51 protein-coding genes, 1 tRNA gene, 1 other RNA gene and 1 pseudogene (1 of these 54 cut by a window edge) are annotated in these 57,316 nt (G+C 63.7%); 21 read left to right on the forward strand and 33 right to left on the reverse strand.

The annotated features are described in order from the left end of the window. Positions 1–96 precede the first annotated feature (96 nt). The 4 genes and pseudogenes from G455_RS0113250 to G455_RS26035 all read left to right on the forward strand — a co-directional run. Positions 97–615 (forward strand): hypothetical protein, encoded by a 519-nt coding sequence (locus tag G455_RS0113250; protein ID WP_028094149.1) that lies wholly within the window; start codon positions 97–99, stop codon positions 613–615. Between the two features lie 151 nt (positions 616–766). Further along, complete coding sequence (locus tag G455_RS0113255; RefSeq protein ID WP_028094150.1) at positions 767–3,481, forward strand: glycosyltransferase; 2,715 nt, start codon at positions 767–769, stop codon at positions 3,479–3,481. 232 nt (positions 3,482–3,713) lie between these two features. Continuing rightward, positions 3,714–4,991, forward strand: coding sequence for an ArgE/DapE family deacylase (locus tag G455_RS0113260; RefSeq protein WP_028094151.1), 1,278 nt, complete (start codon positions 3,714–3,716; stop codon positions 4,989–4,991). 532 nt (positions 4,992–5,523) lie between these two features. Then, positions 5,524–6,131, forward strand: a pseudogene (locus G455_RS26035) (integrase core domain-containing protein); the annotation flags it as partial. 333 nt (positions 6,132–6,464) lie between these two features. On the opposite strand, the gene G455_RS0113270 reads toward G455_RS26035, so the two are convergent. The 10 genes from G455_RS0113270 to acuI all read right to left on the reverse strand — a co-directional run bounded on the left by G455_RS0113270 (position 6,465) and on the right by acuI (position 18,321). Beyond that, positions 6,465–6,554 (reverse strand) — tRNA-Ser (locus G455_RS0113270). Between the two features lie 192 nt (positions 6,555–6,746). Further along, a complete protein-coding gene (locus tag G455_RS24080) occupies positions 6,747–9,335 on the reverse strand; it encodes a DUF3772 domain-containing protein (RefSeq protein WP_051312482.1) in 2,589 nt (862 codons plus the stop codon). Beyond that, the gene (locus G455_RS0113280) at positions 9,332–10,369 is read right to left on the reverse strand and encodes a cysteine synthase A (protein ID WP_028094152.1); all 1,038 of its coding nucleotides are present in this window, start codon (positions 10,367–10,369) and stop codon (positions 9,332–9,334) included. Before G455_RS0113280 ends, G455_RS24080 begins: the two co-directional genes overlap by 4 nt. A 194-nt stretch (positions 10,370–10,563) precedes the next feature. Continuing rightward, positions 10,564–11,670, reverse strand: a complete 1,107-nt coding sequence (locus G455_RS0113285; protein WP_028094153.1) for an NUDIX domain-containing protein — start codon at positions 11,668–11,670, stop codon at positions 10,564–10,566. A 26-nt stretch (positions 11,671–11,696) separates the two neighbouring features. Continuing rightward, a complete protein-coding gene (locus G455_RS0113290; RefSeq protein WP_028094154.1) occupies positions 11,697–12,137 on the reverse strand; it encodes a TrgA family protein in 441 nt (146 codons plus the stop codon). Positions 12,138–12,223: 86 nt separating this feature from the next. After that, on the reverse strand, positions 12,224–13,651 hold the full coding sequence (locus G455_RS0113295) for a cryptochrome/photolyase family protein (protein ID WP_028094155.1): 1,428 nt from the start codon (positions 13,649–13,651) through the stop codon (positions 12,224–12,226). Positions 13,652–13,691: 40 nt separating this feature from the next. Then, a complete protein-coding gene (locus tag G455_RS0113300) occupies positions 13,692–14,915 on the reverse strand; it encodes an aminotransferase class V-fold PLP-dependent enzyme (RefSeq protein WP_028094156.1) in 1,224 nt (407 codons plus the stop codon). Between the two features lie 116 nt (positions 14,916–15,031). Continuing rightward, positions 15,032–16,675: a BCCT family transporter gene (locus G455_RS0113305; protein ID WP_028094157.1), complete on the reverse strand. Its 1,644-nt coding sequence runs from the start codon at positions 16,673–16,675 to the stop codon at positions 15,032–15,034. A gap of 37 nt (positions 16,676–16,712) precedes the next feature. Next, a complete protein-coding gene (locus G455_RS0113310; RefSeq protein WP_322786466.1) occupies positions 16,713–17,111 on the reverse strand; it encodes a universal stress protein in 399 nt (132 codons plus the stop codon). A gap of 211 nt (positions 17,112–17,322) precedes the next feature. Next, positions 17,323–18,321, reverse strand: a complete 999-nt coding sequence (acuI, locus tag G455_RS0113320; protein WP_028094159.1) for an acryloyl-CoA reductase — start codon at positions 18,319–18,321, stop codon at positions 17,323–17,325. Between the two features lie 249 nt (positions 18,322–18,570). On the opposite strand from acuI, the gene G455_RS0113325 reads away from it, so the two are divergent. The 5 genes from G455_RS0113325 (at position 18,571) to G455_RS0113340 (ending at position 21,241) form a co-directional block, all read left to right on the forward strand. After that, entirely contained in the window at positions 18,571–19,305 is a 735-nt protein-coding gene (locus G455_RS0113325; protein WP_028094160.1) for a FadR/GntR family transcriptional regulator, read from the forward strand. 34 nt (positions 19,306–19,339) lie between these two features. After that, positions 19,340–19,570: a hypothetical protein gene (locus G455_RS0113330; protein WP_028094161.1), complete on the forward strand. Its 231-nt coding sequence runs from the start codon at positions 19,340–19,342 to the stop codon at positions 19,568–19,570. A gap of 109 nt (positions 19,571–19,679) precedes the next feature. Continuing rightward, positions 19,680–20,032: a transfer-messenger RNA gene (gene ssrA / locus G455_RS26040) on the forward strand. Positions 20,033–20,123: 91 nt separating this feature from the next. Next, on the forward strand, positions 20,124–20,555 hold the full coding sequence (locus G455_RS0113335; RefSeq protein WP_028094162.1) for an ester cyclase: 432 nt from the start codon (positions 20,124–20,126) through the stop codon (positions 20,553–20,555). A 200-nt stretch (positions 20,556–20,755) separates the two neighbouring features. Next, complete coding sequence (locus tag G455_RS0113340) at positions 20,756–21,241, forward strand: SspB family protein (RefSeq protein WP_028094163.1); 486 nt, start codon at positions 20,756–20,758, stop codon at positions 21,239–21,241. Between the two features lie 120 nt (positions 21,242–21,361). Here the strand turns inward: G455_RS0113340 and G455_RS0113345 are convergent, their stop codons facing one another. Then, a complete protein-coding gene (locus G455_RS0113345) occupies positions 21,362–21,928 on the reverse strand; it encodes a hypothetical protein (RefSeq protein ID WP_028094164.1) in 567 nt (188 codons plus the stop codon). A 286-nt stretch (positions 21,929–22,214) separates the two neighbouring features. Between G455_RS0113345 and fumC the strand changes: the two genes are divergently transcribed. Genes fumC through G455_RS0113365 form a run of 4 tightly spaced genes read left to right on the forward strand, consistent with a single transcriptional unit; the run spans position 22,215 to position 24,251 of the window. Next, on the forward strand, positions 22,215–23,609 hold the full coding sequence (fumC, locus tag G455_RS0113350; RefSeq protein ID WP_028094165.1) for a class II fumarate hydratase: 1,395 nt from the start codon (positions 22,215–22,217) through the stop codon (positions 23,607–23,609). Beyond that, the gene (locus G455_RS0113355; RefSeq protein WP_028094166.1) at positions 23,609–23,785 is read left to right on the forward strand and encodes a DUF4169 family protein; all 177 of its coding nucleotides are present in this window, start codon (positions 23,609–23,611) and stop codon (positions 23,783–23,785) included. Before fumC ends, G455_RS0113355 begins: the two co-directional genes overlap by 1 nt. Then, the gene (locus tag G455_RS0113360; RefSeq protein WP_028094167.1) at positions 23,782–23,997 is read left to right on the forward strand and encodes a ribbon-helix-helix domain-containing protein; all 216 of its coding nucleotides are present in this window, start codon (positions 23,782–23,784) and stop codon (positions 23,995–23,997) included. Before G455_RS0113355 ends, G455_RS0113360 begins: the two co-directional genes overlap by 4 nt. A gap of 23 nt (positions 23,998–24,020) precedes the next feature. Then, positions 24,021–24,251, forward strand: coding sequence for a hypothetical protein (locus G455_RS0113365; RefSeq protein WP_028094168.1), 231 nt, complete (start codon positions 24,021–24,023; stop codon positions 24,249–24,251). A 51-nt stretch (positions 24,252–24,302) separates the two neighbouring features. Here the strand turns inward: G455_RS0113365 and G455_RS0113370 are convergent, their stop codons facing one another. The 3 genes from G455_RS0113370 to G455_RS0113380 all read right to left on the reverse strand — a co-directional run bounded on the left by G455_RS0113370 (position 24,303) and on the right by G455_RS0113380 (position 27,729). Further along, positions 24,303–25,670: a cytochrome P450 gene (locus tag G455_RS0113370; RefSeq protein ID WP_028094169.1), complete on the reverse strand. Its 1,368-nt coding sequence runs from the start codon at positions 25,668–25,670 to the stop codon at positions 24,303–24,305. Beyond that, positions 25,667–26,905 (reverse strand): hypothetical protein, encoded by a 1,239-nt coding sequence (locus tag G455_RS0113375; RefSeq protein WP_051312484.1) that lies wholly within the window; start codon positions 26,903–26,905, stop codon positions 25,667–25,669. Before G455_RS0113375 ends, G455_RS0113370 begins: the two co-directional genes overlap by 4 nt. 71 nt (positions 26,906–26,976) lie before the next feature. Further along, positions 26,977–27,729 carry a cytochrome c biogenesis CcdA family protein gene (locus G455_RS0113380; protein ID WP_028094171.1) on the reverse strand — a complete coding sequence of 251 codons (753 nt, stop codon included), beginning with the start codon at positions 27,727–27,729 and terminating at the stop codon, positions 26,977–26,979. 140 nt (positions 27,730–27,869) lie between these two features. On the opposite strand from G455_RS0113380, the gene G455_RS0113385 reads away from it, so the two are divergent. Continuing rightward, positions 27,870–28,121, forward strand: coding sequence for a sulfurtransferase TusA family protein (locus G455_RS0113385; protein ID WP_028094172.1), 252 nt, complete (start codon positions 27,870–27,872; stop codon positions 28,119–28,121). Positions 28,122–28,296: 175 nt separating this feature from the next. Here G455_RS0113385 and G455_RS0113390 read toward each other — a convergent pair whose 3' ends face one another. The 6 genes from G455_RS0113390 to purC form a co-directional block, all read right to left on the reverse strand. Further along, the gene (locus tag G455_RS0113390) at positions 28,297–31,251 is read right to left on the reverse strand and encodes an Rne/Rng family ribonuclease (protein WP_028094173.1); all 2,955 of its coding nucleotides are present in this window, start codon (positions 31,249–31,251) and stop codon (positions 28,297–28,299) included. Between the two features lie 504 nt (positions 31,252–31,755). After that, positions 31,756–33,090 (reverse strand): sigma-54-dependent transcriptional regulator, encoded by a 1,335-nt coding sequence (locus G455_RS0113395; RefSeq protein WP_028094174.1) that lies wholly within the window; start codon positions 33,088–33,090, stop codon positions 31,756–31,758. 16 nt (positions 33,091–33,106) lie between these two features. After that, complete coding sequence (locus G455_RS0113400) at positions 33,107–34,870, reverse strand: sensor histidine kinase (protein WP_028094175.1); 1,764 nt, start codon at positions 34,868–34,870, stop codon at positions 33,107–33,109. Positions 34,871–34,906: 36 nt separating this feature from the next. Next, entirely contained in the window at positions 34,907–35,575 is a 669-nt protein-coding gene (purQ, locus tag G455_RS0113405) for a phosphoribosylformylglycinamidine synthase subunit PurQ (protein WP_028094176.1), read from the reverse strand. Between the two features lie 141 nt (positions 35,576–35,716). After that, positions 35,717–35,947 (reverse strand): phosphoribosylformylglycinamidine synthase subunit PurS, encoded by a 231-nt coding sequence (purS, locus tag G455_RS0113410; protein ID WP_028094177.1) that lies wholly within the window; start codon positions 35,945–35,947, stop codon positions 35,717–35,719. Positions 35,948–36,043: 96 nt separating this feature from the next. Continuing rightward, the gene (purC, locus tag G455_RS0113415; protein ID WP_028094178.1) at positions 36,044–36,799 is read right to left on the reverse strand and encodes a phosphoribosylaminoimidazolesuccinocarboxamide synthase; all 756 of its coding nucleotides are present in this window, start codon (positions 36,797–36,799) and stop codon (positions 36,044–36,046) included. Between the two features lie 156 nt (positions 36,800–36,955). Between purC and G455_RS0113420 the strand changes: the two genes are divergently transcribed. Both G455_RS0113420 and bmt read left to right on the forward strand, forming a co-directional pair. Further along, positions 36,956–37,276 carry a DUF1476 domain-containing protein gene (locus tag G455_RS0113420; protein WP_028094179.1) on the forward strand — a complete coding sequence of 107 codons (321 nt, stop codon included), beginning with the start codon at positions 36,956–36,958 and terminating at the stop codon, positions 37,274–37,276. A gap of 99 nt (positions 37,277–37,375) precedes the next feature. Continuing rightward, complete coding sequence (bmt, locus tag G455_RS0113425; protein WP_028094180.1) at positions 37,376–38,392, forward strand: betaine--homocysteine S-methyltransferase; 1,017 nt, start codon at positions 37,376–37,378, stop codon at positions 38,390–38,392. 39 nt (positions 38,393–38,431) lie between these two features. On the opposite strand, the gene G455_RS0113430 is transcribed toward bmt, so the two are convergent. The 11 genes from G455_RS0113430 to G455_RS0113480 all read right to left on the reverse strand — a co-directional run bounded on the left by G455_RS0113430 (position 38,432) and on the right by G455_RS0113480 (position 50,666). Further along, positions 38,432–39,133 carry a DUF4336 domain-containing protein gene (locus G455_RS0113430; RefSeq protein ID WP_028094181.1) on the reverse strand — a complete coding sequence of 234 codons (702 nt, stop codon included), beginning with the start codon at positions 39,131–39,133 and terminating at the stop codon, positions 38,432–38,434. Between the two features lie 11 nt (positions 39,134–39,144). Further along, a complete protein-coding gene (locus G455_RS0113435; RefSeq protein WP_028094182.1) occupies positions 39,145–39,918 on the reverse strand; it encodes an enoyl-CoA hydratase-related protein in 774 nt (257 codons plus the stop codon). A 72-nt stretch (positions 39,919–39,990) separates the two neighbouring features. Then, positions 39,991–40,470: a cytochrome c-type biogenesis protein gene (locus tag G455_RS0113440; RefSeq protein ID WP_028094183.1), complete on the reverse strand. Its 480-nt coding sequence runs from the start codon at positions 40,468–40,470 to the stop codon at positions 39,991–39,993. Further along, positions 40,467–42,434: a heme lyase CcmF/NrfE family subunit gene (locus G455_RS0113445; protein ID WP_028094184.1), complete on the reverse strand. Its 1,968-nt coding sequence runs from the start codon at positions 42,432–42,434 to the stop codon at positions 40,467–40,469. The genes G455_RS0113440 and G455_RS0113445 overlap by 4 nt, the downstream gene beginning before the upstream one ends. A gap of 81 nt (positions 42,435–42,515) precedes the next feature. Next, positions 42,516–43,088 (reverse strand): holin family protein, encoded by a 573-nt coding sequence (locus G455_RS0113450; RefSeq protein ID WP_028094185.1) that lies wholly within the window; start codon positions 43,086–43,088, stop codon positions 42,516–42,518. Positions 43,089–43,092: 4 nt separating this feature from the next. Beyond that, positions 43,093–43,704, reverse strand: a complete 612-nt coding sequence (locus G455_RS0113455) for a holin-associated N-acetylmuramidase (protein ID WP_028094186.1) — start codon at positions 43,702–43,704, stop codon at positions 43,093–43,095. Between the two features lie 210 nt (positions 43,705–43,914). After that, positions 43,915–44,361: a cytochrome c maturation protein CcmE gene (gene ccmE, locus G455_RS0113460; RefSeq protein WP_028094187.1), complete on the reverse strand. Its 447-nt coding sequence runs from the start codon at positions 44,359–44,361 to the stop codon at positions 43,915–43,917. Between the two features lie 24 nt (positions 44,362–44,385). Then, the gene (argC, locus tag G455_RS0113465) at positions 44,386–45,414 is read right to left on the reverse strand and encodes an N-acetyl-gamma-glutamyl-phosphate reductase (RefSeq protein ID WP_028094188.1); all 1,029 of its coding nucleotides are present in this window, start codon (positions 45,412–45,414) and stop codon (positions 44,386–44,388) included. A 56-nt stretch (positions 45,415–45,470) separates the two neighbouring features. Next, entirely contained in the window at positions 45,471–46,280 is an 810-nt protein-coding gene (locus G455_RS0113470) for a glutamate racemase (protein WP_028094189.1), read from the reverse strand. Positions 46,281–46,286: 6 nt separating this feature from the next. Beyond that, the gene (locus G455_RS0113475) at positions 46,287–47,165 is read right to left on the reverse strand and encodes a lysophospholipid acyltransferase family protein (RefSeq protein ID WP_028094190.1); all 879 of its coding nucleotides are present in this window, start codon (positions 47,163–47,165) and stop codon (positions 46,287–46,289) included. A gap of 78 nt (positions 47,166–47,243) precedes the next feature. Further along, entirely contained in the window at positions 47,244–50,666 is a 3,423-nt protein-coding gene (locus G455_RS0113480) for an indolepyruvate ferredoxin oxidoreductase family protein (RefSeq protein WP_028094191.1), read from the reverse strand. A gap of 159 nt (positions 50,667–50,825) precedes the next feature. Between G455_RS0113480 and G455_RS0113485 the strand changes: the two genes are divergently transcribed. The 4 genes from G455_RS0113485 (at position 50,826) to grxD (ending at position 54,930) form a co-directional block, all read left to right on the forward strand. After that, the gene (locus tag G455_RS0113485; RefSeq protein WP_028094192.1) at positions 50,826–51,731 is read left to right on the forward strand and encodes a LysR family transcriptional regulator; all 906 of its coding nucleotides are present in this window, start codon (positions 50,826–50,828) and stop codon (positions 51,729–51,731) included. Between the two features lie 278 nt (positions 51,732–52,009). Beyond that, positions 52,010–54,169, forward strand: a complete 2,160-nt coding sequence (purL, locus tag G455_RS0113490; RefSeq protein WP_028094193.1) for a phosphoribosylformylglycinamidine synthase subunit PurL — start codon at positions 52,010–52,012, stop codon at positions 54,167–54,169. Between the two features lie 97 nt (positions 54,170–54,266). Next, on the forward strand, positions 54,267–54,503 hold the full coding sequence (locus G455_RS0113495; protein WP_028094194.1) for a BolA/IbaG family iron-sulfur metabolism protein: 237 nt from the start codon (positions 54,267–54,269) through the stop codon (positions 54,501–54,503). Positions 54,504–54,567: 64 nt separating this feature from the next. After that, the gene (grxD, locus tag G455_RS0113500; RefSeq protein ID WP_028094195.1) at positions 54,568–54,930 is read left to right on the forward strand and encodes a Grx4 family monothiol glutaredoxin; all 363 of its coding nucleotides are present in this window, start codon (positions 54,568–54,570) and stop codon (positions 54,928–54,930) included. Positions 54,931–55,016: 86 nt separating this feature from the next. On the opposite strand, the gene G455_RS0113505 is transcribed toward grxD, so the two are convergent. Then, positions 55,017–55,415 (reverse strand): cell division protein ZapA, encoded by a 399-nt coding sequence (locus G455_RS0113505; protein WP_028094196.1) that lies wholly within the window; start codon positions 55,413–55,415, stop codon positions 55,017–55,019. Next, on the reverse strand, positions 55,415–56,251 hold the full coding sequence (locus tag G455_RS0113510; RefSeq protein ID WP_028094197.1) for a coiled-coil domain-containing protein: 837 nt from the start codon (positions 56,249–56,251) through the stop codon (positions 55,415–55,417). Before G455_RS0113510 ends, G455_RS0113505 begins: the two co-directional genes overlap by 1 nt. 261 nt (positions 56,252–56,512) lie before the next feature. On the opposite strand from G455_RS0113510, the gene tkt reads away from it, so the two are divergent. Then, positions 56,513–57,316, forward strand: the 5' portion of a protein-coding gene (gene tkt, locus G455_RS0113515) for a transketolase (RefSeq protein ID WP_028094198.1). 1,218 nt of this gene lie beyond the right edge of the window; the window shows 804 of its 2,022 coding nt (coding positions 1–804); the start codon lies at positions 56,513–56,515; its stop codon lies off the right edge, out of view.

The raw sequence follows: 57,316 nt of genomic DNA on the forward strand, positions 1-57,316 counted from the left end.
GATAGCGGGCGGCTGTGGGCTTGCTCATCCGAACCATCTAACGCCATGGATTCACGATGTGAATCCTTCCTAGCCAGAGTTCTGCAACAATGCCCAGTGGACCCGCCCGTCTACGGGCAGCACGACATCGTATTCGACCTTCCAGATGTAAGCGATATTTCCACCCAGCTTGCCCGATCCGGCCAGTATGATGATTTCACCTTCGACAAAACCGCTGCGCGGCCCTGGGGGCCCGGTGTACTCTATGAAATCGGGTTTTACATGGCCCATTACATGGGCTTCAAATCCATCGTGACCCTGGGCTGGGATGTCGGTGCCAAGAATACCTCGGTCATGCCGCATTTCTATGACCGGCCGGCGCCGCAGCGCACCCGGACCTTGGCCCAATCCCGGCGCATCCGCAATCTCAACGAACGCAGCCGTTTCCTGCACGATGGCGGCGTTCTTTACAACAAACCGCGGATTATCCCCGAGGAGGTCGAGATTTGCGCCGCCGCCAGCGGCGACTGGTACGACTGGCTGACCGCACAGGGGATCGACTTAAAGATCGTGTCCAAGGACGCCATGGTGGACGAACGCATTCCGCGCACACGGCTTGAAGAAGTGCTCGGATGATCCGGGTCGTTTTGCGCATCCGGGGAACTCCGGCGAGATGATCATCCTTCCGGCGCCAGCTCAGGCAGGCCCGGGACGATCGTTTGGGTATTGTGGCTGTGGTGTGTGCCCGTTTCCCCCGAAACTCCTGATTTCAAGAAGATAATATAACATGCTGAATGAGAAGACGTCCGAAGCGAGCTTGGAACGAGACCCGATCCTTCGGGTTTCCGCCGCCAACTACAACCCCGACACGCGGGAGCTTTTCGTCAGGGGCTGGCGCCTGCTGAAAGGGCGTGAAGGGCGGATCCTGATCCATAGCGCCTCGGGCCCCCTGCTGGGAGAGGCCAAGCAGGGCAAGACCCGCTCCGACGTTTACAAGGACTACCCCGAATATGGCGATCGCCGCGCCGGCTGGGAATGCCGTGTCTGGTTGCCCGAAGGCGAGTCCGTATCGCAGGTGCGTGTTGCGTTGATCGACGCGGACGACGATCGCGAACTGTTGAGCACCTCGATGAAGGTTTCGACCATGAAGCCGGCCAAGGACAGCGCGAAGAACAAGCGTTTCGCTCTGACCATGTGCAATTACGACACCGAAAGCCGCCTGCTCGAAATCGAGGGAGAGGCTTATCCGGAACTGCCGCTGCGCCGGCTTCTCGTACAGCTTGGCAACGGCCTGTCGGCGCCAGTGAATGAAATCTTCCTGCCCAGTCCCAATCAGGAACTGCGCACCGGCGGCGTCGTAAACCGCTTTGGCGGCTTCCGTTCCCAGACCCGTTTCGTGGGCCAGGGTGCCTTGTCGTCTGTCGCGGTGGTGGCCGAGCTGATTAATGGCGAACAGGTCGGCTGGTCAATCGCGCGCGATCAGATCCGATACGACCAGCCGAAGGCGCGGATCACCGGCATCAAGCTCGATTACCTGCGCGACAGACTGCGCTGCGAAGGCTGGTTCCGCAGTTACGAGACGGTGACCTCGATCTCGCTCAGTCTGGGCGGACAGGACTGCCACGGGATTCCGAAAATCGTCGAGGATCGCGAGCTGACCCAGAAGCTGGGGTTCCGGGGGCCGCAGGTTCAGCGTTTCGTCTATGACCTGCCGCTGTCCGAGGCGCTGAATGATCCAGAGGCACTGATTGCGGCGGATCTGAACGCGCAATTGTCACTGCAGCATCTCGGCAAGACGCTCGGCCAGTTCACCGCCGAGGCCTCGGCGATCCAGCAGATCACCGCCAAGGCGACGATGATCGTATTCGATCGCCGCAACTCGACCCTGATGGTCTGGGGCGAATGCGCCGCGGGCTGCCCGCCGAAAGCCGTAGAGCTGCAGATCGCCGGCCGCACCATCGGCAGCCCGCTGATCCCGGTGGTGCCGGATTTCGACCCGACCGCAGATATCACAAGCTGGTTCGTCGCAGGTGAGGTGAATTTCGACCTCGCGCCTAATCACAAGGTCGAGCTGCAGGTCACTAGCGGCAAGACCCAAAGCACCGAAATGTTGGCCGGGCTTCCCAAGCCGATCATCGTCAGCGCCAACAACCAGCTTCTGAGCCCGAGCGACGTCGAGGCGACGCAGCTGATCTACGACCATGACATCGCCGAGCGGCGATTGCCCGAACCTGTGGTCTGCTTCGCGCTGCAGGGGACGATTCTGAACAAGGGCGGCGGCACCACCCGGGTGCGGAACATGATGCAGGGGTTCAAGGCCGCCGGGTACAGCGTGGTGCTCTGTGATCGGACTGCACCCTGGGACTATCTCAAGGCGCTTGACGATTACAAGGATCTGCGCCGGTATTGTGACGCGCATCTGACGATCCCGCAGGCCTATAAACCCGGAGTGTTGCGCCTTGCGCTGAACGAGCTGAAAGAGGTCAAGAGCCCGACGGCCAGCACACGGCGCCTCACCTCTTACGTGGAACGGGCGCTCAAGAGCGGGCGGCTGATGAAGAAAGAGGGCGAGCCGTTCTATGATCGGGTCGATTCTCAGTTCAACTACGCCGTGGCGGCGGTGATGCATCACCTTGCGCCCGATGTCCTGATCTCGCAATTCGCCTGGAGTTGCGAGATGCACACCGCCTTGCCGGACGGGACCTATGGCATGATCGACACCCATGACATCCAGTCGGCACGCTACAAGGCCTTTTCGAAAGCGCTGGAACTTTATGGCCCGGCGGCGATCCCCAAGCTCGACAAATTCCGGGTCGGCCCGGATGCGGAGCGGACGATGCTGGGCATGGCCTCGGCCTGTATCGCGATCTCGCCAGATGAAAAGGCCGAACTGGACGAGATGATCGGAGCGCGCAACACCGTGCTCGCCATGCCCACGAGCCAGAGCATGGGGTTTGTCGGCTCCGCCCCGGAAAGCCAGTCGGTGCTGTTCGTCGGCAATGACTACGAGGCCAATAATTTCGGTATCGCATTCTTCCTGCAGGAGATCTGGCCGTCGATCCGGCAAGCGGTCGGGACCGCGCATCTGAATATCGTCGGCAGTTGCGGCGATGCGGTGGCGCAACATGCCGATGACCACGTCACGATCCACGGGGTGGTGGGCGACATCTTGCCGCTGTATCGCGATGCGGCAGTCATCATCAATCCGGTGCTGTTCGGGACCGGGATCGCGATGAAGATGACCGAAGCGCTGAGCAACGGCAAGGCGATCGTCGCCTCGACGGTGGGCGCGCGTGGTTTCGATCAGGCGGTAGAGGCCGGGGTGATCCTCAGGGAGGACGCACCGGAAGACTTCGCGCGGGCCGTGGCTGGATTGCTGAGCTCCCCTGAGGATCGCGCCGCGATGGAACGGGCCGCCTACGACTATGCCGGAACCTATCTGCGGCCCGACGTGCTCTATTCCAACCTCTTCAATTTCCTGGAATCAAAGCTGTTCTACTGACATCTCGCGGCAACCGGACCTTAGCGGTCCGGCGGCCCGCCCCTGTTCCCCGCGGGATTTGCCCAAATTCCGGTCCTTTCCCGCGCACCGAGGGCCGGAGCATGACATTTCCGTCAGGGGCCGTATCAAACCTGTTCCGAAGCTGGGCCGCCCGCCGCTAGGGTTCGGCGGACTGACCCGGCGTCTCGGAAGGAGGCTGCCGGGGCCTGAGGACCGGAAAGGAGAGGCGGCGGTGGAACAACAATTGCGCGACAAGATTTTGCAGGCGGTGGACGACGGGTTTGACGATCAGGTCGCCTATCTTCAGACGCTGGTGTCCTTTCAGTCGCAGCGCGGGGCGGAACGGCCGATTCAAGATTTCTTCTTTCGCGATCTGGCGGCGCGCGGCTTTGCCGTCGACCGGTTCGACATGGATGAAACGATGCTCATCGCCCATGAGGGCGGCGCGCCGTTCTCAGCCGAGCATTCTTCGGCGCCGATCGTGGTGGGCACGCTCTACCCGCGCAAAGAGACCGGCCATTCGCTGATCCTGCAGCATCATGTCGATGTGGTTCCCGTCGGGCCACGCGACATGTGGGAACACGATCCCTATGGTGGCGAAATCGTCGGGAGCCGGCTGTATGGCCGTGGCGCGGGGGATATGAAGGCGGGCGCCTCGGCCAATGTCTTCGCACTCGAAGCGCTCAGGCGCGCGGGTCTGCGACCGGCTGCCACGGTGCATCTGGAATCCGTGGTCGAAGAGGAATCCACCGGCAATGGCGCGCTGCAGGCCTTCCTCCAGGGCTATACCGCCGAGGCGGCGCTGGTGCCCGAGCCCGAGCAGGAAACACTGGTACGCGCTGCCTGCGGGGTGCTGTGGTTCGAGGTCGAGGTTCGGGGCATTCCGGTTCACGTCCATGAGATGGGGGAAGGCGCCAATGCCATTGACGCCGCCTATAGGGTCATCGGCACGCTGCGCGAGCTGGAAGCGAAATGGAACGCCGAAGCGCCGGAATACGAATATTTCAGCGGCAAGCAACTGCCGGCCAACCTGAATATCGGCAAGATCGCCGGCGGGGATTGGGGATCATCGGTCCCGGCCTGGTGCCGGTTTCAGGTGCGCGTGTCGATCCAGCCCGGACTTAAAGCCCAGGACAAGTTCCGCGAGATTGAGGAACATGTCGCCGCCTTCGCCCGCAGCGACCGCTTTCTGGCGCAGCATCCGCCCCGGCTGACACAGAACGGCTTCAACGCCGAAGGCTACGTCCTGGAGCCCCGCTCCGAAGCGGAAAAGGCCCTGGCTCAGGCCCATGAGGCCGCCTTCGGCACCCCACTGGAAACCCGGATCGCGCCGGCCTATCTGGATGCGCGGGTCTTTGCGCTCTACCATCAGATCCCGGTGCTCTGCTACGGGCCGAAAGGCTATGTCAGCCACGGTTTCGACGAATATGTCGATCTCGAGTCGTTGCGAACCACCACCAAGTCGATGGCTCTGTTCATTGCCGACTGGTGCGGGACCGAACCGCGCTGATCCCGAAACGCTCCGATCCGCCTACGTCGCGGGCCGGAGCATAGGCAACATCCGGTTTGCAGCCCTGCCCCTGGCACATTTGGCAAACACCCGTTTCATCGAACATGGCACCCTGCCCCGATCTGGCGGCACCAGGCACGCGTGGCCGATCGTCGTGCCCACCGCGGCCGGCCTTTGCCCCTCCTGAAGGGGGCACAACCTATTCATCCGTACAGTGTCACGCGTCGATCCGCCTTGGTAGCCCCCGTCCAGCAGAGGTGGTTCGGGAAATCTGAACGGCTGAGTAAGGTGGATTTCCCGCTCCTGATCCGGCAGCATTGCCGGGACGAAGGAGCGAAGATGACGAGACTGACCTGCCACGGGATTTCTCTTCTTCCTGCGATTTGAGACCGGCCCAACTTGAGAACGGACAAAGAGGCGAACGAGATTTTCGGACGGACAGGTCATCCATTGCCCGGCAGGCGCATTCGCAGAATGCTGCCCAGAGAGAGCATCCTGGCCGAGCACGAGGCATGGGGTGAAGCGCGAGGCGGTCGCGCATCTGAAGGCCCGGCGCAAGGCGGTCGGAACACGGGCCCCGATCTTGGTCGAGGCACGGCCCAATGCGCGCGCCCTCTCGTCGTTTGCTGTGCGAACAACTGCCGGTCGATGGGATCGCTGGATTTCGTCCATGACCAGTTCGCGGGCGGGCAGCGCTTCATTCGCCATTGGGCTCGAACCGATGGCGCCGCAATGGCTCATTGCTCAACGTGGTCGACGATATCACCCGGGAGTGCCTGGCGGCGATCCCGGACACCTCAATCTCGGGGCGCCCGTGTGGCGCGTGAACTGACGGCCCTGATCGAGCGCCGCGGCAAGCCGGGGATGATCGTCTCTGACAATGGCACCGAACGGACCGGTAATGCCATCCTAACCTTCGCTGCCGCACACCGGATCGAGTGGCACTACATCTCGCCATGAAAGCCGATGCAGAACGGTTTCATGGAGAGCTTCAACGGGCGGATGCGGGATGAACTTCTCAACAAGACGATGTTCCGCAACCTGGCCCACGCGCGGATCGTGATCGCCGCCTGGGCTGCCGACTACGATACCGAACGCCCGCACTCGGCCTTGGATTACCAGACCCCGACTGACTACGCGCGGCCCCCGACCACCGCAATCGCCCACTCGGCTGCGCGAAGTAAAGCCGCTCATGCCAGGCGATTGCACACCCGGCGCAAGTCAGCGCCGACGCCAACCAGGCTCCGGTCACGGCTGGAGAAAAGGCCCCTGGCAGGTCAACGCCGCTTGAGATGCCAAGTCTTTCCCCGCAACACTGGCCTCGACATGCCTCACCCCCACATGATGCCTCATGTAGCGCAAAAGTGATGCAAAATGTGGGGCAAAACAAGGCGTGAGGATGCAGCTAAAGGCTTCATTCACCGGCGATCTATTGTTTCAAAACAACAGAAAATGAAGTCGTTAAAAGGTATATGGCGGACAGTGAGGGATTCGAACCCTCGAGACGGTTTCCCGCCTACACACTTTCCAGGCGTGCGCCTTCGACCACTCGGCCAACTGTCCGTGTCGCGGCTATTTGCAGGATCGGCGCGGGCAATGCAAGGTGCAAAATCGCCTTTTTCGATCGTCCCGGCGCAAATTCATGCAGGAGATGCGCGACGCCCTTACCAACCACGCGCCAAGGCGCTGCCCCGCCGGCGCACCTGCAGATCAGCGCCACCAGAGACCCGCCCCAACCCGGCCCCGATGCCGGGCCTAGGGCTCCTCTCCCTCGCCTTCCGCTGTATCGGGACTATCGGGATCGACCGGTGCGGCGGATGCGACCGGGGTCGCTGGGCGGGCCGCTTCGACGGGACCGGCAGCGACCGGCGGCACTGGGCGCAGTGCTTCGGGGTTGCGCAGCCAGATGTCGCGCTGCGCGAAGGGGATCTCGATCCCTTCCTCGGCAAATCGCTTGGCAATCTCGTGATTCATGTCGGATTTCACCGACAGCACCCAGTTCACATCTCGCAGGATGGCGCGGATTTCGAAATCCAGCGAATCCGCGCCGAATCCCTGGAACACCACATTCGGCGCCGGATTGGCCAAGACCATCGGATGGCTGTCGGCAATATCGCGCAGGATGCCTTCGACCCGCCGGGTATCGGTGCCATAGGCCACCCCCACCGGCACAATCACCCGCCCAACGGTATTGCCGCGAGTGTAGTTGGTGACCATGCCACTGACCAGGTCGGCATTGGGCACGATCAGATCAGTACGGTCGAAGGTCTCGATCCGGGTCGAGCGCACCGAGATATCGCGAACATAGCCCATCTGGCCGTTGACCTCGATCCAATCGCCTTCGGAAATCGGCCTCTCGATCAGCAGGATGATGCCAGAGACGAAATTCGACACGATGTTCTGCAACCCGAAGCCGATGCCGACTGACAGCGCGCCAGCGACGATGGCAAGCGAACTCAGGTTGATCCCCGCCAGGGTGATCGCCAGCAGCGCCGATGCGATGATACCGATATAGCCAACGCCACTGACCACCGCATTCTGACCGCCCGCATCCAGCCGGGTGCGCGGCAGAAGGCTGCCCTTCAGGGCCCCCTGCAAGGCCCGGGTTGCCGCATAGCCGGCCCCGAAGATCACCGCGAAGGTCAGAAAATCGCTGGGCGAAATCGTGGTACCGCCAATGCTGAACCCTTGGAGAAACCGCGTCCACAGCTCGGTCAGATCGGTGGGGCGCGCGCCCCAGACCAGCGCCAGTACCGGCAGCGCCAGCAGCGCCAATGCAAAACCGGCGAGTGCGGGCACGATGGTTTCCTCGGCTGCGTCGCCCTTGCCGGACAGCCAGGCGTAGAGATTGCTGACAAAACGCTGCAGCACCATCACCACGCCGAACACCGCCAGCGTCATGATGGCCGGGAAGATGATCGCCTCAGCCATCGCCTGATATCCGATCGCCGCCATCAGCGGGGCCTCGATCGCGACAATCAGCGTCAGCGCCCGGATGGTCGATGCCATCCGCCGCAGCCCCGCCGGCATGATCTGGCCGTCCTGTTCGCGCAACAGGGTCAGCTTGCGCACCCGCAGCAGCAGCCAAGAGGCCACCAGAATGATCGGCAGCATCATCACGGCACGGGTGTTGACCGACACGTTCTGGACCGTCTCGATCTCGGACACCAGGCGATAGAGCACCAGCACCAGTGCCGCCAGCAGCATGGTGCGCCGCATCGCCGCCCGCACCGGTGCCGGCAGTGGAATGATCGCCTCTTTTTCGTTACGGGAATAAAGCTGTTCTCCCAGCCACATGAAGCCGAACAGCGTGATCCCCCAGACCGGCAGCAGGTTCAGCAACATGGTGCCGCGCAGCCCCACCACTTCAGAGGCATGCACTGCCCGGGTCAGCAGGAACAACCCGATCTGCGGCAGGGCGATGCGCCCCAGAGAAACCACGAAGCGGCCCACATGGGCACCGCGTCCGGCCAGTCGCCCCAGGGTTTCGCCCGCGCGTTCGGCCCAGGCGACGCCGCGGAACAGCAACAGCAGCCCCAGCCCGGTCAACGCCAGGATCAGCGGCAGGTTGCTGCGCAGCCGTTGCAGATCGCGCGCCGCGCGCCAGCTATTGGCGGTCTCGTTGCGCATGTCGCGCAGGAAACCGTTGAATTCGTCAAGCGCCGCGGTCCAGACCGACAGCGCCAGCGGTGGCTCCCCCCGGGCCAGCAGTTCAAGTTTCTGCCGGTCTCGGATGATCCGGTCGATTTCCGAGATCAGCCCGTCGGCGCGACTATAGGCCTCTTGCGCGACCAGCGCCGGCACCTTCAGCGTGGCAAGCTGTTCGTTCAGGCTCTTGCGCAGCGCCGCGATATCGGGGACTTCGCTTGTGCCCTCTTCCGGCGCCGGCCCCAGCGCATTCACCTGCGCCTGCAACGTCTCGATCCGGGCGGAATTCTTGTCCCGCTCAGACATGAAACTTTGCCGGTAAGATACGAGTTCGGCGCGAAGTTGCTCCAGCGCGGCATTCGAGGCGCGATTGGCGTCAATCGCCAGCTCGGCCCGGCGCGCGGTCGCCAGCCAGTCCTTGTAATAGGCGCTTTGCTGTTGCTCGCTTCTGTTCAGGGCGGCGGCATCGGTGGCCGCCTCCCTGGCCGCGCCGATAGCGGCCTCAGCCGCCGTGGTCGCCGGGACAGTGGGCGCCGAAACTGTCGCCGTACCTTCGGCGGACGGAACCGCCGGGGTCACGCCATCCTGAGCCTGCGCCGGCAGCCCCGTTATCAGACCCAGACCGACAAGACACAAAGCCGCCAGCGCAAGACGGCCTCGCCGGCCCGGGCGTTTGACACGCCCGGCCAGTGTCATGCTTCGTCGTCGAAAACGCCGGGAATACTGGCCGGCGCCGCGGTCATCCAATCCGCCACCGGCAGGCCTTTTTCCCTGAGGAAATCCGGGTTGTAGAGCTTGGACTGATAGCGCGTCCCATAATCGCAAAGCACGGTGACAATGGTCTTGCCCGGCCCCAGATCCCGCGCCAACCGTACCGCACCGGCCACGTTCACAGCCGAGGACCCCCCCAGTACGAGACCTTCCTCGCGCAGCAGATCGAAGACGTAGGGCAATGCCTCCTCATCGGGGAGCTGATAGGCGAAATCTGGGGTGAACCCCTCCAGGTTCTTGGTGATCCGGCCCTGCCCGATCCCTTCGGTGATCGAACTGCCTTCGGCCTTGAACTCTCCGGTGGTGTAATAGGAATATAGCGCAGCCCCCATCGGATCAGCCAGCGCAACCTTCACGCCCTTGGGTTGCAGCGCCTCGGCCACGCCGGCCAGCGTCCCGCCCGAGCCGACGGCGCAGACGAACCCGTCGACCTTGCCACCGGTCTGCTCCCAGATCTCCGGGCCGGTGGTTTCGGCATGGGCCAGCTTATTGGCGACATTGTCGAACTGATTGGCCCAGATGGCGCCATTCGGTTCGGTCTTGGCCAGCTCCTCGGCCAGACGCTGGGAATAACGGACATAGTTGTTGGGGTTCTTGTAGGGCGCCGCGGGCACCTGCACCAGCTCAGCCCCGGCCAGCCGCAGCATGTCCTTCTTTTCCTGGCTCTGCGTCTCGGGGATGACGATCACCGTCTTGAACCCCATCGAGGCACCGACCAGCGCCAGACCGATGCCCGTATTGCCCGCAGTGCCTTCGACAATGGTGCCGCCCGGTTTCAGTTCGCCCCGGGCGACGGCGTCGCGAATGATATAGAGCGCAGCGCGATCCTTGACCGACTGGCCAGGGTTCAGAAACTCCGCCTTGCCGAGGATTTCACAACCGGTCAGCTCGCTGACCTTCTTCAGCCGGATCAGAGGCGTATGTCCAATGGCCTCGGCCAGATCCTGTGCGACGTTCATCCTGTCCTCCATCGACGGCTTCTGACGCAGATGTAGCGCCGCCCCGCCGCAAGCTCAAGCACGGGAGCAAGCGCCCCGGAGAAATGCGAATGCCCGTTCCGGGCCCTGTACGGGCGATGGAATGCTGTTCCCTCCCACCGCACAGAGGCGAACGCCCGGTTTCCGCGACGATCCGGAACCGATCGAAAAGCCGGTCACGATTCCGCGCGCAGCCGGTCACGATGACGCGCCAACCAGTGCCCAGCCACCAAAAGCGGCATATCGCGATAAAGATGCCGGTCGATGCCTTCCATCAAATCGTCGAAGGAAATCACCGCGCTGCGGATGTCCTCGCCCTCGGAGGCCAGCCCGCCAACGCCGCCGGCGCCCCCCAGATCGGCCAGACCGACGAAGAGATGACAATATTCCATCGAGGACCCGGAACTGGAATAGGCCGCCCCGACCGTCTCCAGCCGCGACAGGATCACCCCCGCTTCTTCCTCCGCCTCGCGCAAGGCGGCCTGTTCCGGCGTCTCGCCCGGGTCGATCATGCCGGCGATGGGCTCCCACAACCAGGGCGCGGGATCACCGCCAAGATAAAGCGGCGCGCGAAACTGTTCGATCAGCAAAACGCTGTCACGCACCGGATCATAGGGCAGAATGACACTCGCCCGGCCCGTGGCCAGGCAAGAGCGGGCCATCGGCGCGCTCATGCTCCCATCATAGCGGCGGAATTGGAGAAGCGCCTCCTCCATCCCAAAATAGTCAGCATATGCAAAGCGATGCTCGATCATATTAACGTCTTGGGTGACGTCATGACCGGCCCTGTCGGGATGCGCGCTGATCGCCGTCCGCGCCGCCGCCCGCAACCGGATGCCGCGCAGCCGGCTGCGCAACCCTTCAGGCCCGAGCCGCCCGTACCAGCCCATCGCCTCGACCGCGACGCGGGTCATGAACGCCCCCCATTCGGCCTGCCACGCGTCGAACTCCAGCGCCGGGCCCGGTTCGGCCCCGGGGCCCGACAGAAAGACCTGAGCCTCGATCACGCCGCGCTCCGCCTCCACCTGCAGTTCTGCCAGATGCAGACCGAAAGCACCCTGGAAATAATCCAACCGCGCCAGTTCTTCCTCACTGACGCGCAGCAGTACGCCGGGCACGGCTTGGCCCTTGTCCGCGATCACCACCGGGGTGCTCAGGTCCGCGGTCCAATGCAGCGCGTGATCGGGCAGCTGTGCCGGCTGTCCCTCCGGAGCGACACGCCCCAGCAGGGTTTCCAGCAGCGGAGCATGCCGCAAGCAACCAGTCAGAAACAGGTCTGTCACGTTACAAATCCTTATATGTCAGTATATTATCGCCACATCTTGACAGCAAACCGGGTGATCAGGGCACCAAGAACGCCGCCCAGCAGCAGGGCCACGGGAATCTCCGGATTCAGGAGCACACGGGCGTAACCAATCATATTTTCAAGAAGTCCGCCGATGGCGTCCCCCAGCCCGTGATAGCGGCGATTCAGCGACAGGCGGAACATCTCATAGCCACCCTGCACGGCCAGCGCCCATACCGTCAGAACCACCGCGCTGGTGATGCCATTGTTCAGCGTGGCAATTGCCCCCGGACGGGCCAGCCGCCCCATCAGCATCCAGCCGACGGCCAGGCCCAGAGCGATGTTGACCTCAACGAACCAGCCGAAATCGGTGATCCCGGCCATCCGTGCCATCACCATCTGCGACACGCCCCAAGCGACCAGCGCCAGAGAGATCGCGGCAACAAGGCGGGCAGCAGTGGGCATCGGGCAAGCTCCGGACACTATGGCTGATCCGGTGGTAGCCCGTCGCGGCCCCGTCACGCAAGGGCCCATACCTGACCCGCAGCCGGTCAGCGCGCCGATCTGTGGCCCTCATAGGCAGCCAGTGCCATCTTGCGCCCCTCGGCCAGCCCCACCAGCGGCGCTGGATAGGGATCGCCCGGCGTCATCTGCCAGCTTTTCGGCATGGCGTCGAAATAGTCGAGCGCGCTTTGCGGTGGATTGCGCTGGCCCTCAGCGATCCAATTGCGGACATAATCGCCTTTCGGATCCCAGGTCTTTGCCTGGGTCTCCGGGTTGAAGATGCGAAAATAGGGTGCCGCATCGGGGCCGGAGCCAGCACACCATTGCCAGCCCATCGCGTTCGACGCCGGATCCCAATCGGTCAGGCAATCGGCGAACCAGTCCATGCCGATGCGCCAGTGGCTCAGCAGATGTTTGGTCAGGAAACTGGCCACGATCATCCGGGCCCGGTTGTGCATCCGCCCGGTCACATAAAGCTCTCGCATCGCCGCATCGACAAAGGGCACGCCGGTACGGCCCTGCGTCCAGGCGATCACCCGCGGGTCGTGCCGATCCTCGTTCCAGGGAAAGCCATCCCAATCCTGGCGCCAGTTTCGCGTCAGGATATGCGGGGTGTGGAACATCAGGTGATGGGCGAAGTCGCGCCAGGCCAGTTCCTTGAGAAAGGTCTCGGCCCCCGCCCCGGCCCCGCCTTGCCGCACGCGCTGCGCCGCGTGCCAGATCCGCCGTGGGGCGATTTCACCAAGCGTCAGCGCCTCCGACAGGCCAGAGGTTCCCGCCCGCGCCGGATAGTCGCGCGCGAGCTGATAATCGGCGACGGGCCCATCCAGAAAACTGTCGAGCCGCGCCAGCGCCGTCGCCTCTCCGACTTCGCAATACCGCTCCAGCACCGCCGCGCCCCGGCCCATCGCGGCGCCAAGCGCCCAATCATCCAGCCAGTCACTTGCCGGCCAACGGGCGGGCGCCGGGAGCCGGGTGGGCGCCGGGATCAACGGATCGACCGGACGGTCGCGCACGGATTTCCAATAGGGGGTGAACACCCGGTAAAAGCCGCCTGCGCCGGTCTCAATCGCCCAGGGCTCGAACAACACATGCCCGGGAAAGGATCGCGCTGAAATCCCCCGCGCCTTGAGCGCGGATTTGATCGCCTGATCGCGGGCACGGGCGGCAGGATCGTAAAGCCGGGTCCAATGAACCGCGCCGGCTCCGGTCTCGGCGATCAGACGATCCAGGACAGCGGCCGCATCCCCTCGCCTCAATATCAGTCTATTTCCCGTAATATCAATTGATTGAGAGAGATTTTTAATTGAATGCATTAACCGCCATTTCGCGGCGGCCCCCAGAGCTTCAGTCTCGGGATCGAGGATAAACACCGGGATCACCGGACCGCCCGCCGCGCAAGCGGCGCTCAGCGCCGGATGATCCGCCAGCCGCAGATCGCGCCGGAACCAGAGGATGATCGGCGTCTCGCTCATGTCGTCCTCTCCTCTCCGGTCCGCAAGCAGGACACCGCGATCACAGCACCTGATCGAGCACTTCGATCAACCGCTCGACCTCGGCCGCGCTGGTGTAATGGGTAAAGCTCAGCCGCAGGACACCCTGCTCCGGGTCGATGCCCTGCGCCGACAGAGCGCGCACGGCATAGAAATCTCCACCCCCCGCCATGATGCCGTGACGCGACAGTTCAGCCGCCACCGGCAAGGCCGGACGGTTCAGCGCCAACGCCACCGTCGGCGCCCGCCCCTCGGCCCGCGTCGGGCCCAGCAGCCGGACCGCGTTGCGATCCTTCACAGCATCGAGCAGCGGTTGCAGCAGCGCGGTCTCATGCGCATGGAACAGCCCATTGACGAAGGCCGCGCGCTCGGTCGCGCCCGAAGCCGGGCCGCCGTGGTGATCGCAGAGCAGATCGTAGTAATCCGCCATTCCGGCGCAGGCCGCCACCTGGGCGTGATCCGGCCCCGCCGGGGTGAACCGCTTGTACAGCGCGCCACCGTTGAAATAATGCCCCTGGTTCGGCAGCAGCTCCCCCAGAGGGCGGCGGATCACCATCACCCCCTGATGCGGCCCATAGGTCTTGTAGGCCGAGAACAGATAGATATCGGGGCCTAGACTACCGACATCGGGAAACCCATGCGGCGCGTAAGACACCCCGTCGACGCAGACGAAGGCGCCGGCGGCATGGGCCATGGCGGTGACCTCGACCACCGGGTTGATTTCCCCCACCACGTTCGAACAATGCGGGAAGCAGACAAGCCGGACATCCTCGTCCAGCAGCACCGCCAAATCCTGCGGGTCGAGATGGCCGGTCAGCGGATCAACCTGCCATTCGCGCACCTCGATGCCCTCTTCCGCCAGTCGCCGCCAGGGCCCCGAGTTCGCCTCGTGATCCTGATTGGTGACCACGATCGCCTCGCCGGGTTTCATCCACTGCCGGAAGGCCTGGGCCAGCACATAGGTATTCGCCGAGGTCGAGGGGCCGAAGGACAGCTCGTCCGTTTCCACCCCCAGGATCGCGGCCATGCGCGTGCGGGCCTCGTCCATCTCCTCACCGCCCAGGCGGCTGGCCTCATAGGGCGCATAGGGCTGCACCTTGCGCTGGGTGTAGAACCGCGTCAGCCGGTCGATCACCGGGCGACAGGTGTAAGAGCCGCCGGCGTTTTCGAAAAAGGCCTGGCCCCGAAGGCTGGGGTCGGAAAAGGCGGGAAACTGCCCCCGCACGAAGTCGATATCCAGCTCCATCTTCCTCTCTCACTCCCCGGACAAGTCGCAGGCACTGAAATGCAAAAGGCTCCGGGGTGCAAGCACTCCGGAGCCCTTTTCACCACCCCCGACCGGGAGGTCGAGGAGATCGCGGATCAGGACTGTTCGTCCCGCAGCCCGCGCCAGATCGCCCAGCACATGACCAGAAGCACCAGCGCGAAAGGCAGCCCCGTAGAGATCACCATCGACTGGAGGCTGGACAGCCCGCCCGCGGACAACAGCAGCACGATGGCCACCGCGCCTTCGAAAACGCACCAGAACACCCGCTGCGGCACCGGGGCATCGACCTTGCCGCCGGCGGTGATGGTGTCGATCACCAGCGACCCGGAATCCGACGAGGTGACGAAGAAGACGATCACCAGCACGATCCCGATCACCGAGGTGATGGCCGAGAACGGCAGCCCTTCGAGCATCGCGAACAGCGACAGTGGCGGATTGTAGCTGTCGATCACATTGGCCTTCACCGCCGATGTCGCCGGATCGCTGAGCACCTGGTCGATGGCGACGCCGCCGAAGACCGCCATCCACAGCACACAGACCAGGCTGGGAATGATCAGCACGCAGATGATGAATTCGCGCACCGTGCGGCCACGGCTGACCCGGGCGATGAACATGCCGACGAAGGGCGACCAGGAAATCCACCAGGCCCAGTAGAACGAGGTCCAGCCCTGCACGAAACCGGTATCCTCGCGCCCGAAGGGGTTCGACAGCGGCACGATTTCCTTCAGATAGGCGCCAAGCCCCTCGGCGAAATCGGTCAGGATCAGCAGTGTCGGCCCGGCGAAGAGCACGAACAGCAACAGGAGTGCCGCGATCCCCATGTTGATCTCGGACAGGACCTTGACACCACCGTCGAGCCCCCGCAGCACCGAGACCAGCGCGATCGAGGTGATGCCGGTGATCAGCAGCACCTGTGCGGTCGCGCCCACTGGCACGCCAAAGACATAGTTCAGCCCGGCATTGGCCTGCTGCGCCCCGAAGCCCAGAGAGGTCGCCAGACCGAACAGCGTGGCGAAAACCGCCAGAACGTCGATGACATGGCCCCACCAGCCCCAGACCCGTTCACCCAGGATCGGGTAAAAGGCCGAGCGGATGGTCAGCGGCAGCCCCTTATTATAGCTGAACAGCGCCAGCGCCAACGCCACCACCGCATAGATCGCCCAAGGGTGCAGGCCCCAGTGAAAGATCGTCGCGGCCAGCCCCATCTTCTTGGCGGCCTCGACATTCTCGGGGATCAGGCTGCCATCGGCGGCAAAGGGAGAGGCCACCCCCAACGGCTGCGACACCGCCATGTGATAGACCGGCTCGAGCACGCCGAAGAACATCAGCCCGATGCCCATGCCGGCAGCAAAGAGCATGGAGAACCAGCCGATATAGCTGTAATCCGGGGTCGCATCCGCCCCGCCCAGCCGCACCCGGCCCACCGGGGTCACGATCAGCAGCAGACAGAACAGCACGAAGATATTGGCCGTGCCCAGAAAGAACCAGTCAAAGGTCTTGGTGGCAAAGGAGAAAAGCCAGGCGAAGGCGGCATCTGCCTGGTCGGGCAGTGCCAGCGTAAAGAAGACGAATGCCACAACGCACAACCCCGAGATCAGAAAGACGGGATTGTGAATGTCGACGCCGAAGGGCCCGATCTGAGTTTCAATATTGTCCTGACCGATTTCGTAATCTGTATCGATCAGCTGCGCGTCGCCCTCAGGCAAGGGGATGCCCTGATTGGATGTTTCGTCGGTCATTTCTGACCTCCTCAAATGTTAAGGAATTTCCCGCGGCTCAGCCGCGCACGACCATGACCGACGTCTTCGCATGCGCCGCGAGCGTTCCGCCGTTCGACGGCCAGATATAATCGGTCAGATTGGGAATATGACTGGCCATCACCACCAGATCGGCGCCGATGTCTTCCACCGCCTTGATCAGGGTGCGGTCCAGATCGATGCGAGGGTCGTGGCTGATCAGCGCCAGCGCCTCTGCGGCGATCCCGTGGGTGCGGCTCTCCTGCGCGACGAAAGCGTCGAGCCGCGCGGCGAAATCCTTCGGGTTATGTCCCAGCGCCCCAGGCGTCTGGGCGGTCACCCCGGCATAGACCACTGTGGCCCCGTAATGGGCCCCGAGGTCCGCGGCCACATCCAGCGCCCGTCTCAGGGAAGCCAGATGGGCAAGATCCACAGGCATCATGATTTTCGAAAACAACGGTCTGTCGCCTCCTTGCTTATTATTAGTTTCAAGAGAAGGAGACCGGCAGAAATACCCGGAACGTGCCGGTCCGGGCCTGCCAGCCGGCCTCGGTCCGTTTGCTCAGACTATAGGCAATTGCCCCGGAATGCAAAAAAGCCGCGACCATTTGGCCGCGGCTTACGACATCGGGCGGGCAATCCGGCCCCGATCAGGCGTTCACATCGACGACAACGCGGCCCTTGACCTGGCCCTTGAGGATCGCCGCCCCCAGCGCCGGCAGATCGGCCAGCACCGCCGGCTGCACCATCGTCTCCAGCTTGTCCATCGGCAGATCGCGGGCGATCCGCTCCCAGGCGCGCAGACGGTTGTCATAGGGCTGCATCACGCTGTCGATACCCAGCAGGTTGACGCCGCGCAGGATGAAGGGCGTGATCAGCGCGCCGTCGATGGCAGCGCCCCCCGCCAGACCGATCGCCGCGACCGAGGCACCATATTTCATCTGCTTCAGCACCCGGCCCAGCATGACGCCCGCCACCGCATCGACGCAGCCGGCCCATTGCTCGCTCTCCAGCGGCTTGCGGGTTACCTCGGACAGTTCTTCGCGCGGGACGATCTGACTGGCGCCCAGCCCCCTGAGATACTCCGCCTGCTCCGGCCGGCCGGTGACTGCAGCCACCTCGTGCCCCAGATGGGCAAGAATTGCGGTCGCGACCGAGCCGACCCCGCCGGCAGCCCCGGTTACCAGAACCGGCCCATGCCCGGGTTTCAGCCCGTGATCTTCCAGCGCCATCACCGCCAGCATCGCGGTCAGCCCGGCAGTGCCCACCGCCATCGCCGCCCGCGTGCTCAGCCCCTCGGGCAACGGCACCAGCCAGTCTGCCTTGACGCGGGCCTTCTGGGCATAGCCGCCCCAATGCGCCTCTCCCACGCGCCAGCCGGTCAGCACCACCTTGTCGCCGGGTTTATAACGCGGATCGGCGCTGTCTTCGACGGTGCCGGCAAAGTCGATCCCCGGCACATGCGGATATTTCCGCACCAATCCGCCGCCCGGCCCGATGCACAGCCCGTCCTTGTAATTCACGGTGGAATAATCGACCGCGACCAGAACATCGGCCTCGGGCAGATCGTCCACCCCGATGGATTTGACGGCGGCAACGGTCTTGCCGCTATCCTCGTCCTTCTCGACCACGAGTGCATTGAATGTCATGAGTTCTCTCCTTTCCGCTTTTCACAAGGGCCCAGGGCCGCCGCTTGCTTTTGCGCAAATCCGCCCGGCCACCCCCTAAGTGCGCCCCTGAAAGTCCGGCGCAGGCCGCCATCGCCTTGCGACGCTCGGCCAGCATGGCCCGAACTTTCCTTCGGCGACTCGACGCTTGCAATTTATTTGTCAGACTTTTAAATGTCTGACAAATAAAATTTCCTAAGTCTCACAAATGTGTAATGCACGGTCCCGATCATGAAAGTCGACCCCAGCAAACCCACCGATCTATCGGCGCAGATCGCTGCGGCGATCCGCGATGCCATCGTCAGCGGCGCGTTGATCGTCGACGAACGGCTACCGTCCGAGGCCGAGCTGGCCGATCAGTTCGACGTCTCGCGCCCCACCGTGCGTGAGGCGCTGAAACGGCTGGCGGCGCAATCGCTGATCCGCACCCAGCGCGGCGCCACTGGTGGCGCCTTCGTCAACCGACTGTCCTTCGAGGACGCCTATGCGCAGCAGATCACCACCTCGACCCTGCTGCTGAGCATGAATGCGGTCAGCTTCGACACCGCCTGCGAGGCGCGCTTCGCGCTGGAACGTGCCTGCGCCCCTTTCGCGGCAGCGCGCCGCAGCGCCGATCACCTGGCCAGCATGCGGGCCGAGATCTTTCGCCAGGGCCAGCCCGGACTGACTGACGAGGCCTTTTGCGCCTCTGACGTGGCATTTCACCGGGCGCTGGTGGATGCGGCGGGCAACCCCGTGCTTTCCTATCACTTGTCGGGCGCCGTTGAGGCGATGCAACCGCTGATGAACATGATCACCTTCACCGCCCGGTCTCGCGGCGTCATCATGGCGCTGCACAGCCGCATCGCCGACGCACTGGAGACGCATCAGGCCGATGCCGCCGAGGCGGCTTTGAGTGATCTGGAAAGCTACACCTGCCAGCTTGCCCGCGATGTGATGGAGCGTCGCGCACAAGGTCGCGATTAACCGCGGCTTAACCTCGTGGCGCGACGCTGGGCGCATGTTTCAGGACCGCTCCCTCCTGTCGCCCGAGATCTGGCTGCGCGCCCTGTTCGCCTCGAAGGCGGTGCAGCAGGGTCAGGTGGTCCGCCGCAAGCGGCGTGACATAGAGCGTCATGTCGGAATGGAGCGTTTTCTGGAGAAGCTCAAAAGCCGGGGATTCCGCGCCATCGAGAATCGCGATCAGGTGGTGATCTTCTGCAACCGCGCCCCGATCCGGCGGCTAATCTGATCCCTGATTGCCCAAGCGGAAACCTGAACCTCGCCTTGCCGTTGCCGCATCGCCGTTTTTCGCGCTGGAAAACGGATCGAAATCCGCATCGGATTTCGGCTGCCGATTCCCCCTTCAAATCGCCGCGCCCTGCCCCTATATTCATCTCGTCCCCTCGGGGACTATGGACATAAACGCGCTCGTAATAAGCGGATCGGACCCGGGGGCGGTACCCGGCGGCTCCACCAAATTACCCGTTGTTGGCGGGTCATGGGGCCGAAACAGGATCGACGAACGTCTAAAGGGGTTTTGCTTTGTCTCGGCGGTCTGCCACCGTTACCGGCGAAAACAGTACAATTGCCAACAACAATCGTGCTCCGATGGCTCTGGCTGCGTAAGCAGTTCGAACTATCGAAATCTAAGCCCTTGCGCCTAGCAGCGTAAGGCGGGGTTCGCAGGTACCTGGCAACAGAAACCTGCACTTTCCCCAGTTTCCTCCCAGTTCCATAAAAGTCGTTCAGTTTTTGTTGAGGGATTGGCGTAATGCTGCGATCATAAAAGCTGGGAGTCGTCCATGTCCAAGATTGAGATGTTTCGATGGTGGTGCGAGGAGGTTTGGCACAAGGGCAACCTCGAGGCGATCCACCAGATGTTCGCCCCTGACGCTGTGACAAGCGGCGTCGTTCCCGAACTGCTAATGGGCCCCGACGATTTTTATGAACTGGTAAGCGTCCTGCGCAGCCATGTCGGCCCAATCACCCCTGAGATCCTGAAAACCGTCGAACAGGACGACTGGTTGGCGGTTATGATGCGCTTCAAGACATCGCGCGCAGACAATGGCGCCCCGATCGAAGTCTCTGGTCAGGTGATGTTGCGATACCAGGGCGACAAGATGGTCGAAGCTTACAACCACTTTGATTACCTTGCCTTTTTCGAACAGCTTGGGCTTGTTCCGCAGGATTCACTCAGCATCTTTCTGACCGGGCACAAACTCGACTGGGTGTGAGCCTCGAACCCACCGGCGGCCAGCCCTGACCGAGATGAAACAGCCGCGGCGGTCGCCGGTTGCCCCGGACTCTTCAAGATCGTCCCGAGCAGCGCCAGAAGCAGAACCACGGTCCGGTTAATCTTGCGGTCGATGTGTCTGAGGTCTTTCGTTTCTTTTCGAATCCCCTATGCTGAGCGCGCGACGGATGGAGTGCTGCAATGGCGCGGAATATTGATTACGGAAACCTGATGCATCAGGCGATGCGCGGTCTGATCCGGACCGTTCTCAAGGATGTGCAGGCCCAGGGGCTGCCCGGGGCACATCATTTCTTCATCACATTCGACACCACCCACCCCGATGTCCGCATCGCTGATTGGCTGGCCGAACGCTATCCGCATGAGATGACCGTGGTGATGCAGCACTGGTACGAGAATCTCGAGGTCGGCGATGACGGGTTCTCGGTCACGCTGAATTTCGGCGACTCGCCCGAGCCGATCTACATCCCCTATGATGCGATCAAGACCTTCGTCGATCCGTCGGTGGAATTCGGCTTGCGCTTCGAAGCCGCCGAAGACGACGACGAGGACGACGAGCCGACCCCGCCCAAGGACAGCAGCCCCGATCAGGATGCCACGGACGAGACCGCCGAGACGCCCCGGCGCGCCGACGCCGATGTGGTGTCTCTGGACAGTTTCAGAAAATAACGCCTGACAACATCACGCTTGGCCCGGCTGGGGCTAGAGCGTGATCGAGCCAGCAACCCCCGGTCGCGGTGCCGGTGATCTCTGTCGCGCCTGTGGTGCTGGCATCGTTCCCGGTTCAGGTCATTCCCGGTTCAGGAAAGTAGCCACCGAGCGATGCTTGTCGCCATTGCGCAGGTTGGTGAACTGCAACAACAGCCCGCCCTGCGTCAGCGTCCGGTCGAACTGCTGCAATTCATAACCGCCCTGCTCGTCGACAAAGAGCGAATAGACCGTCAGCGTCTGGTCATGAATCCGGCCCCAGACGAAGGGCTCTCCCTTCATCGGGTCAAGCTGGACCTCATGGCCGAAGACATTGCGCCGCATCGCCGCCGAATAGATCCCTTCCCGCTCCGAAGGCCTGAAGTCGATGGAATAGGATTTTTCCTTTAGCCGCCCATCCGGTTTGTGGGTGATCGAGGTCCATTGCACCGTGAACCCGTCATCCACGGCGCTGATGTTGACGTTCATGTCACGCCGAATACGCTCACCATCCGCGCCCAGAACATCGGCGGACCCGACATAATCACCAACAAAAGGCATGATCGGATTAGGCTCTTCGGCGCGGACCATCACCGCGAAGACACAGGTCAGGCAAAACGCCAGAACCCCAGCCCAGACTGCCGGCATCCTTAGAGAGGTCATGCGCATCTCGTTCCCCTTATGATTGCCTGCTTCCCCATCGCGATCACTCGCCGCTGGCGACGCTCACGCCACTGCGCCAACGCCCTGCGCGCAAATAACTCTACCCACAGTGGGCGTGCAGGAACAATCGTTGATATTGCCGCCCCGTGCAAATTTGCCTGTTCGATCGGCGCTGGCACCCGCCTGCGGAAGAAATTATGCTGCGCGCAACTGGCCGATTGAACCCCGGGCCCGCCGGGGCTAGACGGCATACAGCCGCATACAGACATTGCCTACGAGACGGAGTGCACAGATGTCCCAAACCCGTACCGAAACCGACAGCTTCGGCCCGCTCGAAGTTCCTTCCGACAAATATTGGGGCGCGCAGACTCAGCGCTCGCTGATGAACTTTCCGATCGGCTGGGAAAAACAGCCCGTCGCCATCGTGCGCGCGCTCGGCGTGATCAAACAGGCCTGCGCCATGGCCAACAAGGCCAGCGGCAAGCTGGACGCGAAGATCGCCGATGCCGTCATCCAGGCGGCAAGCGAAGTGGTCGCCGGAAAGTTCGATGATAACTTCCCGCTGGTGGTCTGGCAGACCGGGTCGGGCACCCAGTCGAACATGAACGCCAATGAGGTCATCGCCAACCGTGCGATCGAAATCCTGGGCGGCGTGATCGGCTCGAAAGACCCGGTGCACCCCAACGATCACTGCAACATGGGCCAGTCGTCGAACGACACTTTCCCGACCGCGATGCATATCGCCACCGCCATGTCGGTGCGCGACGTGCTGCTGCCGGGTCTGGAAAAGCTGCTGGCCGGGCTTGAGGCCAAGTCGGAAGAGTTCAAGGACATCATCAAGATCGGCCGCACCCACACCCAGGACGCGACGCCGCTGACCCTGGGTCAGGAATTCTCGGGCTATGCCCATCAGATCCGCCAGGGCATCGGTCGCATCAAGGCGGCACTGCCGGGCATCTACGAGCTGGCGCAGGGCGGCACCGCCGTGGGCACCGGGCTGAACACCAAGACAGGCTGGGGCGAAACCGTCGCCGCCAATATGGCCGAGATCACCGGCCTGCCCTTCGTCACCGCCCCCAACAAGTTCGAGGCGCTGGCCGCCCATGATGCCATGGTCTTCATGTCGGGCGCCATCGCCACCGTGGCCGGCTCCTGCTACAAGATCGCCAACGACATCCGCTTCCTGGGTTCTGGCCCGCGTTCGGGTCTGGGCGAGCTGATCCTGCCGGAGAACGAACCCGGTTCCTCGATCATGCCGGGCAAGGTCAACCCGACCCAGGCCGAGGCGATGACCCAGGTGGCCGCCCATATCATGGGCAACGATGCGGCGATGAAATTCGCCGGCAGCCAAGGGCATTTCGAACTGAACGTCTATAACCCGATGATGGCTTACAACCTGCTGCAGTCGATCCAGCTTTTGGGCGATGTGGCCGACAGCTTCACCCTGCGGATGCTGAACGGCATCAAGGCCAACGAGCCGCGCATCGACAAGCTGATGAAGGAAAGCCTGATGCTGGTCACCGCGCTGGCCCCCACCATCGGCTATGACAATGCCACCAAGGTCGCCAAGACCGCGCATAAGAACGGCACCACGCTGAAGGAAGAGGCGATCGCCCTCGGCTTCGTGGATGAGGCCACCTTCGACGCGGTGGTGCGTCCCGAAGAGATGATCGGTCCCAAGGACTGATGGGCAAGCCGGTCAATCTGAACCGGTATCGCAAGGACAAGGCGCGGGCCGATCAAAAGGCCCGCGCCGACCAGAACGCCGTGAAATTCGGCCGCAGCAAGGCCGAGAAGACCCTGGAGCGCACCCGTGCCGAGAAAGCCGCGCGTGATCTCGATGGGCATGAGCGCGACGAATGAGCCGACCGAAGAAACGCTCCCTCACTCTGCGCGGGCACCGGACCAGTGTGTCGCTCGAAGATGAATTCTGGTCCGCCTTCCGCGAAATCGCCGCAGCAGAAAACCGCGCGATCAACGATCTGGCCGCTGAAATCGACGCCGACCGGGGGATGGACACCGGGCTCGCCTCGGCCATTCGGTTGTTCGTGCTGCGCCGACTAAGGTCGCGTTAAGCAAGACGGGCGATGCTGCTGGCATGACCCAGCTTTCGCCCGGCCTCAGCCCAGAGAGATGGCTATACCAACTCTTCAGTTCCCGCGCCGCTTGCGAAGGCTGGGTGATCCGCCGTCAGACCCGCGACGTCGAGCGGCTGGTCCGTCGGACGCAGTTCGAGACGGAACTGGCCAGGCGCGGGTTCCATGCGGTGGAAAACGGCGGCCAGATCGTCATCTTCTGCAATCAAGAGCCGGTGCGCGTCATTCGCTGAAGGCATATTTCCTCGAAGAAATTTGCCAGGAAAATTCGAATTTTCTTGGCCTTAATCCCGCCGGCTGATCTTCAGCCAAATGCCATCCTTCGCCCGCACCGTCAGATGCGCCACCGGCACCGGCTCACGCCCCTCCATCCGCTCGACTCGAAACCGTCGTAGCATCATCGACAGCAGCAGCGGCCCCTCGACCATGGCAAAGCCCGCGCCGGTGCAAACCCGGGGACCGGCTGAGAACGGAATATAGGCCTCGCGTTGACACTGCTTGCCGTTCTCGGTCTGCCACCGCGTCGGATCGAAACCATCGGGATTGTCCCAGAGCCGTTCATGGCGATGCAAATGCCAGGGGCTCAGCACCAGTTGCGAGCCCTTCGGCACATCGCGATCGCGGAACCGCTCGGGACCGCTCGCCTCGCGTACCATCATCGGCACCGGCGGATAGAGCCGCAGCGCCTCGCGGAACACATCGCGACTGAGGCGCAACCTCGAGACGGCGGCGAACTCAGGCTCAAGCCCTTTGGCCTCCTCGGCCAGCCGCTCCTGCCAGTCGGGGAACATCGCCATCAGATAGAGCGTCCAGGCCAGAGCGGAGGCGCTGGTCTCGTGCCCCGCCAGGAAGAAGATCGCCACCTGATCCACCATCTCCTCGGTTTCAAAACCCTCCCCAGTCACCGGGTCGCGGGTGGTCATGATCTTGGTCGCCAGATCGTCCGGCGCGGTGCCGGCTCCGATCTCTGCCATCCGCTCCGCCGTCAGCCGACGGATCAGGTCCCGAATGGTCCTGGCATTGGCTCGGGTCCCCTTGGGATAGACCCGCGGCACCCAACGCGGCAGCGGCACGAAGGCCGCGAGGTTCAGGATCGGCTGAGCGCGCTGATAGGCGCGGAACCGGGCAAAGACCTCTGCCGCGACCTCATGCTCGATGGGGATCGAGAACAGCGTGCGAAAGATCACATCGGCGGCGGCATGGCTGGTCACCTCTTCCACCTCGATCGGCTTTCCATCGGCACGGTCCACCTGACGCTCCAGCCGCTCCACGGCGGCCTCTCCCGCCGCCCACATCGCCGGAAAGGTATCCTTCAGGCGGCCGCCCTCGAAGGCCGGGTCGATGATGCGGCGTTGGCGTTTCCAGACCGCGCCATTGGTCAGGAACACCGACTGGCCCAGAAGCGGCCTCAGCCCCTCGCCGATCCGCTCGGACTTGGGGAAATCGTCCGGCCGCTCCTTCAGCACGGTCTTCACCAGATCGGGCTGGTTCAGCAGGAAGGAGCGGAAGAAGGGCGTGCGAAACTCGGCCATCCAGGCCCGATAGAGCCGCGCCGGCTGGGCCGAGAGGATATCGGCCTTGAACAACCGCAGATAACGCCAGAGCGTGACGCGATCGGGCCGCGACGGTGGTTTCGGCGGCAGCTCGGTCATGGCGCGACGCTCGTGTATTTCGATACAGCCCGGTCGATAAGGGATTTCGACGGCACCCGGTCACGATAACGATCTGCGAGCGTCAAGGGCCCGGCGGTGATGCGGAAGTAATCGTAATCTCCCGGACGGTCGAAGGCGCAGAGATACTGGAAATGCAGCCGGAAGAAGCGCCAGCGCAGCGCCTTCCAGCGCGCGGGGCTCAGGGTTTGGGTAAAGGCGGCCGAGACGACCAGCGGCCAGCGCTTATCGGCGGGCGAAACGCCGCTGACCCCCACCGGATCGCAGAGCGCGAAGGCGCAGCCGTCACCGGGGGCGGAGACATCGACCCAGGCCAGCTCCTTGCGCGCCGAAAGATAGGCCAGATCGGCGCGGAGCCGCCAGGCGTGCGGCAGGAAGGACACCATCGGCACCACCTGCCCCAGGCTCAGGAACCCCAGCGCCGGCCCGGTCGCCGGCACCCGGCCCTGCCGGATCAGATCGGCCAGGATCGAGACGCCCAGATGCGCGCCAGACGAATGGCCGACCACCAGAACCTCATCGACATCGCTGTGCAGCGCCTCGGCGATGCGGGTGGCGAACTCCGCCATCCGTGCCTCGAGCTCGGGCGGGTTGGCGCCCCGGTGACGGGCCGAATAGGCGTAATCATGCATCAGGTAATAGGCGAAAAACTTGCCGTCCTTGCCCTTGAACCAGCGCAGAAGCGCAACGCCCAGGGCCGCGCCAAGCGCCGCGCCGATCCAGCCGCCGAAGGGGATCAGTGCTGCGCCGAAACGTGCCAGCCCCCAGACCAGCAGCACCGCCACCAGCGCCTGGCCCAGCAACATCCCCACCGGGTAGAGCGCGGCGATCACCGGCCCCTTGCGCAGCCGCATCAACCGCCAGAGCGCGCCGCTGGCGATATAGGCCCAGGCGGTTTGCAGCAATTGCAGATAGGTCGCGGCGATCGAATTCGACATGCTGTCACGCACGATATCCGACCAGACCATGACCTCGACCTCGGCGGCGACCTCGGCGCCGTCGATCCGGGCATCGACATGCCAGCCGTAGGGGCCGCCGGAGGCCTTGGGTTTCAGCGTGATCTCATAGCCCGAGATCGCGGCCTGGGTGGCGCCTTCCTTGCGGTAGAGCTCGCGATAACGGCGGGGATGGATCGGGTCGTAGCCGGGAATATAGAACACCCGCCGCCGGTGCACCCGACGCCCTCCATGCCCCTGTTCGTCCTGTTCGCCGCGCATGCCACCCTCGTCTGACTTCAGCAGAGGTTAACCGCGTTTTGGGGCAAGAGTAAGACCCGGCCGCGGCAGTCTCAGCCCAGCAGCGCGAGGCCGGGGAAGGTTTCCAGCAGCCAGTAGGAGAAGGTGGAAAAGCCCCCGGTCAGCATCAACAGGCCGATGGTCCACAACAAGAGCCCCATGATCCGTTCGATCCGTTCCATGTGGCGTTTCATCCAGCCCATCAGCCCGGTGAGACGTGGCAGGAAAGCCGCGACCAGCAGGAAGGGAATCCCGAGCCCGAGCGCATAGACCGCCAACAGCGCCGTGCCCCGCGCGACCGAGGCCTCGGAAGCGGCAAGCGACAGGATGGCGCCCAGCTGCGGGCCAATGCAGGGCGTCCAGCCGAAGGCGAAGGCGAGCCCCAGCACATAGGCGCCAAGCGCACTGCCGCCGCGATCGCCGACATCGATCCGCGCCTCGCGATCGAGAAAGCCGATGCGGTAAATCCCGATGAAATGCGCCCCGAAGATCATCACCAGAATGCCCGCGACCGTGTTGAAGACCGACTGATATTGCAGAAACAGCGTGCCGATCGCCGAGGCGGTGAAACCGAGGAACAGAAAGACGGTGGAGAGGCCCAGCACGAAGAACAGCGCCGGCAGCAGCGCCTTGTTGCGCGCCGCCTGCCCCTGGCTCAGTTCGGTGACCGAAACACCGCTCATATAGGCCAGATAGGGCGGCACGATGGGCAGCACGCAGGGCGATAGAAAGCTGACGATGCCGGCGGCCAGCGCCACGACCATGGCAGGGATCAGCCCTGCGTCGATGATATCGATTCCGAACATGAGCCAGACATAGGCGATCGGGGCGCACCGGTCACGGGGCCTTGGCGTCGCATCGCGCAAATGTCAGAGCCCGCGCCCGGAGCAGGTGGCCTGGCGCATCGGACATGGACAGGCAGGCCAAGCTGCCCTATCGCTGGGGCATGGATGACGGCAACGCGCAGATCGAGATCGCCGCGACGGTAGATGCCGTGGGACTGTTATGTCCCCTGCCCGTCCTGCGCGCCCGCAAGCGATTGCAGGCGCTGGCGCCCGGGGCGGTGCTGCGGCTGTTGGCCAGCGATCCGGCGGCAGTGATCGACGTGCCGCATTTCTGCACCCAATCTGGGCATGAGTTTCTGGGATGCACGGACGATGACGGGCATCAGGCCTATCTGATCCGCAAGACGGCCTGAGACAGCCCTGCGTGTCGTCCGCGCAATGGGGGCGCTGCCCCCGCTGCCTGCGGCACCTCCCCCGGGATATTTTCAGCCAGAAAAAGACCCCAGAGCCATTGATCATGAGCCATTGCGCGGCCGCGGCGCCAAGGAAAAGACCCCGGACCTTTCGGTCCGGGGCCCCAATCCAGGATCAGTTGCCGCCGAGCGACCACCAACCACGCCGCTTGGGCTTGTCGGACTGGTCCTCCATCGGCTGTTCTTCCGCCAGTTCTTCCGCCGGGGCGGCCTCGGTCGTTTCCATCATCGGTTCCGCCTCGGGCTCGACTTTCGGCTCGGGCTCGGCTTCCGGCTCGACCGGTTCCGCAGGAGCGAAGCTCTCCTCGGGGGCGGCGGCGTCCTGCATCAGGATCGCCTCATCCGCCACCGGCTCGGCCGGCTCAACCTCGGGTGCAGCTTCTGGCACAGCTTCAGGCTCGGCGAAGGCGGCAGCCTCTGCCGGGGCCTCGACGGGGGCCTCTTCCGCGCTTGCGCTGCCGGTTTCCGGGGCCGCGGTCGGGATGACCTCCTCTGTGCCCGCAGTCTCGGAAACAGTCGTCTCTTCGGCGGCGGCAGCGGGTTCGACCTGAGCAGGTTCGACATCTGCCGGCGCCTCAGCCTCGGTCTCGGCGGGCGCAGCCTCCTCCGCCTTCTTCTTCGCGCTCGACCGGCTGCGCGACCGCGACCGGCTGCGGCTCGATTTCGGCTTCTCAGCCGCCGGAGCCGCTTCCGCTTCGGCCGCCTCGGTCGCATCCGTCACCGGCGCGACCTCCTCGGTCTGCAGGTCGGCAGGGGCCTCAGCAGCGCTGGCGGGCTCTGCCGTCTCGGTTGCCGCCTCGGCACCATTGTCGTCGCTGTCCCCATCCTGGACCTGATCGGTCTCGGACTTCGCAGAAGACGGCCGCCGACGCCGACGCCGACGCTTGCGCTTGGACTTGCTGCCCTCTTCGCCATCGGTCGGGGTCGTGGAGGAGATCTCGAGGCTCTCCTCCTCGTCCTCGGCCTCGGCGGCGTCACTGTCGATCTGATCCATCAGCGAGGTATCGACCGACACCACAGGCGCCACCGGTTCGGGCACCACCCGCGATGCGGTCTTGAACTTCTCGATCGAGAAATCGGGGCTGATCAGATGGCCGTCGCCCTCGATCCGTACCGACAGGCCATAGCGGGCCTCGATCTGCGCCACATGTTCGCGCTTCTGGTTCATCAGGAAGTTGGCGATGCCCACCGGCACTTTCACCAGCACCTCGCGCGAGCGACGGCGCACGCCTTCCTCTTCGATCTGACGCAGGATGTTCAGCGCCAGGTTGTCGTCCGAGCGGATCAGGCCCGTGCCGTGGCAATGCGGGCACGGCTGGGTCGTGGCCTCGATCATGCCCGGGCGCAGGCGCTGGCGCGACATCTCGAGAAGGCCGAAGCCCGAGATGCGGCCGACCTGGATCCGGGCGCGGTCGGTCTTGAGCTTGTCCTTCAGCTTCTTCTCGACGGCGGCGTTGTTCTTGCGCTCGTCCATGTCGATGAAGTCGATGACGATCAACCCGGCGAGGTCGCGCAGACGCAATTGGCGGGCCACCTCCTCGGCGGCCTCCAGGTTGGTCTTGAGCGCGGTCTCCTCGATCGAGCCTTCCTTGGTGGCCCGACCAGAGTTGACGTCGATCGCCACCAGCGCCTCGGTCACGCCGATCACCAGATAGCCGCCGGATTTCAGCTGCACCACCGGGTTGAACATCGAGCTGAGATAGCTTTCGACCTGATAGCGGGCGAACAGCGGCATCTGTTCGTTATACTGCTTCACGTTCTTGGCGTGGGACGGCATGATCATCTTCATGAAGTCCTTGGCGATGCGATAGCCGCGGTCGCCCTCCACCAGAACCTCGTCGATCTCGCGGTTGTAAAGGTCGCGGATCGACCGTTTGATCAGATCGCCTTCCTCGTAGATCTTGACCGGTGCGATGGATTGAAGGGTCAGGGCGCGGATCTGTTCCCACAGCCGTTGCAGATATTCGTAATCGCGCTTGATCTCGGCCTTGGTGCGTTTGGCTCCGGCGGTGCGGATGATCAGCCCCGCGCCCTTCGGCACGTCGATGTCGGCAGCGATTTCCTTCAGCTTCTTGCGGTCGGTGGCATTGGTAATCTTGCGGCTGATGCCGCCGCCGCGCGCAGTGTTGGGCATCAGCACGCAATAGCGGCCGGCCAGCGACAGGTAGGTGGTCAGTGCAGCGCCCTTGTTGCCGCGTTCTTCCTTTACGACCTGAACCAGCAGGATCTGCCGGACCTTGATCACTTCCTGGATTTTATACCGACGCGGGCGCGGTTTGCGCGGCGGGCGGATATCCTCGTGATCGTCGTCATCGGCGACGGATTCGATACTGTCGTCCTTCGAGGCAGCATCGGAACGGCCCTTGGCGGTCTCGTTGCCGTCGTCTTCGGCGGTCTCCTCGTCGGCAGGGGTCTCCTCGACGGGAGACACTTCCGCCGGCGCGTCTTCGGGTGCCCCCGCATCCGCGGCGGTCTCGTCATCGCCGTTGCCGTCCGGTTCCTCGACCGGCGTCTCGGCCACCCGCTCCATCGGCGAGCTGCCTTCAAGCGGATCGCTGCCCTCGGGCGAGGCGAAGACCTCTTCCGCACCCTCTTCGGGCTCGGAAAAATCAATCGTCTCCATGCCGCTGATTTCGGTCTCGACCTCCTTGGTCTCGACCACGTCAGCAGATTTCAGGTCCTCGGCCTTGGTCTTGGACTTCGAGCGGGAGGACTTGCTCCGGCTCTTCGAGCTCTTGGAGCCCTTCTCATCATCCTCGTCGCGGGCGCGCATCGCATCCGCATAGGCCTGTTCCTCGGCCATCAGAGCTTCGCGGTCGGCCACCGGGATCTGATAATAGTCCGGATGAATCTCGGAAAAGGCCAAAAAGCCGTGCCGGTTACCGCCATAATCGACGAAAGCCGCCTGCAGCGAAGGTTCGACCCGCGTTACTTTTGCGAGATAGATGTTGCCGGCGAGCTGCCGCTTGTTTTCGGATTCAAAGTCAAATTCCTCGACCTTGTTGCCGTCGACCACCACAACGCGGGTCTCTTCCGCGTGGGTGGCGTCAATGAGCATTTTCTTTGCCATATGTCCTTGTTGCACCAGCCGTCTGGCGCCCGTCCGGGCGGACGCGCGCATCTGAGGGGGTGTCTTGTCTGGGCGATGATAGACGGCGCGCGGCCGGGTCCGTCGAACGGCCCCGAAACCTGTCTGTTCCATGCTCGCGCGCGCGTCATCGCGGTTCTTCTCCGACAGGTCGGGTGCACCCCGTTCCCTGCCCGTTTTTTCACCCCACCGTGGTCCGGCAAGGGCAATATATTACCCCAGAGGGGCGCTATCGGTCTGTCCGGACTTCCGGCTTCTGGCCGGTCAAGACTGGAACAGCGAATCTCTCCAAAACCCGGGCGGCTTAATATGCCTAGGCCCGTTTCCACACCATAAGGGGAGCAACCGGGAAAATACAATGGGCTTGTTGCAAGCCAGCCACGGAATTCCCGCCGGCTGACATAAAACGGGCGCGAAAGCCGTTTCCGCGCCCGCCCACCCCGCAGCGTCACAGCGAAAAGCCACGTGCAGCAGGTGATTTGCGGATCAAAGGTAATCCGATCGCTGCAGCCCGTATTTCGCCATTTTTTCATTCAGCGTGCGGCGCGGCAGACACAGTTCGTCCATCACCGAGGCGATCGAGCCCTTGTGCCGGCGCATGGTATTGTCGATCAGCATCCGCTCAAATGCTTCGACATATTCCTTCAGCGGTTTGCCTTCGGTGGTCATCACCGGCTGCATTTCCTCGTGATCGGACATCAAGAGCGACGCAATGGTGCCCGAGCCGCGCCGCGATTGCAGCACCGCGCGTTCGGCGACATTGATCAGTTGACGCACATTGCCCGGCCAGGGCGCCTGCAACAGCTGAGCCGCCTCCTGGGCGCTGACCTTGGGGGCATCGCAGCCGTATTCCTCGGAGAACTGTTCGGTCAGACGGGTGAACAGCGTCAGGATATCCTCGCCCCGCTGCCGAAGCGGCGGCACCATGATCCTGAGCGCCGCCAGCCGGTAGAACAGATCCGGGCGCAGCACGTCCTCGCAGGTCTTGCCGGCCTCCTGAATGTTCGAGATCGCGATGATCCGGGTTTCCGCCGGGGTGCCCTGTTCGTTGATCGCGCTCAGCAGGCGCGCTTGCAGCGCATCGCTCAGCGCGTCGATGTCCTCCAGCACCAGGGTGCCGCCGCGGGCTTCCTCGATGGCGGGCAGTTGCGAATCTTCCGGCATCATCGGCCCGAACAGACGTTTCGACAGCGCGTCCTCCTCCAGCGCGGCGCAGGAGACCAGAACGAATTTCTTCCCTGCCCGGCTGCCGGCGGCATGCAGCGCATGGGCCACCAGCGTCTTGCCGGTGCCAGTCTCTCCCTCGATCAGCACGTGACCGTCGGCCTGGCTCAGATCGAGGATATCCTCCTTCAGCCGTTCCATCACCGGTGACGATCCGATCAGCTTCTTCATCAGCTGGGTGCCGTCGCTCAGCTCCTTCCTCAGCGCGCGGTTGTCCAGCGTCAGCCGGCGGGCGTTGGCGGCGCGTTTGGCCAGTTCCGACATCCGGTCCGGGTTGAACGGCTTTTCCAGAAAGTCGAAAGCGCCGATCCGCATCGCCTCGACCGCCATCGGCACATCGCCGTGACCGGTGATCATGATCACCGGCAGGGCGCTGTCGCTGCCCATCAGCTTTTTCAGGAACTGCATCCCGTCCATACCCGGCATCTTGATGTCGGAAATCACGATCCCGGGGTAATCCGGCCCCAGCACCTTCAGCGCATCCTCGGCGCGGGCGAAGGTTTCGGTATCATATCCCGACAGCGCCAGCCACTGGCTGATCGATTGCCGCATGTCCTGCTCATCGTCCACGATGGCAATTTTCATCGCCTGTGCCATAGGTGTTCCTTTCTTGTTATTCCGCCGCCTCGATGCTCTCGTCCAGGATGGGAAGCTGCATCTCGAAGACCGCGCCCCCCTTCTGGCCGTTGCGCGCCGTCAGGCGGCCGCCGAGATCGTTGACGATCCCCGACGAGATGGCGAGGCCGAGCCCCACCCCGTCGCCGGGCTGTTTGGTGGTGTAGAAGGGCTCGAACAACGCGTCGAAATCCTCGATCCCCAAGCCATTGTCGCGCACGGTCAGCGTGGCGGTCTCTCCGGCGGCGAGGATGATCTCGATCTCGGGGTCGTTCACCGACTTGGTAGCATCGAGCGCATTGCGCAAGAGGTTGATCATCACCTGTTCGATCCGCATCCGGTCGCCCATGACAAGCACCGGCTGTTCGGGCAGGATCTTGGTGATCCTCACATGCCGCTGCCTGAGCTGCGGCTCCATCATCGCCAGCGACGACAGCAGCGCGTCGCCCAGATTGACCGGAGACAGGGCCTCGCTGCCCTTGCGGGCATAGGATTTGAGCTGCCGGGTGATCGCCCCCATCCGCTCGAGCAGATCGTCGATCCGCCCGAAGCTGGACAGTGCCTCCTCCGGTCGGTTCCGACGCAGCAGCAAACGCGCCCCAGCCAGATAGGTCTTCATCGCCGCCAGCGGCTGGTTCAGTTCATGGCTGACGGCGGCCGACATCTCGCCCAGAGCGGCGAGTTTCGAACTTTGCGCCAGCGTCTGTTCGGCAACGGCAAGGTTTTCCTGCACCCGTTCGCGCTCGGCGATTTCCCGCTGCAGCCGCAAATTCAATGCGCGAAGCTCTGCCGACTCGCGCTGGAACAGCGCCATCCTCAGCGCCGTCTTACGGCTGAGCACATAGAAGGCGGCGGCCAGCAGGATGGCGAATCCCATGATCTCCAGCGCCAGCACCGCATTCACCTTCTCCCGGATCGAGGTATAGGTGGTGAAAGAGGCGATACGCCAGCCGCGGAACGGGATGCGGGTTTCCATCCGCATCACCGCCTCGCCCTGAAGATAGGCGTCAATCGGCAAGGCGGTCCAATCGGCCGTCATCCGGATGGCGCGCTGGATCGCGCCCTGCGGCGTCTGCCGCTGCAGCGCTTCCTCCTCGCTCAGCCCGCGCCAGCGCGGCTCGGTGGCCAGCACGATGGCGCCAGAGCTGTCGCTGACCAGAACCGCATCGGAAATTCCCGCCCAGGCGCGTTCGAATTTGGCCAGATCGACCTCGACGACGATCACGCCCAGAATGCCGGCGCTGTCGGAAATCCGCCGCGAATAGGTAAAGGCGTAGCCCCCGGTTTCGCGCGGGATCACTGAAAAAACGGTGGCATTGGCGCGGATGGCGTCTACGAAATAGGCCTCTTGCCGGCGCAACTGGCCCAAACGGTTGCGGTCGGTCGCGGCCACCACTCGCCCGTCCTGATCCAGCAGCAACAGAGAGGCCGCCCCGATCTCCTCCACGAAGGAGATCAGCCGCTGGGTCGAATGGCTGTAGTCCTTGGATTGCAGTGCGGCGATCAGCGTCGGGTCGCGCGACAGCAATTGCGGCACGATGGCATTACGGCGCAACTCGCTCAGCAGGTTGCCACTGTAGAGCGCCAACCGCAGTTCGGCCCGATAGCGGGTACTTTCGGTGAACCGGTCGGTCAGCAGCCGGTTCGTCGTCCAAATCGTCGCGATGGCCGCCGTCAGCAACACCAGCAGCGCCACGCGCACCCGCCAGCTTATGGCGGTTGCACGGGGCCGTTTGGGGCGCGGTTGATCGGTCGTGGTCATGCGGGGAAATTAATGCCCCGCCGCCGCAGGCTCAAGTCACGCCGGAGTCAGAACCCCGGACAATGCGCGGAAGAGCGCCGTCCCGTCGCTGCCGCCATGGCCGGTATCGCAGGCGCGCTCGGGGTGCGGCATCATTCCCAGCACCCGGCGGTTCTCGGACAGGATCCCAGCGATATCCCCGGCGGACCCGTTCGGATTCTCGGTATAGGTGAAGGCGATCCGGTCCTGATCCTCAAGCGCCTTGAGCGTGTCGGCATCAGCGAAATAATTTCCGTCGTGATGGGCGACGGGGATCGAGATCTCCTGCCCCGCCTCATAACCGCCGGTGAAGGCGCTGTCGGTGGTGGTGACCTTCAGACCGCAGGGCTTGCTGATGAACTTCAACCCGGCATTGCGCAGCAGTGCGCCGGGCAGCACCCCGGTTTCGGTAAGAATCTGAAAACCGTTGCAGATACCCAGGACATAGCCGCCGCGTTCCGCATGGGCGATCATCGCCGCGGTGATGTGCGATTGCGCCGCGATGGCACCGCAGCGCAGATAATCGCCGAAGGAAAATCCGCCGGGCACGCCGACGATATCGACGCCGGACGGCAGATCGCTGTCCTTGTGCCAGACCATTGTCACATCGAAACCGGCCTGTTCGAAGGCAACGGCCAGATCGCGGTCGGCGTTAGACCCGGGAAAGGTGATGACGGCTGCACGCATGGCTGGGCTCCTTCAGCTCGCATACTCTAATGACACCGCGCCGCCCGGCAAAACGACCGGCGGCGCGAGGAGGTTCTGTTCAGACACAGGCCCCAGACGGAACGAGATGAGTCCGGGCCGCGACCAGCGCGGCCAGCGGTCTCAGCCCAGCTCGATCTCGTAGCTTTCGATCACCGTATTGGCGAGAAGCTTCTCGCACATCTCGGCAACCTGGTCCTTGGTGGTGCCCTCGGCCAGGTCCAGGTCGATCACCTTGCCCTGCCGCACGCCTTCGACGCTGTCGAATCCCATGGCGCCGAGTGCGTGGCGCACCGCTTCGCCCTGCGGATCGAGCACCCCGTTCTTCAGCATCACATGCACACGTGCTTTCATCCCTGCACCCCGGTCAGTTTCAGCACAGCCCCGTCGGACCGTGTCTTCGGTCAAATATTCAGTCCGCCACGCCCGGCTCCGGGCGCGGCGTCCGGCTCAGTTGATCAGCGTGGGTTTGGTCGGTGCCGTCTGCGGCAGAACCCCAAGACGCCGCGCGACTTCGGAATAGGCATCGGTCAGGCTGCCCAGATCGCGGCGGAACACATCCTTGTCCAGATGGCGCCCGGTCTCGATATCCCACAACCGGCAGCTATCGGGGCTGATTTCATCAGCGACGACAAGGCGCTGGAAGTCGCCATCATAGACACGGCCGATCTCGATCTTGAAGTCGATCAGCTTGATCCCGACCGCCAGCATCACGCCAGAGAGGAAATCATTCACCCGCAGAGCCAGGGACAGCACATCATCCATGTCCTGCTGGCTGGCCCAGCCAAAGGCGGCGATATGCTCTTCGGTAACCAGCGGGTCGCCGAGCGCGTCGTCCTTGTAGCAATATTCCACGATCGGACGCGGAAGCTGGGTGCCCTCTTCGATGCCCAGACGCTTCGACAGCGACCCTGCGGCGAAATTGCGCACGATCACCTCGAGCGGGATGATCTCGCAGCTGCGCACCAGCTGTTCACGCATGTTCAGGCGGCGAATGAAGTGAGTCGGCACGCCGATCTGCGACAGGCCCAACATGAAGAATTCGCTCAGGCGGTTGTTCAGAACCCCCTTGCCTTCGATCACGTCTTTCTTCTGCGCGTTGAAAGCGGTGGCGTCATCCTTGAAATACTGCACAATCGTGCCAGGCTCGGGGCCTTCGTACAGGATCTTCGCCTTGCCTTCGTAAATCTTCTTGCGGCGGGCCATAGCATACCTTTCGGCTGTGCGACGGGGATGAGTCCCCGCGCCTGGGGCCCACATAGTACAAGCTCCCCTGTGTCGCAAGCCGCGCGGGTTCCTCTTGCCCTTGCGCGCGCGGAGCGGCATACGGGAAGAAACAGTCTTTTCTAGGGAAGCAGACCCATGACCACTTTCGACGATCGCGAAAACGCCTTCGAGGCCAAGTTTGCTCATGACGAGGAACTCCAATTCAAGGCGCAGGCCCGTTGCAACAAGCTGCTGGGTCTCTGGGCCGCGGCGCTGATGGGCAAGACCGGCGACGATGCCGCCTCTTATGCGGCGTCGGTGGTAAAGGCCGATTTCGAAGAGGCCGGGCATGAAGATGTCGTGCGCAAGGTCGCTGCCGATCTGGGCGACAAGTCCAGCGCCGAGGAAGTCCGCGCCAAGATGGCCGAACTGCTGGACGAAGCCAAAGCCCAGATTATGGGCGAAGCCGAAGGCTGACAGCCCGGAAATCGGGCGCCGCGCGTCCCAATTCGTCCCGGCGCCCCGTCGATTCTCGGCGGGGCGTTGTCGTATCCGCCCCCTGCAAAGGAGCTTTCCATGACTGACGCCCTGTCCCAAATGCTCGCCCTCAACGAGGTGATCCTTGCCGATGGCGCCACCGGCACCAATCTTTTCAACATGGGGCTGCAATCAGGTGACGCGCCCGAGCTGTGGAACACCGATGAGCCGGACAAGATCACCGCGCTCTATCAGGGCTCGGTCGATGCGGGCAGCGATCTGTTCCTGACTAATACCTTCGGCGGCAATGCCGCGCGCCTCAAGCTGCACCAGGCGCAGAAACGGGTGGCCGAGCTGAACCGCGTCGGCGCCGAACTGGCCCGCAACGTGGCCGACAGGGCCGACAAGAAGGTCATCGTCGCAGGATCCGTCGGCCCCACCGGTGAGATCATGGAGCCGGTGGGTCCGCTGTCCCATACGCTGGCGGTGGAGATGTTCCACGAACAGGCCGATGCGCTTAAGGCCGGCGGCGCCGATGTGCTCTGGGTCGAGACCATCAGCGCGCCCGAGGAATTCCTCGCCGCCGCCGAGGCCTTCGCGCTGACCGGCCTGCCCTGGTGCGGTACCATGAGCTTCGACACCGCCGGGCGCACAATGATGGGGGTGACCTCGGCCGATCTGGTGCGGTTGGTCACCGATCTGACGCCGCCGCCCCTGGCCTTCGGCGCCAATTGCGGCACCGGCGCCTCGGATATCCTGCGCACGGTTCTGGGCTTCGTCGCCCAGGGGGCGGAGCTGCCGATCATCTGCAAGGGCAATGCCGGCATTCCGAAATATCACGACGGCCACATCCATTATGACGGAACCCCCGAGCTGATGGGAGATTATGCCGCCATGGCCCGCGATGCCGGCGCCCGTATCATCGGCGGCTGCTGCGGCACCACGCCCGAGCATCTGCGCCACATGCGCGAGGCGCTCGACAGCCGGCCGCGCGACGACCGGCCGACACTGGAACAGATCACCCAGGCGCTCGGCCCGTTCAGTTCGGCCTCTGACGGCACCGGCGGTGACGATGGTGCCCCCCGCCGCGAAACCCGCCGCCGCCGGCGCGGCTGATCCTCGCCCTGACGGATCGGGCGGCGTCAAGCGGCCCGATCAGCGCCCGAGCCAGCCGAAGGCCCGGACAAGAACGCCTGCTGCGTCCTCGGTCACCACCGGACCATGGGCCATGACCAGCCGCTGCACCGGCCAGCCCAGCACCCGCGCCACCCCCACCCGCGCAATCTTGCGATCCTGAAACGCTAGGCGGAACTTGCGCGGCACCGCCGGCTCCGCCCCGACCATGCCGTCAAGCCGCGCCACCGCCCGGCGCCAGCCGGTGAACCAATCCGGCGGAAAGCCCTGCAGCAGATCGGTGAACAGCACCGTGCCGCTGGCCCGATGCAGGAACACCGCCTCGGTGGTGATCAGATTGCCCCGAATCAACACCTGATCAAGCTCCTCCGCCCAGGCCGGATCCGGAGCCTCGCCCAGGGTGCGATCAAAGGGGATGTCGCGGCGCTTCTCGGGCAGGCCCGGCGCCGCATAGAGCCGCGCCTGCGCAAAGGCCCGATGCCACTGAAGAACCGACAGGTGATGAAGGGCGTTGGGCGCCACGATATGCGCCACCGGCCCCAGTTCCGCCAGTTCGGCCCGCACGGCCGGATCGAGCGTCACCGGCGACCAGACCAGCAAGCCGCCCGAGCCCAGCCGGATCACCGCCATCCGGGTCGGGTAGCGAAAGCCCAGCACCGTGACGTCAGGACCATCGGCCAGCCAGATGTCAGGCCCCAGAGGGCAAAGCCGCGTCCCCGCCATCGACTGCCCGCTCAGCGCCCCTCGAACTCGGCCGGGCGCTTCTGCAGGAAGGCCATCACACCCTCTTCGAAATCGCGGCTGCGGCCACACTCCCCCTGCAGCTTCGCCTCGAGGTCGAGCTGCTGTTCGAGCCCATGGCCCAGACTGGCGCGCAGGGCAGTCTTCACCCCGGCAAAGGCCTTGGTGGGGCCGCTCGCCAAATAGGCCGCCCGCGCCCGCCAATGGGCCTCGAAGGCGTCATCCGCCACCGCCTCCCAGATCATGCCCCAATCCTGCGCCTGACGGGCGCTGATCCGGTCGGCGAACAGCGCCGCGCCCATGGCGCGGGCCATGCCGATCTGGCGCGGCAGCGTATAGGTGCCGCCGGCATCCGGGATCAACCCGATCCGGGTGAAGGCTTGCAGGAAATAGGCGCTTTCGGTGGCGATCACCACATCGGCGGCCAGCGCCAGATTGGCGCCGGCGCCTGCTGCCGGCCCGTTGACCGCCGACAGGGTCGGGATCGGACAATCTGCGATCGCGGTCAGCATCGGGCCATATTCCTCGCGCAGAAGACGTTCCAGATCCATCACGCCGCCCTCGGCATCCCCCAGATCCTGCCCGGTGCAAAACGCCCGGCCGGTGCCGGTCAGCACAAGCGCACGTGCCTCTTGCGCCGCCACGCCGACCGCATGGGTGATCTCGGCCCGCATCTGCGCGTTCAGCGCATTCATCTTGTCGGGACGGTTCAGCGACAGCACCGCCAGATCGGCGGTGATGTCAAAGGTGACGGTCTGATACTGCATGTCTCTCTCCCGGTCCGGTGTCAGCCGGCACCCTGCCGCAAGCGACGCCCCGGGGAAAGGCACAACCGCGCGTCACCCATCCTGTTGATCGAGGATCCGACGCAGGCGCTCCTGCTCTTCCTCGGTCAGGGCGGCATCCTGCGGATGCGGCGCCCTGGCGCGGCCGCGCAGATAGACCCAAGCCAGCCCGCCGCCCATCAGCAGCATCAGGGGGCCAGCGGCCCAGAGCAGCCAGTTCGCCCCCTTGGTGGTGGGGCTGAGCAGCACATATTCGCCATAGCGGTCGACCACGTAATCGACCACCTGCCGGTCGCTGTCCCCGGCGCTGAGCCTTTCGCGCACGAGAAGGCGCAGATCGCGGGCAAGATCGGCATTCGATTCGTCGATATTCTCGTTACGGCAGACCAGACAGCGCAGCCCCTTGCTGATCTCGCGCGCCCGCGCCTCAAGCTTGGGATCGGCCAGCATCTCGTCCGGCAACACGGCCAGCGATGGCGCAGCGACCGCCAGCAGCAGCGCAGTCAGCCCGGCCCGGATCATCGCCTGGCTCATTCCGCCGCCACCGGTTTGGCTGCCTGCTTGCGGGCGCCTGCCGCCACCCGGAACCGCCGGTCGGACAGGCTGAGCAGCCCCCCCAGGGCCATCATCAGCGCGCCGCCCCAGATCCAATTGGCGAAGGGCTTGATATAGGTACGCACGGTGCGTCCACCATCTGCCTGCGCGTCACCGATCACCACATAGACATCACGGGTGAAACCGTTGTCGATCGCTGCCTCGGTCGTTGGCATCTCCGCCACTGGATAGACCCGCTTTTCCGGATGCAGCAGTGCAACCTGGCGCCCGTCTCGCATCACCCGCACCGTCCCCATGGTCGAGAAATAGTTCGGTCCGCGCCGCTCCTCGACCTTCTCCAGCGTCAGATCGAACCCCGCGACGGCAAAGCTCTCGCCCAACCTGGCTACCCGGATATCCTCGCTCTCCCAGGCGGTGAGCCCGGCGATGGCGAAAATGGTGACGCCCAGCCCGGCATGGGCCAGCGCCTTGCCCCAATCGGCACGCGGCAACCGTGCCATCCGGCCGAACCGGTTCACCCCCCGGCCCGAGCGGGACCATAGATCGACAACGGCCCCCGAGACGACCCAGGCGCCAAGGAACACGCCCACCGGCCCCAGCGCGCTGCGCCCGCTCTGCAACGTCCAGACCAGCGCCGCCAGCGCCAGTGCCAGCCCGAAGGCATAGCGCAACGACCAGAGCGTGCGCCCCAACCGACCGCGTTTCCAAGGCAGCATGGCGCCCGCCGGCAGGATCAGGCCCAGAACCACCATGAAAGGAGTAAAGGCGGCGTTAAAATACGGCGCCCCGACGCTCAGCTTGCGGCCAAAGCCCATCTCTGCCGCGACCGGCCAGAGGGTGCCGAAGAAGATCACGAAGGCCGCCACCGCCAACAGGATGTTGTTGACCACCAGCGCGCTTTCCCGGCTGACCATGCCAAAGACACCCTTCGCCTCCATCGCATTGGCGCGGGCGGCGAACAGCATCAGCGCACCGCCGGTGAAGACCGCCAGGATGATCAGGATGAAGACCCCCCGTTCGGGATCATTGGCAAAGGCATGAACCGAGGTCAGCAGCCCCGAGCGCACGATGAAGGTGCCGATCAGCGAAAACCCGAAGGCAAGGATCGCCAGCAGGATGGTCCAGGCCTTCAGCGCCTCGCGCTTTTCCACCACGATGGCGGAATGCAGCAGCGCAGCGGCCAGAAGCCAGGGCATGAAACTTGCATTCTCGACCGGATCCCAGAACCAGAAGCCGCCCCAACCCAGCTCGTAGTACGCCCACCAGGACCCCAGGGCGATGCCGATGGTCAGGAAAATCCAGGCCGCCAGAGTCCAGGGCCGCACCCAACGGCCCCAGGCGGCATCCACCCGCCCCTCGATCAGCGCCGCGACGGCGAAGCTGAAGGACATCGAAAGCCCGACATAGCCCAGATAGAGAAACGGCGGATGGAAGGCGAGCCCCGGGTCCTGCAACAGCGGGTTCAGATCCTGCCCGTCGAAAGGCGGCACCGCCAGGCGCAGGAAAGGGTTCGAGGTGAAGAGGATGAAGGCATAAAACGCCACGCCGATGGCGCCCTGCACCGACAGCACCCGCGCTTTCAGCCCCGGCGGCAGGCCTCCGCCGAACCAGGCCGCCGTCGCCCCGAACAGAGAGACGATCAGCACCCAGAGCAGCATCGACCCCTCGTGATTGCCCCAAAGCCCACTGATCTTGTACAGCATCGGCTTGGCGGAATGGGAATTCTCCACCACCACCTTCAGCGAGAAATCCGATGTGACGAAAGCATACATCAGCGCTGCAAAGGCAAAGGCCGTCATCAGGAATTGCAGCGTTGCCGCCGGTTCCGCCACGGCCATCCAGCCAGGCCAGCGTTTCTGCGCGCCCACCATCGGAAGAATGGTTTGCACGATCGCGGCCATGAAGGCCAGCACCAGGGCGAAGTGACCAAGTTCGGTAATCATGTCCTGATGTATAGGGCGCTCCGCAGGGCCGGCCAATGGTTTTCGCGCCGGCCCCGGGATCACGTTGTCGCAACCCCGGGCCTAACCGGCGCGGGCGCGGCGCCAATCCCCCAGCGCCCGATTGGCCTCAGGTCGCGTTGCCGACAAGGTCAGTTGCGCATCCCGCCCGGTGTCCGCCACGCCTGGGCTGTCGCCACGCATCTTTTCCAGCGTCCCGATGTTTTCCATCACCTGCGGCGCCCGCGCCAGCGTCTCGGCGATGCCCTGCTGGAACGCCTGATGCTTCACCTGATAGCGCGCCCCGAAGTAGAAGGAGACGATCACGCCCAGCAACCACCAAAGCGGCTCGGGCACCAGCGCCAGCCCCTGCATGCGGGCGGCGAACCAAAGGGGATCGACCATCGCCGCGATGAACATCCCCAGCGTCCCCAGCGCCAGCGCCGGACGCGGCAGCCGGTTCACCGCATCCATCAGCCGGTCGAACCGGCCCTGCCGCGACACAGCGAATTCTGCGCCCAACTGCGCCATCGCCTGCCCCCGAAGGCCCGCCGCCCGCGCCGCGCCCGCCTCGACATTCTCGCGAAACACCTCCGCCGTCTGGCTCACCAGATTGCGCCCTCCGCCGAACAGCGCCACAATCAGCTCCCGAAACATCACCCTACCCCCAGGCAGCGACACGGGCAGAGAATTCCGCCTCGGTCAGATGATAACGCGGCGACAGAAAGGCCTCCGCCCGGCTGATCCAGCCGCCCTTGCCGCCAGCGCGGGTACGCGCATACTTGCGGCTCGCCACCCGGGTATCGGCCAGACGAAAGTAATAATTGCGCCGCGCCACCCCATAGGCATCGCGCAGGGCAACCGGATCGGGCTCCGCCGCATCCGCGGCCGCCGCGATCGTCCGCGGCCCGATCATCCCGTCGACCGCGATGTCATAGCCCATGTCGCGCAACAACCGCTGCAGGATCTGCACCGCATTGGCGCCGGCATTCACATACATGTCAAAGACCGAGGCCTGCAGCGCCACCGGCAGATCGGCAATCCGCGGCCGCTGATAATACTGGCCGATGAAGATCTCCACTGCCTGGTCCCGGCTCAGCGCCCGGACGTCGGCGACGCCGACCTGCCCGTCGCCGGTCAGATCCAGCCCCAGCCGCCGCAGCGTGTGAATCGTCACCCCGTGATTGGTCGCCCCGCCGGGATCGTCCGGATCGTTCACGAAGCCGCCCTCCCGATTCACGATCGTCTCGGCGATCTGCCGCACATCCTGCATTGCCGCACCTCCTGCCTGTCCCGGCGCTCGTTTGAGCGCTGAGGCTCGGACAGGAAGGTTAACGCGCCCTCACCCCAGCGCGCGCCTGATCAACAGCTTAAAGAACAAGCCGCAACATATTCTTTTTTCTAGATAAAAATATCCCCGCCGCAGGCGCGCCTCACAGGACGACCACAGGCCCTGGGCAAGACCATCTCGAAACCGCTGCTCTCAGCTTTCGCCCGGCGCCTTGTAGACACCCTGTTCCTTCAGCGCGTCCATGACCTCTTTCGGCATATAGGTCTCATCATGTTTCGCAAGAATTTCAGAGGCTTCGAAGACGCCATTCACGTAGCGTCCAGTGCCGATCATGCCTTGGTTCTCCCCGAAGAGATCGGGCAGCACCCCCTTGTAGCGCACCGGAACCGAGGCGCCGCCATCGGTAACGACGAAATGCACAACCTCGCCCTGATCGCGCACCAGGCTGCCTTCCTCGACCAAACCGCCCAGCCGGAACATCTCCGAGGCCACGGGCGGTTCGGCCATCACCTGACTGGGCGAGCGGAAGAAGTTGATGCCGTCACGCATCGCATATCCGATCAGCGCGGTCGAAACGACCAAGGCCATCGCGGCAAGCGCGATGATCTGGATCCGACGTTGCTTTTTCAGGTTCTTCATCTTCCCCTCGCCCGAAAACGCCTGTTACGGGAACAGCGGGGCCATGGTCAGCCCCTCCTCCTCATCTTCACCTAGCATCAGGTTGGCATTTTGCAATGCCTGGCCGCTGCTACCTTTTGTCAGGTTATCGAGCGCGGCGAAGACGATGGCACGGCCCGGCAGCCGGTCGGCAGCGACACCGATGTGGCAATAGTTCGACCCGCGCACATGGTGGGTCGAGGGCGCCGTACCGAAGGGAAGCAGTTGAATGAACGGCTCGTCTGCATAGGCCGCCTGCAACGTGTCATAGATCACCTGCGGGTCGCCCTTGACGTAAACTGTCCCCAGGATACCCCGGTTGGCGGGGATCAGATGCGGGGTGAACTGCACCTTGACCGGCCGCCCGGCGAGTTTCGAGAATTCTTGATCGAACTCCCCCAGATGCCGGTGGGTGCTGCCGATGGCATAGGCATTATAGCCTTCGCTCAGCTCCGCATGCAGCAGGTTTTCCTTCAGCGACCGGCCGGCGCCGGAGACCGCGCATTTCAGATCGAGGATGATCTCGTCCAGGTCGATCACACCGGCGCTGATCAATGGCCGCAGGGCGAATTGCCCGGTCGCGGCGTTGCAGCCGGTCCCGGCGACCAGCCGGGCGGCCCTGATTTCATCCCGATAGAATTCGGTCAGGCCATAGACCGCCTCTTCCTGCTGGGCGAGTGCCGAATGCGAGTTGCCATACCATTTCTCGTATTCCGCCGGATCGCGCAGCCGGAAATCGGCGGACAGATCGACGATTTTCAGATCCGCAGGCAGGGCTGCGATCACCTGTTGGCTGGTCTTGTGCGGCAGCGCGCAAAAGCACAGATCGACGGCAGAGAAATCAATCTCCTCGATCTTGCAGAGCTTCGGCAGTTTCATGTGCCGCAGATGCGGGAACACCTCACCCATTTCCATGCCGGCCTTGCGTTCGCCCGACAGGGCGACGATTTCAATGTTCCGATGCTGGGCGATCAGCCGGATCAGTTCGGCACCAGTATATCCGCTAGCCCCGAGAATGGCGACTTTATGGGTCATCTTAGACCTCTTCCCTTTTGAATTCATTTGGTTTTGCGACGATAGAGTGGGGTCGTTCAGACCTTTTCGAATTCCACTTGTCGTCGCAACAGACGCATCGCCTGATCGGAAACCTTGCGTGGATCACCGGTGGTCAGAAAGCCACCCTTGCCGGCGCCCAGCATGCCGGGATGGCGGATCAAATAATCGGTGAGGCTCTCGGCCACCAGATTGGCCTGGCTGAACACCTTCACATCCGGCCCCAGGGCGGCGCGGAAGGTATCCTCGAGGATCGGGTAATGGGTGCAGCCCAGAATCGCTGCGTCGGGCCTGGGCATCTTCCGCTTCAGCGCCTCAACATGGCTGCGCACCAACGCCTCGGCCAGGATGCGATCGCCATCCTCGATGGCATCGACCACGCCGCCGCAGGCCTGAGCCTCGACGTCCACACCGATGGCGCGGAAGGCCAGCTCACGCTGGAACGCGCGGCTCGCCACCGTCGCCGGCGTCGCGAACAGGGCCACGGTCTTCACCTCGACCTCACGCGGCGGGGAATTGTCGCCCCATTGCCGTTCGGTCAAAGCCTCGATCAGCGGCACGAAGACGCCTAGCACCCGCTTGCCCGGGGGCACGCCGGCCTCCTGCATCCGCCTGAGCGCCGCAGCGCTCGCCGTGTTGCAGGCCAGAATCACCAGATCACAGCCGCGATCCCACAGCGTTTCCACCGCGTGTTTGGTCAACTGATAGATGTCTTCGGCATCGCGCACCCCATAGGGCGCATGCGCGCTGTCGGCGTAATACAGAAGCTCCACCTCAGGGAGGCGGTGCTGCACGGCGTCCAGGACGGTCAGCCCGCCCAGACCGGAATCGAAAATACCTACTGCCATTGCTCGTCAGGCGCGATGCCGTTCCTCGAATTCATAGCCATAGTCATAAGACTTCAGCGGTTGTGGAGACAGCTCATACGTCGCTTTGCGCAGGAAATCCATCATCTGCCGCGCATCTGTTGCCATCGGGTCGAGAATATCGCGCCCGATGGGCTTTCCAACCACGACCCGCACCGGGGTGTCGATTCGTTTGCGAAACTCTTTGATCAAAAGTCCCATGCGCAGGGTCGAATGCATGTGGCTAGCGATCTGGAACAACCGGCTGGTGTGGCCGTCGAAGAACAGCGGCACCACGGTCGCGCGCGACTTTCCCACCATCCGCGCGGTGAAGCCACGCCACCCCGGATCCATCGGGTGGGCAAACGGCGTCGCTGCCGTGCTGACGGTGCCGCCGGGGAAAATGCCGATGGCGCCACCCTGCCCCAGATAATCGAGCGCCGCCTTGCGGGTTTGCACATTCTGCTGCACCGCCTCCTTGGTTTCATCGAAACTGATAGGCAAAATAACCCGTTCGATGTCCGGCGCCTTGCGAAAGACCCGATGCGCCAGAATGCGGAAATCGCCCCGCACCTGGGCCAGGATATGGCCCATCATCAACCCGTCGAGAATGCCATAGGGATGGTTGGCGATCAGCACCAGCGGCCCGGTCGCGGGGATATGCGACAGCGTGCCGCCGACCACCTCCAGCGACAGACCGTAGCGGTCGACCATCACTGACCAGAAGTCGCGCCCCGCGGCGATATCGGCCTCATAACCGTCCGCACGTTTGATCAGACGCAACCGGCCGGTAGAGTTTTCCATCAACCGGATCACCACCCGGCCGCTGCGAGTGGCGGCCGAGTGGGCATAGGAGATGTCACGAGCGATATGGCGGCGCGAGCCCATCGGGTCCTCCGGAACGAATCACGGCTCTGGCAGCCGGTGCAGGTTCATGCCCGAAGATCGCGACAGATGCGTGACGCCTTATTCCGCCGCTTTCGCCAGATCGGGCCCGCCCCGGCGGAAGCTTGCCAAAAGCTCCTCTCGCCGCTTGGCGGCCTTGGCCTCATTCTCCTGCTTGACCGGGCCAAAGCCGCGGATCTGCAGCGGCAACAATGCCAGCGCCACCGCGATGTCGCGAGTCTCGGGCGTGACCTTCGGCAGAACCTCTTTCATGTCACGCTCGAACTGCTTAATCAGCGCCCGCTCCATCTTGCGTTCGGCGGAATATCCGAAGGGATCGAAGGGCGTGCCGCGCAGCCCCTTCATCCGCGCCAGAAGCTTGAGCGGCCCCAGCATCCACTCGCCGAATTCGCGCTTTTTCGGTCGCCCGTCCGGCCCGGTGCCGCCCAGGATCGGCGGCGCCATGTGGAAGGTCAGCTTCAGATCGCCCTCAAAGGCCTCCTCCGCCTTGGCGCGGCTCGACAGCAGAAGCCGGGCAACCTCGTATTCATCCTTATAGGCCAAGAGCTTGTGATAGCCGCGCGCGACCGCCTCCTTCAGCCCCGTATCGGCAATGCCGTCCAGTAGCTTGCGATAGCGTTTCGCCAGCCGGTTGCCCTGATAGGCCACCAGTTGCTCAGCCCGAAACGCGATCTTGTCATCGACCGATTTCGGCAATTCGATCACATTGGCCGGCGCGATCAGCCTGGCGGCCTCCTCCGGATGCAGAACCGCCCAGCGACCGATCTCGAAGGCGCGCTGGTTGCGCTGCACGGCGGCACCGTTCAGTTCGATCGCCTGGGTGATCGCCTCGTGACTGATCGGCACCAGCCCCCGTTGCCAGGCGGCCCCGAAGACCATCATGTTGGAATAGATCGAATCCCCCAGCGTCGCCCGCGCCAGCTCAGAGGCGTCGAACAGCGTCAGCCCGTCCTTGATCCGCGCCTCAAGCGCCAGGGACAGCCGGTCTGTCGGGATGGTGAATTCGGTGTCGCGGGTGAAATCACCGGTGATGATCGCATGGCTGTTGACCACCGCGCCGCTTTGCCCCGGGCGCATCAGCCCCAGCGTCTTGGCGCCGGCGCTGACCACCAGATCGCCGCCGATCAGCGCGTCGCATTCGCCGGTGGCGACACGGATGGCGTTGATGTCCTCGGGTTTTTCGGCCAGCCGGCAATGGATATGCACCGCGCCGCCCTTCTGGGCGAGGCCCGCCATTTCCATCATGCCAGCGCCCTTGCCGTCGATCTGCGCCGCCTGCGCCAGCACCGCGCCAATGGTGACGACGCCGGTGCCGCCAACGCCGGTGATCACCACATTATAAGTTCCATGGATCGCCGGCAGCTTTGGCGCGGGCAGATGCGGCAGGTCGAGATCGGTTGTCGCTTCCTTGCGGATCTGGGCACCCGCAACCGTCACGAAAGACGGGCAGAAGCCCTTGAGACAGGAGAAATCCTTGTTGCAGGACGATTGATCAATCGCCCGCTTGCGGCCAAGCTCGGTCTCCTTCGGCACGATCGAGACGCAGTTCGATTGCACGCCGCAATCGCCGCAGCCTTCGCAGACATCCTCGTTGATCAGCACCCGCTTGTCGGGATCAGGGAAGGTGCCGCGCTTGCGCCGGCGCCGCTTTTCCGCCGCGCAGGTCTGGATATAGACGATGGCGGAAACGCCGTCCTTGTCGCGGAAATCCTCCTCGACCTTCAGAAGCTGGTCGCGTTCAAACGTCGGCACACCCGAGGGCATCACCTTGAAATCCACGTCCTCTTTCTCATCGTAGACGATGGCGAGGTTTTGCACCCCCATCGCCTTCAGCTCATTGGCGATACGCGCCGCCGACAGGCCGCCCTCATTCTCCTGCCCGCCGGTCATGGCGACGGCGTCGTTATAGAGGATCTTATAGGTGATATTGGTGCCCGCCGCCAAAGCCGCCCGGATCGCCTGCACGCCAGAGTGGTTATAGGTGCCATCGCCCAAGTTCTGGAACACATGCTTGGTCTTGGAAAACGGTGCCTCGCCGATCCAGTTGGCACCCTCACCGCCCATATGGGTGAAGCCCAGCGTGTCGCGATCCATCCACTGCACCATGAAGTGACAGCCGATCCCGGCATAGGCGCGCGATCCTTCAGGGAGCTTGGTGCCGGTGTTATGCGGGCAGCCCGAGCAGAAATAGGGCAGCCGGCTGGCCAGTTCCTCGGCGTTATCAGCACGCCGCGCGTCATCCAGCGCCTGCATGCCGGCGCGGATCGCGTCGGTGTCGCGCCCCTCCTCCAGCAGGATCTTGCCCAGCTTCTCGGCGATCATCAGCGGGTCGAGCGCGCCGCGGGTCGGAAACAGCTCTTCCTGATGCATGCCGCCGGCGCCGCCCTTGTACCAGCCATAGACCCGGCGACCGCGGCGATCGTCGAAGATCGCCTCCTTGATCTGCACTTCGATTAGCTTGCGCTTTTCTTCCACCACCACGATCAGATCGAGCCCTTCGGCCCATTGGTGGAACCCTTTCATGTCCAGGGGGAAAACCTGGGCGACCTTATAGGTGGTGATCCCCAGCCGCTCCGCCTCGGCCTCGTCAATATTCAGAAGGCTCAGCGCATGCTGCAGATCGAGCCAGTTCTTGCCCGCCGCCACCAGGCCGATCTTGGCGCCTGGCTTGCCCCAGACGCGCTTGTCGATCTTGTTTGCATGGGCGAATTCCTCGGCGGCGAAGCGCTTCAGGTCGATCAGCCGCGCTTCCTGCGCGGTGCGGTCATCGACCAGCCGGATGTTCAGCCCGCCTTCGGGCATGTCGAACTTCGGCGTCACCAGTTGCACCCGGTCGGGCCGGCCGTCCACCACCGAGGTGACTTCAATGGTGTCCTTCATCGTCTTCAGCCCGACCCAGAGACCGGAAAACCGCGACAGGGCAAATCCATAAAGCCCCAGGTCCAGGATCTCCTGCACCCCCGCCGGGCTGACAATGGGCACATAGGCATCCATCAAGGCCCATTCGGACTGGTGCAGCACGGTGGAGGATTCGCCGGTATGGTCGTCCCCCATCGCCATCAACACACCGCCCAGGGGTGAGGTGCCCGCCATATTGGCGTGACGGATCACATCACCCGACCGGTCGACCCCCGGCCCCTTGCCATACCACAGGCCGAAGACGCCGTCGTATTTGCCTTCGCCGCGCAATTCGGCCTGCTGGCTGCCCCAGAGCGCCGTGGCGGCCAGATCTTCGTTCAACCCGTATTGAAAGGTGACATCGCTGGCGGCAAGCTGCTTGGCTGCCCGTGTCATCTGCATGTCGACCGCACCCAGCGGCGACCCGCGATACCCGGTCACCAGGCCGGCCGTATTGTGCCCCGCGGCCTTGTCCCGCGCCTTCTGCATCAGCATCAAACGGACCAGAGCCTGTGTGCCGTTCAGCAGAACCGGGCTCTTCTCCAGATCAAAACGGTCGTTCAGCGAAATCTTTTGCTGACTCATCTGCTCCTCCCAAAGCTGACTAGTTTGCAACAATCCCCGTCAATAATAGGTCAAAAAAGCTGACCTGAGTAGCGTTTTTTTGACCATTTCCCTAAGAAGCATAATACAGCATGATAGATGCCCCTTCCGCAGCTGCGGAGCAGAACGAAAGCGATACCGATGGACTGGGACAAGCTGAGAATTTTTCATGCCGTGGCCGACGCGGGCAGCCTGACCCATGCGGGTGACCGGCTGAACTTGTCCCAATCGGCGGTCAGCCGCCAGATCAGGGCACTTGAGGAATCACTCAATACCACATTGTTCCATCGTCACGCCCGCGGGCTGATCCTGACTGAACAGGGCGAATTGCTGTTCGAAGCGACGTCCTCGATGTCGAAGCGCCTCGAGGCCGCCTCCGCCCGCATTCGCGATAGTGAAGAAGAAGTCTTCGGAGAGCTCAAGGTCACCACCACCACCGGCTTCGGTACGCTCTGGCTGGCGCCGCGGCTACCCAAGCTGTTCGAGAAATTCCCCGACCTCAAGATCGACCTGATGCTTGAGGAACGCGTGCTCGACCTGCCGATGCGCGAGGCAGATGTGGCGATCCGGATGAAGGAACCCAGCCAGGCCGATCTGATCCGCAAGCGTTTGATGACGGTACAGATGCAGCTCTATGCCTCGCGCGATTATCTCGACCGCGCCGGCATGCCGACGACGATGGACGATATTTCCGATCACCGGCTGATCTGCCAGAGCGCAGGGGCCCATCAGGTCTCGGCCGGCGCCTCTCTGGTGCAGCAACTTGTGTCCAACGGCCCGCATTCGCTGCTGACGGTGAACAATTATTTCGGCGTGCTGCAGGGGGTCCTGAACAATCTGGGCGTCGGGGTCCTGCCCGATTATCTGACCGAAGACTTCCCGCATCTGGTCCGTGTGCTGCCTCAGATTGAATCGAGCGAGGTGCCGGTTTTCCTCGCCTACCCCGAGGAATTGCGCCATTCGAAACGCATCTCGGCCTTCCGTGATTTCGTTCAGGACGAGATCATTCTGCACCGCAAGCAGCTTCGGCAACTCGGCAAGATCTGAGCTATGCAGCGCTGGAATGCCTGAATTGCTGCAACCGCAGCATAAATGAACTTGAACGTTCACGAAGTGACGCCTAAATGATCACGCGAAGACGATGACGCTTAGTTGCTCATCATCTTCATACCTCCCTGTTGGACTTGGGCCGAGCTTAGTGCTCGGCCTCTTTTTTTATCCACAGGTCTCCCCCGCATATCTTCTGTGTTGCGCTAGCCCCTTCCCCCCAACGGGGCCATGCCCTAATAGGGGCGCAGACAATGCCATGCGGAGACACCCGACCGATGCAAGACCCTGTGATCACGCCGGAGCTTATCGAAAGCCACGGGCTGAAGCCGGACGAATACCAACGCATCCTGGATATCATCGGGCGCGAACCGACATTCACCGAACTCGGCATCTTCTCGGCCATGTGGAACGAACATTGTTCCTATAAGTCGTCGAAGAAATGGCTGCGCACCCTGCCGACCGAAGGACCCCAGGTGATCTGCGGCCCCGGCGAGAACGCAGGTGTCGTCGATATCGGCGATGGCCAGGCGGTGATCTTCAAGATGGAAAGCCACAACCACCCCTCTTACATCGAACCCTATCAAGGGGCGGCGACCGGTGTGGGCGGCATTCTGCGCGATGTCTTCACCATGGGCGCCCGGCCGATCGCGGCGATGAACTCACTGTCCTTCGGGGCGGTCGATCATCCGAAGACCAAACAACTTGTGCATGGCGTGGTCGCCGGTGTCGGCGGCTATGGCAACAGCTTCGGCGTGCCCACCATCGGCGGCGAGGTTCGCTTTCATCCCGCCTATAACGGCAACTGCCTGGTCAACGCCTTTGCCGCCGGCCTGGCTGATGCCGACAAGATCTTCTATTCCGCTGCCTCCGGCGTTGGCATGCCGGTGGTCTACCTCGGTGCGAAAACCGGGCGCGACGGCGTCGGCGGTGCCACCATGGCCTCGGCCGAATTCGACGAGACCATCGAGGAAAAGCGCCCCACCGTCCAGGTTGGCGACCCCTTCACCGAAAAACGGCTGATGGAAGCCACGCTGGAACTGATGAAGACCGGCGCTGTGATCTCGATCCAGGACATGGGGGCCGCCGGCCTCACCTGCTCGGCCGTCGAGATGGGCGACAAGGGCGAATTGGGCGTGCGGCTAGATCTGGAAAAGGTGCCCTGCCGCGAAGAAAACATGACCGCCTATGAAATGATGCTGTCGGAAAGCCAGGAGCGCATGCTCATGGTCCTGCGCCCGGAGAAAGAAGCCGAAGCGCGCGCGGTGTTCGAAAAATGGGATCTGGATTTCGCCATCGTCGGCGAGACGATCGCCGAAGACCGTTTCCTGATCATGCAGAACAACGAAACCAAGGCCGATCTGCCGCTGTCGAAACTCTCCTCCGAGGCGCCGGAATACGATCGCCCCTGGATCGAGACCCAGGCGGCCGTTGCCTTGAGCGAGGTGCCGCAGATCGACCCCATCGACGGGCTGCGCGCACTGATCAGCTCGCCAAACTATGCGGCGAAGCAGTGGGTCTATGAACAATACGATAGCACCGTGATGGCCGACAGCGCCCGCGGCCCTGGTTTCGGCCCGGGTATCCTGCGGGTGCACGGAACTGAAAAGCTCTTGGCCTTCACCTCCGACGTCACCCCGCGCTACGTCAAGGCCAACCCCCTTGAGGGGGGCAAGCAGGCCGTCGCCGAAGCCTATCGCAACCTGACCGCCGTGGGCGCGACGCCGCTGGCCTCGACTGACAACATGAATTTCGGCAATCCCGAAAAGCCCGAGATCATGGGCCAGTTCGTCGGTGCGATCAAAGGCATCGGCCAGGCCGTTGCCGCGCTCGACATGCCGATCGTGTCGGGCAACGTGTCCCTTTATAATGAAACCGACGGCGAGGCGATCCTGCCGACCCCGACCATCGGCGCCGTGGGTCTGATCGCAACCGAGGCGGATGTGATCGGCACCCAGGTGCGCGACGGTCACGTGGCGCTGCTGCTGGGCGAGACAGAAGGCCATCTGGGTCAATCCGCCCTGCTGGCCGAGGTCTTCAACCGCGAGGAAGGCGATGCGCCTGCTGTCGATCTCGAGGCCGAAAAGCGCAACGGCGATTTCATCCGCGCCAACCGCGCCCTGGTCACCGCCTGCACCGATCTGTCGGATGGCGGTCTGGCACTGGCAGCGTTCGAACTGGCCGAAGGCTCTGGCGTCGGCGTGCATCTCGACAGCGGTGCCACGCCCTTCCTCTTCGGCGAGGATCAGGCGCGCTATCTGATCGCCTGCAACTTCGATCAGGCCGAAGCGCTGATGACCGCCGCCGGCCAGGCCGGGGTCACGTTGACCACGGTCGGCAAGTTCACCGGCGATACGGTGCGCTTCGACGGGTCTGAGGCCCCGCTGACCGAACTGTCAGCGCTTTATCGCTCCAGCTTCGAGGAGGCCCTGGGCTAAGCCCAGCGGCCTCTTCCCCCGGCACCGGGCCGCCGCGCTTGCGCGGCGCGCCCTCGCACCCTAAATCTGGACACGAGACCAACAGGAGTTCCCCCGCATGGCCATGCAAGCCCAAGATATCGAAGCTCTGATCCGTGCCAGCTTCCCCGCCGCCAAGATCACCATCACCGATCTGGCCGGCGACGGAAACCACTGGGCGGCTGAAGTCGTCGACGAAAGCTTTCGCGGCCAGAGCCGTGTGCAACAGCAACGGGCCGTCAATGCCGCGGTGAAATCCGAGATCGACAGTGGCAGGCTGCATGCTCTGGCGCTGACCACCAAGGCCCCCGACTGATCCTCTGAGTGATCCTTGGACCCGGGGCCCCTTTTCCAAAATCCTGCCGCAAGGAGACGCGCAAATGACCGACGCAGCAGATCAAATCCAGAAGACCATTTCCGCCAATGACGTGGTGCTCTACATGAAGGGCACCAAGGACGCGCCGCAATGCGGCTTTTCCAGCCGGGTCGCGGGTGTCCTGAACTATATGGGTGTCGATTATCAGGACGTGAACGTCCTGGCCGATCCCGATATCCGCCAGGGGATCAAGGATTTCTCCGACTGGCCGACGATCCCCCAACTGTACGTGAAGGGCGAATTCGTCGGCGGTTGCGACATCATCACCGAAATGACCCTGTCGGGCGAACTGGATCAACTGTTCGAAGACAAGGGCGTCACCTATGACAAGGACGCCGCCGACAAGATCCGCGAAGCGAATTCCTGATCGCCGCAACGTCGACGACAAGACGTCGAGACGACAAAGGGGGCCATATGGCCCCCTTTGTCATACTCCGGCTCTGGGCCGCGCGATCACTCGGTCGCGGCCTTTTCCTCGATCTCTCCGGCCAGCGCCTCGGCCCGGGCGGCCAGCTCCGCCAGCGTTTCGGTGACAGAGGCCGGCACCACCGGCACCTCGACCCGTTCCGGCTGCGGCGCCGGGGCCGCGCGCAGCGCGGCAAGCTCTGCCTCACGCTCGGCCAGTTGCGCCTCCACCTCGCGAATTCGATCCTCGACCGCCGCCGTCTTGTCCGCAAGCATCAGCCCAGCCATCAGCAGCATGCGCGCCTCGGGCATCCGGCCGATCTGGTCAGAGAGCACCCGGGCCTCGTCGTCCAGCATCTTGGCCGCCGAATGGAGATAGCTTTCCTCGCCCTCCTGACAGGAGACATCAAAGCCGCGCCCCCCGATATAGATCGTCACCTCAGGCATCATTCATCCTCCCCTTCCGACGGGTTCCGTGCGCTCGCCAGCAGCGGTTCGAGCCGCGACAGAATGGCGCCCGCTTCGGCCGCCTCCACCGCACGGGTGGCGCGCAGCGCCTCCAGCTCGGCCAGCATGGCGCGATTGATCAGGCTGGGTTCGCCGACGCCGGCCTCGTTCACCGCGCGCAGGGCAGCGCTGGTTTCGCGCAGTTGGTCGTTCGTCGCGCGCAGCCGCTGCATCTCCATATCGAGCCGCGCCGCCTGTTCGGCCTGATGGGCAAGTTCGGTCTGCAACGCATCGAGATCGCCAGCCATCTCGACCGAAGCGACGGGCACGACCGCGCGGGCCTCGGCCAGTTCGGCCTGCAAGACCGCGACCTGCGCCCTGAGGTCGGCCTCGGCACCGCTGTCGCCCGGCCCGGCCTGCAGCTCCACGAGCTCCTCGCGCAGGACCTCGGCCTCGCTGCGGGCGCGCTCCAGATCGGCGGCCATCCGTTCACTTTCGGCGCTCAAGCTATCAAGATCGGCAGTATCTGCCAGCCGGGCCTTCAGCGCCTCGATCTCGGCCTTCAGGGCTGCGATCTCGGTATCCGAAGGCTCCTGCGCCTCTGCCGCCTCAAGCTGAAACTGAAGCGCGGCGATCTCTTCCGCGTGTTTTTCCTTGAGATGCCTGAGCCGTTCCTCAAGCTGCGCATTGGCAAGCTTTTCCTCGTTCAGCGCCTGCGAAAGCGCGGAGCCGGCCATCTCCCGGGCACCGGCCTGCTGCGCCAACGCACCAAGGCCGACACTGATCCGGGCCATCGCCGCCGTGATCCGACCTTCCAATTCCTGTATCTGGCTCATGCCTCTTACCTTTTTCTGCGGCGGGTTCACCACTGCGGCCCGGGCTGCGCCATGCACGACGCGGACTCTGCCGAATCGCGGAACGGGCCGATCGGCGTTCAGTCTAGCGAAACCACCAGGGAATTACCCCCCGCTTTTGTTTCAAGCACTTGGCCGCCTGACCTTATGTGATCCCGGCAGCCACTGCCGGCGAAGCTTGATCTTTGGTCCTCAGTTGATATTGAGCAGCATAGTCGCCCGCAACGCCAGAGGATTTCTCCCGTGGATTTGACCGCCCTGCGCACCGCCCATCCCGATCACTGGAACAAGGCCGCCGCCATTCGCACGCTGACGCTGGATGCCGTCGCCGCCGCCAATTCGGGCCACTCCGGCATGCCGATGGGCATGGCCGACGTGGCAACGGTGCTGTTTGAAAAACACCTGAAGTTCGACGCCGCCGCCCCCAATTGGCCGGATCGCGATCGCTTCATCCTCTCGGCCGGCCACGGCTCGATGCTGCTTTATTCGCTGCTCTATCTCACCGGCTACCCGGAAATGACCATCGAGCAGATCAAGAATTTCCGCCAGTGGGGTGCGATCACCGCCGGCCATCCGGAATACGGCCACGCCCCGGGGATCGAAACCACCACCGGCCCGCTGGGTCAGGGCATCGCCACCGCCGTGGGCTTTGCCATGGCCGAGGAAATCCAGCGCGCCCGTTATGGCCGCAAGGTCGCCGATCACCACACTTACGTCATTGCCGGCGACGGCTGCCTGATGGAGGGCGTCAGCCAAGAGGCCATTGCCTTTGCCGGCCGCCAGCAACTGGGCAAGCTGATCGTCTTCTGGGACAACAACAACATCACCATCGACGGCACGGTCGAGCTGTCTGACCGCACCGACCAGATGGCGCGCTTCCGCGCCTCTGGCTGGCATGTGCAGGCCGTCGATGGCCATGACCCGGAAGCCATCGACGCCGCCATCGAAAAGGCCAAGGCCACGCGCAAGCCCTCGATGATCGCCTGCAAGACCCACATCGCCCTGGGCTCCTCGGCGCAGGATACTTCCAAGGGTCATGGCGCGCTG

It is taken from the genome of Pseudodonghicola xiamenensis DSM 18339, assembly GCF_000429365.1.
Classification (GTDB): domain Bacteria; phylum Pseudomonadota; class Alphaproteobacteria; order Rhodobacterales; family Rhodobacteraceae; genus Pseudodonghicola; species Pseudodonghicola xiamenensis.

Excerpts from the sequence above, each read along its gene's own strand:
- G455_RS0113400 (WP_028094175.1), bottom strand. The coding sequence starts at position 34,870 with ATGACCACGACCGATCAACCGCGCCCCAAACGGCCCCGTGCAACCGCC.
- G455_RS0113455 (WP_028094186.1), bottom strand. The coding sequence starts at position 43,704 with ATGCAGGATGTGCGGCAGATCGCCGAGACGATCGTGAATCGGGAGGGC.
- G455_RS0113335 (WP_028094162.1), top strand. The coding sequence starts at position 20,124 with ATGTCCAAGATTGAGATGTTTCGATGGTGGTGCGAGGAGGTTTGGCAC.
- argC (WP_028094188.1), bottom strand. The coding sequence starts at position 45,414 with ATGACCCATAAAGTCGCCATTCTCGGGGCTAGCGGATATACTGGTGCC.
- G455_RS0113435 (WP_028094182.1), bottom strand. The coding sequence starts at position 39,918 with ATGCAGTATCAGACCGTCACCTTTGACATCACCGCCGATCTGGCGGTG.
- G455_RS0113300 (WP_028094156.1), bottom strand. The coding sequence starts at position 14,915 with ATGGAGCTGGATATCGACTTCGTGCGGGGGCAGTTTCCCGCCTTTTCC.
- G455_RS0113380 (WP_028094171.1), bottom strand. The coding sequence starts at position 27,729 with ATGTTCGGAATCGATATCATCGACGCAGGGCTGATCCCTGCCATGGTC.
- G455_RS0113305 (WP_028094157.1), bottom strand. The coding sequence starts at position 16,675 with ATGACCGACGAAACATCCAATCAGGGCATCCCCTTGCCTGAGGGCGAC.
- G455_RS0113330 (WP_028094161.1), top strand. The coding sequence starts at position 19,340 with ATGTTTCAGGACCGCTCCCTCCTGTCGCCCGAGATCTGGCTGCGCGCC.
- purL (WP_028094193.1), top strand. The coding sequence starts at position 52,010 with ATGCAAGACCCTGTGATCACGCCGGAGCTTATCGAAAGCCACGGGCTG.
- G455_RS0113365 (WP_028094168.1), top strand. The coding sequence starts at position 24,021 with ATGACCCAGCTTTCGCCCGGCCTCAGCCCAGAGAGATGGCTATACCAA.
- ccmE (WP_028094187.1), bottom strand. The coding sequence starts at position 44,361 with ATGAAGAACCTGAAAAAGCAACGTCGGATCCAGATCATCGCGCTTGCC.
- G455_RS0113390 (WP_028094173.1), bottom strand. The coding sequence starts at position 31,251 with ATGGCAAAGAAAATGCTCATTGACGCCACCCACGCGGAAGAGACCCGC.
- G455_RS0113445 (WP_028094184.1), bottom strand. The coding sequence starts at position 42,434 with ATGATTACCGAACTTGGTCACTTCGCCCTGGTGCTGGCCTTCATGGCC.
- G455_RS0113325 (WP_028094160.1), top strand. The coding sequence starts at position 18,571 with ATGAAAGTCGACCCCAGCAAACCCACCGATCTATCGGCGCAGATCGCT.
- G455_RS24080 (WP_051312482.1), bottom strand. The coding sequence starts at position 9,335 with ATGACACTGGCCGGGCGTGTCAAACGCCCGGGCCGGCGAGGCCGTCTT.
- bmt (WP_028094180.1), top strand. The coding sequence starts at position 37,376 with ATGACTGACGCCCTGTCCCAAATGCTCGCCCTCAACGAGGTGATCCTT.
- G455_RS0113310 (WP_322786466.1), bottom strand. The coding sequence starts at position 17,111 with ATGCCTGTGGATCTTGCCCATCTGGCTTCCCTGAGACGGGCGCTGGAT.
- grxD (WP_028094195.1), top strand. The coding sequence starts at position 54,568 with ATGACCGACGCAGCAGATCAAATCCAGAAGACCATTTCCGCCAATGAC.
- purQ (WP_028094176.1), bottom strand. The coding sequence starts at position 35,575 with ATGCGTGCAGCCGTCATCACCTTTCCCGGGTCTAACGCCGACCGCGAT.
- G455_RS0113355 (WP_028094166.1), top strand. The coding sequence starts at position 23,609 with ATGGGCAAGCCGGTCAATCTGAACCGGTATCGCAAGGACAAGGCGCGG.
- G455_RS0113280 (WP_028094152.1), bottom strand. The coding sequence starts at position 10,369 with ATGAACGTCGCACAGGATCTGGCCGAGGCCATTGGACATACGCCTCTG.
- G455_RS0113495 (WP_028094194.1), top strand. The coding sequence starts at position 54,267 with ATGGCCATGCAAGCCCAAGATATCGAAGCTCTGATCCGTGCCAGCTTC.
- G455_RS0113370 (WP_028094169.1), bottom strand. The coding sequence starts at position 25,670 with ATGACCGAGCTGCCGCCGAAACCACCGTCGCGGCCCGATCGCGTCACG.
- G455_RS0113450 (WP_028094185.1), bottom strand. The coding sequence starts at position 43,088 with ATGTTTCGGGAGCTGATTGTGGCGCTGTTCGGCGGAGGGCGCAATCTG.
- G455_RS0113345 (WP_028094164.1), bottom strand. The coding sequence starts at position 21,928 with ATGCGCATGACCTCTCTAAGGATGCCGGCAGTCTGGGCTGGGGTTCTG.
- G455_RS0113420 (WP_028094179.1), top strand. The coding sequence starts at position 36,956 with ATGACCACTTTCGACGATCGCGAAAACGCCTTCGAGGCCAAGTTTGCT.
- purC (WP_028094178.1), bottom strand. The coding sequence starts at position 36,799 with ATGGCCCGCCGCAAGAAGATTTACGAAGGCAAGGCGAAGATCCTGTAC.
- acuI (WP_028094159.1), bottom strand. The coding sequence starts at position 18,321 with ATGACATTCAATGCACTCGTGGTCGAGAAGGACGAGGATAGCGGCAAG.
- G455_RS0113480 (WP_028094191.1), bottom strand. The coding sequence starts at position 50,666 with ATGAGTCAGCAAAAGATTTCGCTGAACGACCGTTTTGATCTGGAGAAG.
- G455_RS0113340 (WP_028094163.1), top strand. The coding sequence starts at position 20,756 with ATGGCGCGGAATATTGATTACGGAAACCTGATGCATCAGGCGATGCGC.
- G455_RS0113360 (WP_028094167.1), top strand. The coding sequence starts at position 23,782 with ATGAGCCGACCGAAGAAACGCTCCCTCACTCTGCGCGGGCACCGGACC.
- purS (WP_028094177.1), bottom strand. The coding sequence starts at position 35,947 with ATGAAAGCACGTGTGCATGTGATGCTGAAGAACGGGGTGCTCGATCCG.
- G455_RS0113385 (WP_028094172.1), top strand. The coding sequence starts at position 27,870 with ATGGATGACGGCAACGCGCAGATCGAGATCGCCGCGACGGTAGATGCC.
- G455_RS0113295 (WP_028094155.1), bottom strand. The coding sequence starts at position 13,651 with ATGAGCGAGACGCCGATCATCCTCTGGTTCCGGCGCGATCTGCGGCTG.
- G455_RS0113395 (WP_028094174.1), bottom strand. The coding sequence starts at position 33,090 with ATGGCACAGGCGATGAAAATTGCCATCGTGGACGATGAGCAGGACATG.
- G455_RS0113255 (WP_028094150.1), top strand. The coding sequence starts at position 767 with ATGCTGAATGAGAAGACGTCCGAAGCGAGCTTGGAACGAGACCCGATC.
- G455_RS0113430 (WP_028094181.1), bottom strand. The coding sequence starts at position 39,133 with ATGGCGGGGACGCGGCTTTGCCCTCTGGGGCCTGACATCTGGCTGGCC.
- G455_RS0113470 (WP_028094189.1), bottom strand. The coding sequence starts at position 46,280 with ATGGCAGTAGGTATTTTCGATTCCGGTCTGGGCGGGCTGACCGTCCTG.
- G455_RS0113505 (WP_028094196.1), bottom strand. The coding sequence starts at position 55,415 with ATGCCTGAGGTGACGATCTATATCGGGGGGCGCGGCTTTGATGTCTCC.
- G455_RS0113475 (WP_028094190.1), bottom strand. The coding sequence starts at position 47,165 with ATGGGCTCGCGCCGCCATATCGCTCGTGACATCTCCTATGCCCACTCG.
- G455_RS0113485 (WP_028094192.1), top strand. The coding sequence starts at position 50,826 with ATGGACTGGGACAAGCTGAGAATTTTTCATGCCGTGGCCGACGCGGGC.
- G455_RS0113290 (WP_028094154.1), bottom strand. The coding sequence starts at position 12,137 with ATGCCCACTGCTGCCCGCCTTGTTGCCGCGATCTCTCTGGCGCTGGTC.
- G455_RS0113510 (WP_028094197.1), bottom strand. The coding sequence starts at position 56,251 with ATGAGCCAGATACAGGAATTGGAAGGTCGGATCACGGCGGCGATGGCC.
- G455_RS0113375 (WP_051312484.1), bottom strand. The coding sequence starts at position 26,905 with ATGCGCGGCGAACAGGACGAACAGGGGCATGGAGGGCGTCGGGTGCAC.
- fumC (WP_028094165.1), top strand. The coding sequence starts at position 22,215 with ATGTCCCAAACCCGTACCGAAACCGACAGCTTCGGCCCGCTCGAAGTT.
- G455_RS0113440 (WP_028094183.1), bottom strand. The coding sequence starts at position 40,470 with ATGAGCCAGGCGATGATCCGGGCCGGGCTGACTGCGCTGCTGCTGGCG.